Origin of the sequence: Mycolicibacterium vaccae NBRC 14118 = CIP 105934, assembly GCF_001552715.1 — a bacterium.
GTDB classification, from domain to species: domain Bacteria; phylum Actinomycetota; class Actinomycetes; order Mycobacteriales; family Mycobacteriaceae; genus Mycobacterium; species Mycobacterium vaccae.
In genome coordinates, this window is record NZ_BCRS01000008.1 from 1 (window position 1) to 57,671 (window position 57,671).

Annotated in this window: 50 protein-coding genes and 2 tRNA genes (1 of these 52 running past the window's edge); 19 read left to right on the forward strand and 33 right to left on the reverse strand. The window is 68.1% G+C overall.

Annotated elements, in window-relative coordinates; translation table 11 throughout:
• On the forward strand, positions 1 to 661 hold a 661-nt coding region (locus MVA01S_RS02820), incomplete at its 5' end, for a zinc-binding dehydrogenase (protein WP_060941538.1).
• Positions 662 to 671: 10 nt separating this feature from the next.
• Here the strand turns inward: MVA01S_RS02820 and MVA01S_RS02825 are convergent.
• From MVA01S_RS02825 to MVA01S_RS02840, 4 genes are all read right to left on the reverse strand, one after another.
• Complete coding sequence (locus MVA01S_RS02825) at positions 672 to 1,496, reverse strand: ATP-binding cassette domain-containing protein (protein ID WP_003928388.1); 825 nt, start codon at positions 1,494 to 1,496, stop codon at positions 672 to 674.
• A 4-nt stretch (positions 1,497 to 1,500) separates the two neighbouring features.
• Positions 1,501 to 2,559, reverse strand: a complete 1,059-nt coding sequence (locus MVA01S_RS02830) for an ABC transporter permease (protein ID WP_003928387.1) — start codon at positions 2,557 to 2,559, stop codon at positions 1,501 to 1,503.
• A 61-nt stretch (positions 2,560 to 2,620) separates the two neighbouring features.
• Positions 2,621 to 3,637, reverse strand: a complete 1,017-nt coding sequence (locus MVA01S_RS02835; RefSeq protein ID WP_003928386.1) for a substrate-binding domain-containing protein — start codon at positions 3,635 to 3,637, stop codon at positions 2,621 to 2,623.
• Between the two features lie 165 nt (positions 3,638 to 3,802).
• On the reverse strand, positions 3,803 to 4,768 hold the full coding sequence (locus tag MVA01S_RS02840; RefSeq protein WP_237024189.1) for a LacI family DNA-binding transcriptional regulator: 966 nt from the start codon (positions 4,766 to 4,768) through the stop codon (positions 3,803 to 3,805).
• A 273-nt stretch (positions 4,769 to 5,041) separates the two neighbouring features.
• Between MVA01S_RS02840 and MVA01S_RS02845 the strand changes: the two genes are divergently transcribed.
• On the forward strand, positions 5,042 to 5,824 hold the full coding sequence (locus MVA01S_RS02845; protein ID WP_003928384.1) for a TIM barrel protein: 783 nt from the start codon (positions 5,042 to 5,044) through the stop codon (positions 5,822 to 5,824).
• 95 nt (positions 5,825 to 5,919) lie between these two features.
• Here MVA01S_RS02845 and MVA01S_RS02850 read toward each other — a convergent pair whose 3' ends face one another.
• Positions 5,920 to 6,651 carry a GntR family transcriptional regulator gene (locus tag MVA01S_RS02850; protein ID WP_040539725.1) on the reverse strand — a complete coding sequence of 244 codons (732 nt, stop codon included), beginning with the start codon at positions 6,649 to 6,651 and terminating at the stop codon, positions 5,920 to 5,922.
• Positions 6,652 to 6,810: 159 nt separating this feature from the next.
• On the opposite strand from MVA01S_RS02850, the gene iolC reads away from it, so the two are divergent.
• Genes iolC through MVA01S_RS02875 form a run of 5 tightly spaced genes read left to right on the forward strand, consistent with a single transcriptional unit; the run spans position 6,811 to position 12,534 of the window.
• Positions 6,811 to 7,779 carry a 5-dehydro-2-deoxygluconokinase gene (iolC, locus tag MVA01S_RS02855; RefSeq protein ID WP_003928382.1) on the forward strand — a complete coding sequence of 323 codons (969 nt, stop codon included), beginning with the start codon at positions 6,811 to 6,813 and terminating at the stop codon, positions 7,777 to 7,779.
• Positions 7,772 to 8,656 (forward strand): Cgl0159 family (beta/alpha)8-fold protein, encoded by an 885-nt coding sequence (locus tag MVA01S_RS02860; RefSeq protein ID WP_003928381.1) that lies wholly within the window; start codon positions 7,772 to 7,774, stop codon positions 8,654 to 8,656. The genes iolC and MVA01S_RS02860 overlap by 8 nt, the downstream gene beginning before the upstream one ends.
• Complete coding sequence (gene iolB / locus MVA01S_RS02865) at positions 8,653 to 9,552, forward strand: 5-deoxy-glucuronate isomerase (RefSeq protein WP_003928380.1); 900 nt, start codon at positions 8,653 to 8,655, stop codon at positions 9,550 to 9,552. Before MVA01S_RS02860 ends, iolB begins: the two co-directional genes overlap by 4 nt.
• A 2-nt stretch (positions 9,553 to 9,554) precedes the next feature.
• Positions 9,555 to 11,504, forward strand: a complete 1,950-nt coding sequence (gene iolD / locus MVA01S_RS02870) for a 3D-(3,5/4)-trihydroxycyclohexane-1,2-dione acylhydrolase (decyclizing) (protein ID WP_003928379.1) — start codon at positions 9,555 to 9,557, stop codon at positions 11,502 to 11,504.
• A gap of 13 nt (positions 11,505 to 11,517) precedes the next feature.
• Entirely contained in the window at positions 11,518 to 12,534 is a 1,017-nt protein-coding gene (locus MVA01S_RS02875) for a Gfo/Idh/MocA family protein (protein ID WP_040539723.1), read from the forward strand.
• A gap of 127 nt (positions 12,535 to 12,661) precedes the next feature.
• Here MVA01S_RS02875 and MVA01S_RS02880 read toward each other — a convergent pair whose 3' ends face one another.
• Together MVA01S_RS02880 and MVA01S_RS02885 are read right to left on the reverse strand one after the other, a co-directional pair.
• Positions 12,662 to 14,839 carry a glutamine synthetase III family protein gene (locus tag MVA01S_RS02880; protein ID WP_003928377.1) on the reverse strand — a complete coding sequence of 726 codons (2,178 nt, stop codon included), beginning with the start codon at positions 14,837 to 14,839 and terminating at the stop codon, positions 12,662 to 12,664.
• Between the two features lie 161 nt (positions 14,840 to 15,000).
• Positions 15,001 to 15,966, reverse strand: coding sequence for a LysR family transcriptional regulator (locus MVA01S_RS02885; protein WP_003928376.1), 966 nt, complete (start codon positions 15,964 to 15,966; stop codon positions 15,001 to 15,003).
• 94 nt (positions 15,967 to 16,060) lie between these two features.
• Here MVA01S_RS02885 and MVA01S_RS02890 point away from each other — a divergent pair, with 94 nt between their 5' ends.
• From MVA01S_RS02890 to MVA01S_RS02900, 3 genes are all read left to right on the forward strand, one after another.
• On the forward strand, positions 16,061 to 18,373 hold the full coding sequence (locus MVA01S_RS02890) for an FdhF/YdeP family oxidoreductase (RefSeq protein ID WP_003928375.1): 2,313 nt from the start codon (positions 16,061 to 16,063) through the stop codon (positions 18,371 to 18,373).
• Positions 18,374 to 19,210: a formate dehydrogenase accessory sulfurtransferase FdhD gene (gene fdhD / locus MVA01S_RS02895; RefSeq protein WP_003928374.1), complete on the forward strand. Its 837-nt coding sequence runs from the start codon at positions 18,374 to 18,376 to the stop codon at positions 19,208 to 19,210. It begins immediately after the preceding gene.
• Between the two features lie 78 nt (positions 19,211 to 19,288).
• A complete protein-coding gene (locus MVA01S_RS02900; protein ID WP_003928373.1) occupies positions 19,289 to 20,605 on the forward strand; it encodes a glycosyltransferase in 1,317 nt (438 codons plus the stop codon).
• A 46-nt stretch (positions 20,606 to 20,651) separates the two neighbouring features.
• Here MVA01S_RS02900 and clpX read toward each other — a convergent pair whose 3' ends face one another.
• Together clpX and MVA01S_RS31215 are read right to left on the reverse strand one after the other, a co-directional pair.
• A complete protein-coding gene (gene clpX, locus MVA01S_RS02905) occupies positions 20,652 to 21,932 on the reverse strand; it encodes an ATP-dependent Clp protease ATP-binding subunit ClpX (RefSeq protein ID WP_003928372.1) in 1,281 nt (426 codons plus the stop codon).
• Positions 21,933 to 22,336: 404 nt separating this feature from the next.
• Positions 22,337 to 22,648, reverse strand: coding sequence for a hypothetical protein (locus tag MVA01S_RS31215; protein WP_003928371.1), 312 nt, complete (start codon positions 22,646 to 22,648; stop codon positions 22,337 to 22,339).
• A gap of 137 nt (positions 22,649 to 22,785) precedes the next feature.
• Between MVA01S_RS31215 and MVA01S_RS02915 the strand changes: the two genes are divergently transcribed.
• Positions 22,786 to 23,229 (forward strand): TIGR03618 family F420-dependent PPOX class oxidoreductase, encoded by a 444-nt coding sequence (locus tag MVA01S_RS02915; protein ID WP_003928370.1) that lies wholly within the window; start codon positions 22,786 to 22,788, stop codon positions 23,227 to 23,229.
• A 90-nt stretch (positions 23,230 to 23,319) separates the two neighbouring features.
• Here the strand turns inward: MVA01S_RS02915 and MVA01S_RS02920 are convergent, their stop codons facing one another.
• The 4 genes from MVA01S_RS02920 to MVA01S_RS02935 form a co-directional block, all read right to left on the reverse strand.
• Positions 23,320 to 23,991 (reverse strand): ATP-dependent Clp protease proteolytic subunit, encoded by a 672-nt coding sequence (locus MVA01S_RS02920; protein ID WP_003928369.1) that lies wholly within the window; start codon positions 23,989 to 23,991, stop codon positions 23,320 to 23,322.
• Positions 23,988 to 24,659: an ATP-dependent Clp protease proteolytic subunit gene (locus MVA01S_RS02925; protein WP_081528944.1), complete on the reverse strand. Its 672-nt coding sequence runs from the start codon at positions 24,657 to 24,659 to the stop codon at positions 23,988 to 23,990. The genes MVA01S_RS02920 and MVA01S_RS02925 overlap by 4 nt, the downstream gene beginning before the upstream one ends.
• Before the next feature lie 54 nt (positions 24,660 to 24,713).
• Entirely contained in the window at positions 24,714 to 26,144 is a 1,431-nt protein-coding gene (gene tig, locus MVA01S_RS02930) for a trigger factor (RefSeq protein ID WP_003928367.1), read from the reverse strand.
• Between the two features lie 48 nt (positions 26,145 to 26,192).
• Positions 26,193 to 26,266, reverse strand: a tRNA-Pro gene (locus tag MVA01S_RS02935).
• 135 nt (positions 26,267 to 26,401) lie between these two features.
• Between MVA01S_RS02935 and MVA01S_RS02940 the strand changes: the two genes are divergently transcribed.
• Positions 26,402 to 26,475 (forward strand) — tRNA-Gly (locus MVA01S_RS02940).
• Positions 26,476 to 26,529: 54 nt separating this feature from the next.
• On the opposite strand, the gene MVA01S_RS02945 is transcribed toward MVA01S_RS02940, so the two are convergent.
• The 3 genes from MVA01S_RS02945 to MVA01S_RS02955 are packed head-to-tail and all read right to left on the reverse strand — an operon-like array spanning position 26,530 to position 29,439.
• On the reverse strand, positions 26,530 to 27,453 hold the full coding sequence (locus MVA01S_RS02945; RefSeq protein ID WP_003928366.1) for an alpha/beta hydrolase: 924 nt from the start codon (positions 27,451 to 27,453) through the stop codon (positions 26,530 to 26,532).
• The gene (locus MVA01S_RS02950) at positions 27,450 to 28,091 is read right to left on the reverse strand and encodes a TetR/AcrR family transcriptional regulator (protein ID WP_003928365.1); all 642 of its coding nucleotides are present in this window, start codon (positions 28,089 to 28,091) and stop codon (positions 27,450 to 27,452) included. The genes MVA01S_RS02945 and MVA01S_RS02950 overlap by 4 nt, the downstream gene beginning before the upstream one ends.
• Positions 28,069 to 29,439: a flavin-containing monooxygenase gene (locus MVA01S_RS02955; protein ID WP_003928364.1), complete on the reverse strand. Its 1,371-nt coding sequence runs from the start codon at positions 29,437 to 29,439 to the stop codon at positions 28,069 to 28,071. Before MVA01S_RS02955 ends, MVA01S_RS02950 begins: the two co-directional genes overlap by 23 nt.
• A gap of 304 nt (positions 29,440 to 29,743) precedes the next feature.
• On the opposite strand from MVA01S_RS02955, the gene MVA01S_RS02960 reads away from it, so the two are divergent.
• Positions 29,744 to 30,172 carry a hypothetical protein gene (locus tag MVA01S_RS02960; protein ID WP_003928363.1) on the forward strand — a complete coding sequence of 143 codons (429 nt, stop codon included), beginning with the start codon at positions 29,744 to 29,746 and terminating at the stop codon, positions 30,170 to 30,172.
• Positions 30,173 to 30,315: 143 nt separating this feature from the next.
• Positions 30,316 to 31,119 (forward strand): MBL fold metallo-hydrolase, encoded by an 804-nt coding sequence (locus tag MVA01S_RS02965; RefSeq protein ID WP_003928362.1) that lies wholly within the window; start codon positions 30,316 to 30,318, stop codon positions 31,117 to 31,119.
• 126 nt (positions 31,120 to 31,245) lie between these two features.
• Here the strand turns inward: MVA01S_RS02965 and MVA01S_RS02970 are convergent, their stop codons facing one another.
• Positions 31,246 to 32,121 (reverse strand): hypothetical protein, encoded by an 876-nt coding sequence (locus MVA01S_RS02970; RefSeq protein WP_003928361.1) that lies wholly within the window; start codon positions 32,119 to 32,121, stop codon positions 31,246 to 31,248.
• Positions 32,122 to 32,436: 315 nt separating this feature from the next.
• Between MVA01S_RS02970 and MVA01S_RS02975 the strand changes: the two genes are divergently transcribed.
• Positions 32,437 to 34,095: a hypothetical protein gene (locus MVA01S_RS02975; protein ID WP_144033023.1), complete on the forward strand. Its 1,659-nt coding sequence runs from the start codon at positions 32,437 to 32,439 to the stop codon at positions 34,093 to 34,095.
• A 155-nt stretch (positions 34,096 to 34,250) separates the two neighbouring features.
• Complete coding sequence (locus MVA01S_RS02980; protein WP_003928359.1) at positions 34,251 to 35,066, forward strand: DUF1542 domain-containing protein; 816 nt, start codon at positions 34,251 to 34,253, stop codon at positions 35,064 to 35,066.
• Here the strand turns inward: MVA01S_RS02980 and MVA01S_RS02985 are convergent.
• The 6 genes from MVA01S_RS02985 to MVA01S_RS03010 form a co-directional block, all read right to left on the reverse strand.
• Positions 35,063 to 36,748, reverse strand: a complete 1,686-nt coding sequence (locus MVA01S_RS02985; protein WP_003928358.1) for a cation:proton antiporter — start codon at positions 36,746 to 36,748, stop codon at positions 35,063 to 35,065. The two genes, MVA01S_RS02980 and MVA01S_RS02985, sit on opposite strands and share 4 nt — an antisense overlap.
• A 59-nt stretch (positions 36,749 to 36,807) precedes the next feature.
• Positions 36,808 to 37,614 (reverse strand): Fpg/Nei family DNA glycosylase, encoded by an 807-nt coding sequence (locus tag MVA01S_RS02990; RefSeq protein ID WP_003928357.1) that lies wholly within the window; start codon positions 37,612 to 37,614, stop codon positions 36,808 to 36,810.
• Positions 37,615 to 37,617: 3 nt separating this feature from the next.
• Positions 37,618 to 38,091 carry a ribose-5-phosphate isomerase gene (locus tag MVA01S_RS02995; protein ID WP_003928356.1) on the reverse strand — a complete coding sequence of 158 codons (474 nt, stop codon included), beginning with the start codon at positions 38,089 to 38,091 and terminating at the stop codon, positions 37,618 to 37,620.
• Between the two features lie 77 nt (positions 38,092 to 38,168).
• Positions 38,169 to 39,128, reverse strand: a complete 960-nt coding sequence (locus MVA01S_RS03000) for an isopenicillin N synthase family dioxygenase (protein ID WP_003928355.1) — start codon at positions 39,126 to 39,128, stop codon at positions 38,169 to 38,171.
• 22 nt (positions 39,129 to 39,150) lie between these two features.
• Positions 39,151 to 39,594 carry a nucleoside deaminase gene (locus MVA01S_RS03005; RefSeq protein WP_040539873.1) on the reverse strand — a complete coding sequence of 148 codons (444 nt, stop codon included), beginning with the start codon at positions 39,592 to 39,594 and terminating at the stop codon, positions 39,151 to 39,153.
• A 144-nt stretch (positions 39,595 to 39,738) separates the two neighbouring features.
• Positions 39,739 to 40,359: a mycothiol-dependent nitroreductase Rv2466c family protein gene (locus MVA01S_RS03010; protein WP_003928353.1), complete on the reverse strand. Its 621-nt coding sequence runs from the start codon at positions 40,357 to 40,359 to the stop codon at positions 39,739 to 39,741.
• Positions 40,360 to 40,460: 101 nt separating this feature from the next.
• Here MVA01S_RS03010 and pepN point away from each other — a divergent pair, with 101 nt between their 5' ends.
• Together pepN and MVA01S_RS03020 are read left to right on the forward strand one after the other, a co-directional pair.
• Complete coding sequence (gene pepN, locus MVA01S_RS03015; protein WP_003928352.1) at positions 40,461 to 43,049, forward strand: aminopeptidase N; 2,589 nt, start codon at positions 40,461 to 40,463, stop codon at positions 43,047 to 43,049.
• A gap of 95 nt (positions 43,050 to 43,144) precedes the next feature.
• Positions 43,145 to 43,537 (forward strand): HNH endonuclease, encoded by a 393-nt coding sequence (locus MVA01S_RS03020; protein ID WP_040539721.1) that lies wholly within the window; start codon positions 43,145 to 43,147, stop codon positions 43,535 to 43,537.
• An 18-nt stretch (positions 43,538 to 43,555) separates the two neighbouring features.
• On the opposite strand, the gene MVA01S_RS03025 is transcribed toward MVA01S_RS03020, so the two are convergent.
• From MVA01S_RS03025 to MVA01S_RS03035, 3 genes are read right to left on the reverse strand one after another with little or no spacing between them, the layout of a single operon-like run.
• A complete protein-coding gene (locus MVA01S_RS03025; protein WP_003928350.1) occupies positions 43,556 to 44,017 on the reverse strand; it encodes a DUF5130 domain-containing protein in 462 nt (153 codons plus the stop codon).
• 1 nt (position 44,018) lies between these two features.
• Positions 44,019 to 44,252: an aa3-type cytochrome oxidase subunit CtaJ gene (gene ctaJ, locus MVA01S_RS03030; protein WP_040539871.1), complete on the reverse strand. Its 234-nt coding sequence runs from the start codon at positions 44,250 to 44,252 to the stop codon at positions 44,019 to 44,021.
• Positions 44,253 to 44,277: 25 nt separating this feature from the next.
• Complete coding sequence (locus tag MVA01S_RS03035) at positions 44,278 to 44,943, reverse strand: HNH endonuclease (RefSeq protein WP_003928348.1); 666 nt, start codon at positions 44,941 to 44,943, stop codon at positions 44,278 to 44,280.
• Between the two features lie 432 nt (positions 44,944 to 45,375).
• Between MVA01S_RS03035 and MVA01S_RS03040 the strand changes: the two genes are divergently transcribed.
• Positions 45,376 to 45,786 carry a globin gene (locus tag MVA01S_RS03040; protein ID WP_040539717.1) on the forward strand — a complete coding sequence of 137 codons (411 nt, stop codon included), beginning with the start codon at positions 45,376 to 45,378 and terminating at the stop codon, positions 45,784 to 45,786.
• 10 nt (positions 45,787 to 45,796) lie between these two features.
• Here MVA01S_RS03040 and MVA01S_RS03045 read toward each other — a convergent pair whose 3' ends face one another.
• From MVA01S_RS03045 to MVA01S_RS03075, 7 genes are all read right to left on the reverse strand, one after another.
• Complete coding sequence (locus MVA01S_RS03045) at positions 45,797 to 46,483, reverse strand: DUF8185 domain-containing protein (protein ID WP_003928345.1); 687 nt, start codon at positions 46,481 to 46,483, stop codon at positions 45,797 to 45,799.
• Positions 46,480 to 46,899: an acyl-CoA thioesterase gene (locus tag MVA01S_RS03050; RefSeq protein WP_003928344.1), complete on the reverse strand. Its 420-nt coding sequence runs from the start codon at positions 46,897 to 46,899 to the stop codon at positions 46,480 to 46,482. Before MVA01S_RS03050 ends, MVA01S_RS03045 begins: the two co-directional genes overlap by 4 nt.
• Positions 46,896 to 51,782, reverse strand: coding sequence for an NAD-glutamate dehydrogenase (locus tag MVA01S_RS03055; protein WP_003928343.1), 4,887 nt, complete (start codon positions 51,780 to 51,782; stop codon positions 46,896 to 46,898). Before MVA01S_RS03055 ends, MVA01S_RS03050 begins: the two co-directional genes overlap by 4 nt.
• 88 nt (positions 51,783 to 51,870) lie before the next feature.
• Complete coding sequence (gene ettA / locus MVA01S_RS03060) at positions 51,871 to 53,544, reverse strand: energy-dependent translational throttle protein EttA (protein ID WP_003928342.1); 1,674 nt, start codon at positions 53,542 to 53,544, stop codon at positions 51,871 to 51,873.
• 110 nt (positions 53,545 to 53,654) lie between these two features.
• Complete coding sequence (locus MVA01S_RS03065) at positions 53,655 to 54,131, reverse strand: single-stranded DNA-binding protein (protein WP_003928341.1); 477 nt, start codon at positions 54,129 to 54,131, stop codon at positions 53,655 to 53,657.
• A 283-nt stretch (positions 54,132 to 54,414) separates the two neighbouring features.
• Positions 54,415 to 56,433: a bifunctional copper resistance protein CopD/cytochrome c oxidase assembly protein gene (locus MVA01S_RS03070; protein ID WP_003928340.1), complete on the reverse strand. Its 2,019-nt coding sequence runs from the start codon at positions 56,431 to 56,433 to the stop codon at positions 54,415 to 54,417.
• Positions 56,434 to 56,464: 31 nt separating this feature from the next.
• Positions 56,465 to 57,671: the 3' portion of a glycerol-3-phosphate 1-O-acyltransferase gene (locus MVA01S_RS03075; protein WP_003928339.1), read on the reverse strand. Its footprint extends 1,145 nt past the window's final position; only the last 1,207 of its 2,352 coding nucleotides appear in the window; the start codon falls outside the window, past its right edge; the stop codon is at positions 56,465 to 56,467.

The following is a 57,671-nucleotide window of genomic DNA, read 5'->3' on the forward strand; positions in this document are numbered from 1 at the left end:
GGCCGGCGGCTGGGCGCGGCAGCGCGTCGCCGCGACGGGAAACCTCGCCGTACTGCCCGAGTCGGTCGACTTCGCCGCCGCTGCCGCGCTTCCGGTGGCCGGAGTGACGGCGCTGCAGGCGATCCGGGAACTCGGCCCGGTGGTCGGCCGACGTGTCCTGATCACCGGCGCGTCCGGTGGAGTGGGCAGATTCGCGGTGCAACTCGCGGCGCGGGCCGGTGCCCACGTCGTGGCCGCGGTCGGCAGCCCCGCACGGGGCGCCGGGCTGCGCGAACTCGGCGCCGACGAGGTGGTGGTCGGGCTCGACGACGTCACCGAACCGCTGTTCGGGGTGCTCGACAACGTCGGCGGTCCGCTGTTGGCTCAGGCGTTCAGCCTGCTCGGGGACGGCGGTTCACTGCTGTCGATCGGGATGGCCTCGGGTCAGCCGACCACCATCGACTTCGAGGCCGAGCGACGCCGGTACACCCGGAAGCAGCTGGCGCCGTTCAACGTTCGGTTTCCCCTCGACGCCGACATGCGCTATCTGGTGCAGCTGCTCGCCGACGGTGGACTGGACCCGCAGATCGGGCTGCGCGACTCCTGGGACAACGTGACCGCTGCCGCCGAGGCGCTACTGAACCGGAAGGTCGCCGGCAAGGCGGTGCTGGACGTGCGCTGACCGGTGTGCCTCAGTTCTTGGCTCCCCGCAGCTCATGGGACAGCGCCTCCAGCTCGTCACCACCGGCCATCTGCTGGGTGAGGTGCTCCAGCGTGAGGTCGTCGTAGCTGCAGTCCAGCTTCTGACTACCGCGGTTGAGCAGCACGAAGTGGTCGCCGACCAGGTGCGCGTGATGCGGGTTGTGCGTGATGAACACGACGCCGAAGCCGGCCTCCTTGGCGGCGGTGATGTACTTCAGCACCACACCGGACTGTTTGACACCCAGCGCCGCCGTCGGCTCGTCGAGGATCAGCACCCGGGCGCCGAAGAACACCGCGCGCGCGATCGCCACGCACTGCTTCTGGCCACCCGAGAGCGAACCGATCGGCACGTCCACGTCGGGCAGGTCGATACCCATCTTGGACAGCTCCGTCAGCGTGGTCGCCCGCATCGCGTTGGCGTCCAACGACCACGGGAACGACTTCTTGCGCAGCTCCTGGCCGAGAAAGAAGTTGCGCCACACCGGCATCAACGGCACGACGGCCAGGTTCTGGTACACGGTCGCGATGCCCTTGCTCAGGGCCTCCGCCGGCGAACTGAACTTGATCGGCTCCCCGTCGACCAGAAGCTCACCGTCGGTCTGCTGGTGCAGCCCGGCGATGATCTTGATCAGCGTGGATTTCCCCGCGCCGTTGTCACCGAGAATGCCGGTGACCTCGCCGGGGTGAACACGCAGGCTGATGCCTTGAAGCGCGGTGATGTTGCCGTAGGACTTGCCGATGTCCCGCAGCTCGACCAGCGGCACCTTGCCGCCGGCTTGCGCGTCGTTGCTCGGCTTTTCGACAGAGATGGTCATCGAATCACTTCTTCGCTGCGTAGTTGCGGAAGGCGTTGTTGGCGATCACCGCGAAGAGCAGCATCGCGCCCAGGAAGAACTTGAACCAGTCGGGGTCCCAACCCGCATACACGATGCCCTGGTTGGTCATGCCGAAGATGAACGCACCGATGGCCGCACCGATCGCCGTGCCGTAACCACCCGTCAGCAGGCAGCCACCGATCACCGCGGCGATGATGTAGAAGAACTCGTTGCCGATGCCCTGGCCGGACTGCACGGTGTTGAAATTGAACAGCAGGTGCATGCCGACGAACCACGCGCAGAACCCGACGAACATGAACAACCCGATCTTGACCTTGGTGACGGGAACACCAACGGCGCGAGCACTGTCGGCGTCGCCGCCGACTGCGAAGATCCAGTTGCCGATCCGGGTCTTGAACAACACCCAGGTCGCCACGGCGGTGAACACCAGCCACCACACGACGGTGATCCGGATGCTGACCCCGAACAGCGTGAACGACGAGGCGAACACCTTCTGCGCCGATTCCCAGCCCTGCATGTCGCTGACGCTCTGCGTGGCGACCTGACCGGCGACCAGCTTGGTGACCGCCAGGTTGATGCCGGCGAGCATGAAGAACGTGCTCAGCGTGATCAGGAAGCTCGGGATCTTGGTCTTCATCACGAGATAGCCGTTGAAGAACCCGACGGCCAGCGCCAGGATCAGCGCCAGCAGCGCGCCCACCCACAGGTTCAGGTGCAGGTTGTAGGCGAGCATCGAGGCTGCCAGCGAGCTGAACGTCACGGCCACACCGGCCGACAGGTCGAACTCGCCGCCGATCATCAGCACCGCGACACCGCAGGCCATGATGCCGATGGTGGAGCTGGCGTAGAGCACGGTGGCCAGCGACGAGGCCTCACGGAACGGGGCCGCCACCAGCAGGAAGAACACGAAGATGCCGATCGCGCCGATGCCTGCGCCCATCTCGGGCCGGATCAGGATGCGCTGCAGCCGGTTCCGTTCCTTGACCCGTTCGTCTCGGACCACCTTGTGGGCGGAGACGTCGAGAGCTTCCTGCGTCGTCATGACATTCCCTCCTTCGCGCAAGCGCTCATCAGGCGCGCTCTCTTCTTCGCGCAAGCGCTCATCAGCGCGTCCCGCCCTTGGCGTATTCAGCGACCGCATCGATGTTCGACTTGTCGATGAACGCCGGACCCGTCAGGGTCGGCTGTCCGCCGCCGATGACGTTGCCGTTGGTCAGGTAGAGCCACAGCGAGTCGACGGCGAGGTAGCCCTGCAGATAGGGCTGCTGGTCGACGGCCCACTGCACGCCACCCTTTTGAATCTCCTCCACCAGTGCGGCGTTGGTGTCGAACGTGCCGATCTTGGCGGTGCTGCCTGCGTTGCCGGCCGACTGCACCGCGGTCAGCGCGAACGGGGCGCCCAGGGTGACGATGTAGTCGATCGCCGGATCCTGTTGCAGCTTGGCGGTGATGGTGGACTCCACGGACGGCATGTCCTTGCCGTTGACGTTGAGGATCTCGGTGGCGGGGAACGTCTCCTTGACGCCGGCGCAGCGGGCCTCGAGGTCGACGTGGCCCTGCTCCTGGATCACGCAGATGGCCTTGGTGGCGTTCTCGCTGCGGAGCCGGTCACCGACGCCCTGGCCGGCGATGCGGCCGTCCTGACCGAAATACTCCTTGACGCCCATGGCCTTCCAGGAGTCCATCCCCGCGTTGAAGGCGACCACCGGGATACCCTTGGCCTCAGCGGCTTTCACCGCCGCCTGCACGGCATCCGGCTTGGCCAGCGTGATCGCGATACCGTCGACACCGCTGTCGATCGCCGACTGGACCAGGTTGGCCTGGTTGGGCGCCTCTGGGTCGTTGGAGTAGCGCAGCTCGATGTTGTCCTTCTTGGCCGCCGTCTCGGCGCCCTTGCGGACCAGATCCCAGAACGAGTCACCCGGCACCTCATGGGTGATCATCGCGATCGTCTTGCGGGGCGTGTCCACGGTGCCACCGCCGCCGCCCTCACCCGATTGCTGGGGGGCTCCGCCGGTGGAGGAGCACGACGCGATGCCGAACGCGAGAACACCTGCCCCCGCGATCGCTGCGAGCCGCTTGAACGCCTGGTGTCTTCTGCTCTTCGCGCGAGCGCCCATCACAGTTTCTCCTTGTCCTCGGACTGCCGCGACGCCGTCGTCATCCCTTTCGGGTTGTGCCGGGCAACACGCCTCATAGGTGATGTAATACGCCTCACAGCGGAAAGTCAAGACTTTGTCCTGACATTAGGACTGCAAGTCATTTGCTGGGGAGGTCGGGGCAGCTCAGGACCGCGGCGGGGCGGTCGACCCGCGCACCACCAGCGTCGGATCCCGCACCAGATCCGCCGTCGCAGCGCCCGGCACGAGGCCGTCCAGGCGGGCCACGAGGCGCTCCACGGCGACTGCGGCCAAGCCTGCACTGTCCTGGCGGATGGTGGTGAGCTGGATGTGCGCGAGCCCGGCCAACGGGCTGTCGTCGAATCCGATCACCGAAACATCCTGCGGCACAGAGATTCCCGATCGGATGAGCACGTCCATCACCCCGAGCGCGCACCGGTCGTTGAAAGCGAAGACCGCGTCGGGTAACTCCCCCGCCGCGATCATCACCGTGGCAGCTGCGGCCCCGTCACGTTCGGTGAGCCCGCCGGCGGCGACGAGTTCCAGCAGGCCCGCCGCTTTTGCTGCGCGACGGTAGCCGCGCCGCCGCTCCGCGGCGCCGGGCGCAGTGCCGCCGTCCAGGTACAGGATCCGGCGGTGTCCGAGCCCGACCAGGTGCTCCACCCCGGCCACCGCGCCCGCCACATCGTCGCTGCGCACCGCATCGACTCCGCGCACCCGTCGCGCCAGCACGACCAGCGGCAGGCGGGCAGCCAGCTCGCCGAGTGCGCGGGCAGACAGTTGCGGCCCGACCATGAGCAGGCCTTCACACCGGTCATCGAGCAACGTGCGCACCGCCCGCTCCTCGTCGCGGTGCGGCGTCACCGCGCTGAGCACGACGTCGTAGCCGAGCGCTTCGGCGGCGACGTAGATGCCGTCGACCAGATCGGCGTGGAACTCCTGGTGCGCCGAGAAGGTCAGGCCGACAAGCCTGGTGCGGCGCTGCCGTAGGCGGCGGGCCTGCGGGTCGGGCCGGTACCCGATCTCCTCGGCCGCACACCTGACCCGCTCCCGGGTGCTCTCACTGGCACCTGGCGCGTCGCGCATCACGATGGAGACCAGAGCACGCGACACTCCGGCCCGTTCAGCCACGTCCGCGAGCGTCGGCCTCCGTTGCACGGGTTCACCCTAGAACGTTCCAGCCCCACCGTTGACGAGATCCCGTCCGCCCCCTAGCGTTACTAGAACGTTCTAGTCACCGCTCAGATTCGGAGTTCGACACATGTCTTCCCTGTTGTCCTTCGGGCTTATCGGTGCCGGGCAGTCGGCCACCGGGGTCGACGCCCGCACCACCCTCGAAATCGCCCTGGTCGCAAGAGAATCGGTAGAACGGCAGCTGCCGGTCGTGCTGGAAGGAGCACTCCGGTGAGCTTCCAGCTGGCGGTGTGCTCGGAGATGGTCTTCCAGGACATGCCGATCCTGGACCGCGTCAGACGCATCGACGACCTCGGCTTCGCGGTCGAGATCTGGAGCTGGCACGACAAGGACCTGGCGGCACTGGCGGCCACCGGCGCGGTCTTCACGTCGATGACCGGATACCTGCACGGCGACCTGATCGACCCCGCGACCTGCGGCGAGGTGGTGCGCACGGCCGAGTTGAGCATCAAAGCGGCCGAGACACTCGGCGTCACGCGGCTGAACCTGCATACCGCCGAGCTCGTCGACGGTCAGGCCGCCCGGGCCCGGCAGCGCAGTACCGGGCGGATGTGGCTGACCGCCGCCCGCACACTGGAGCGACTCGGCGAGCTGGGCGCCGCGGCGGGGGTGACGTTCTGCGTCGAGAACCTGAACACGATCGTCGACCACCCCGGAGTGCCGCTGGCCCGGGCCAAGGACACGCTCGCGCTGGTCGAGGGCGTGGGCCACCCGAACGTGAAGATGATGCTCGACCTGTATCACGCCCAGATCGGCGAGGGGAACCTGATCGAGCTGGTGCACCGCTGCTCCGACGCGATCGGCGAGGTCCAGGTCGCCGACGTGCCCGGCCGCTGCGAGCCGGGCACCGGGGAGATCAACTACGCCGCGATCGCCGCGGCGCTGCGCGACATCGGTTACACCGGCACCGTCGGCATGGAGGCCTGGGCCGCCGGCGCCGGGACCGCCGGGAGCGAGGCCGCGCTGGCCGCGTTCCGCGCCGCGTTCACCTGACCGGACCAGCGCCAAGCCGGACCAGCGCCGAAATTGCATTCCATGCGCCCGCCACTCGAATTTTGGCGCGTGGAATGCGGTTTCGGCGGGGAGTCTCAGCGGTCGACGAGCGTGGTGTCGAAGTAGTAGCGCGACGCGCGGTAGCAGTGGTTGCCGAACTCGACGGCGGCACCGGAGTCGTCGAACGCGGTGCGGGTCATGGTCAGCAGCGGGGCGCTGGGTTTCTCGTCGAGCAGGTGCGCCTCGGTACGTGTGGCGCTGCGCGCGCCGATGCGCTGCCGGGCCAGCCGGATGTGCACGCCGCGGGCGCGCAGCGACTGGTAGAGGCCGTTGCTCTCCAGCTCGTCGGCGTCGGGGGCGATCTCGACGGGCAGATGGTTGGTCATCAACGCCAGCGGTTCGCCGTTGGCGCTTCGCAACCGCTGGATGGACGCCACCTCCCGCCCCTCCGCGAGGTTCAACTCGCGCGCGGTCTCCTCGTCGGGCGGACCCACCTCGTACCTGAGCAGCTTGGTGCTGGGTTCCTGGCCGGCCCGGGCGAGATCGTCGAACAGGCTGGTCAGCTCCACCCTCCGATGCACCGGAGTCTGCACCACCTGGGTGCCGACGCCACGCTTGCGCACCAGCAGCCCCTTGTCGACGAGCTCCTGGATGGCACGGCGGGTTGTCGGCCGCGACAGCGTCAACCGCTTCGCCAGAGCGAGCTCATTTTCGAAGCGGTCGCCGGGAGCGAGTTCGCCATCCCGGATGGCCGCCTCGATCGCCTGGGCGAGCTGGTAATACAGCGGAACCGGGCTTGACCTGTCGAGCTCCACAGTCAGCGGCACGTCCGCTCCGATCTCGGGTAGGGCGGGTCAGGGGTAGCTGAATACTAACATCGATTGAGATAAAGATAGAATGTCAGGACAAAGTCTTGACATGCCGCCGTGACGCGGGGCACAGTCTTAGTCAGCCACCCACACCTATTCCGTCGGAGTGACTCTGTGATGACCAATCAGCCATACGACGTGCTCGCCATCGGGCGCAGCGGCGTCGACGTCTACCCCCTCCAGACCGGCGTCGGCCTGGAGGATGTCGAGACGTTCGGGAAGTTCCTCGGCGGCAGCGCCGCCAACGTCGCCGTCGCCGCGGCCCGGCTGGGTAACCGCTCGGCACTGATCTCCGGCGTCGGCGACGACCCGTTCGGCCGGTACGTGCGCGGCGAACTCGCCCGCCTCGACGTCGACAACCGCTACGTCACCACCCACGGCGAGTTCCCGACGCCGGTGACGTTCTGCGAGATCTTCCCGCCCGACGACTTCCCGCTGTACTTCTACCGCAAGCCCAGCGCCCCCGACCTGCAGATCAGCCCCGACGAGATCGACACCGACGCGGTGCGGTCGGCCCGGCTGTACTGGTCCACGGTCACCGGACTGTCCGAAGAGCCCAGCCGCAGTGCGCATTTCGCCGCATGGACCGCTCGGGACCGGGCACCGCTGACCGTGCTGGACCTCGATTACCGGCCGATGTTCTGGGCCACGCCCGCCGCGGCCACCGAGCAGGTGCAGAAGGCGCTGGCCCACGTCACGGTGGTGGTCGGCAACCGCGAGGAGTGCCAGATCGCGGTCGGCGAATCCAACCCGCACAAGGCGGCCGACGCACTGCTCGATCTCGGTGTGGAGCTGGCGATCGTCAAGCAGGGTCCGCGCGGAGTGCTCGGCAAGACCCGGCATTCCTCGGTCACCGTGCCGCCCAACGAGGTCGACGTGGTCAACGGCCTGGGCGCCGGAGATGCGTTCGGCGGCAGCCTCTGTCACGGACTGCTCCGTGGCTGGTCGCTGGAGAAGACGCTGCGTTACGCCAACGCCGCCGGTGCCATCGTGGCCGGCCGGCTCGAATGCTCGACCGCCATGCCCACCGTCGCCGAAGTCGCCGCGCTGGCCGAACAGACCGCTGCGGAGGCCGTCAATGTCTGATACCGCCGTCTGCACCGACTACGCCTCGATCACCGACGTCAGGGCCGGCGATCCCGGTGCGGTCGCACGGGCGTGGGCCCAGCGCACCACCCGACCGACGTTGCGCGGCAACGGAAGACTGATGATCGTCGCCGCCGACCACCCGGCTCGCGGTGCGCTCTCGGTGGGTTCGCGACCGACCGCGATGAACAGTCGCATCGACCTGCTCGACCGGCTGCGCGCCGCTCTCGCCGATCCCGGGGTCGACGGCGTGCTGGCCACCGCGGACATCCTCGACGACCTGGTGCTGCTGGGCGCGCTCGAGGACAAGGTGGTGTTCTCGTCGTTCAACCGCGGCGGACTGGCCGGCGCGTCGTTCGAGCTCGACGACCGCATGACGGGGGCCACCGCGGCCTCGACCGCCGCGGCGCGGATGAACGGCGGAAAGATGCTGTGCCGCATCGATCTCGACGACCCGGGCACCGTCGCCACGATGGCCTCCTGCGCCCAGGCGGTCGACGAGCTGGCCGCCCATGGACTGATCGCGATGCTGGAGCCGTTCATGTCCACCCGGGTGAACGGCAAGGTCCGCAACGACCTGTCCCCCGACGCGGTGATCAAGTCGGTGCACATCGGCCAGGGGCTGGGCTCCACCTCGGCGTACACCTGGATGAAGCTGCCCGTGGTGCCCGAGATGGACCGGGTCATGGAATCCACCACGATGCCGACGCTGCTGCTCGGCGGTGACCCCACCGACCCCGAAGAGGCGTTCGCCAGCTGGGAGAAGGCCCTGTCGCTGCCGTCGGTGCGCGGCCTGATCGTCGGCCGCACCCTGCTCTATCCACCGGACGACGACGTCAGCTCGGCCGTCGCGACCGCGGTGGCGATGGTCCGATGAGGTCCAAGCTCTATATCCCCGCGGGCAGCGCCGACGCCCCGTTCGCCGTCGCGATCACCCCCGAGGACGCCGGCTGGGCCGAATCCTCCCTGCACGTCGTCGACCTCAGCTCGGACGCCGCCGCCGGCTCCGTGTCGCTGACCACCGGCGACAACGAGGTGATGATCCTGCCGCTGGCCGGCGGCGGCAGCGTCGAGTGCGACGGCCGGTCATTCGAGTTGTCACCGCGCGCCTCGGTGTTCGACGGGCCCGCCGACATGGTGTACCTGGGCATCGGCCAGGACTACACGCTGTCGGGCCACGGCAGGATCGCGATCTGCGGTGCCCGCGCGAAGACGTCGTTCCCGAACCGCCGGGTGGCCGCGGCCGACGTGGCCGTCGAACTGCGCGGCGCGGGCAACTGCAGCCGTCAGGTGCACAACTTCGGCACGGCCACGGCTTTCGAGGCGGACTCGCTGATCGCGTGCGAGGTGATCACCCCGGGCGGCAACTGGTCGAGCTATCCGGCGCACAAGCACGACGAGAACACCGACGTCGAGACCCAGCTCGAAGAGATCTACTACTTCGAGATCGACGACAGCCCCGCCGGCACCAGAGGATTCGGCTACCACCGCGTCTACGGCACCCCCGAGCGCCCGATCGAGGTGCTCGAGGAGGTCCGCTCCGGTGATGTGGTGCTGGTCCCCCACGGCTATCACGGCCCGTCGATCGCGGCGCCGGGCCACCACATGTACTACCTGAACGTGATGGCCGGCTCGGGGCCGACCCGAGCCTGGCTCATCTGTGACGATCCCGCCCACACCTGGCTGCGCGGCAGCTGGGAGCACCAGGAGATCGACCCCCGCCTTCCGTTCAGGGCCTTTTCCGTGCCGGACTCTGCCCCCGAAGGAGAATGACCGTGGTTTCCACCGCGCCGAAGTCCACCGAGAAGTTCGTCGACACCGAGCCGACGGTGCGGCTCACCGTCGCGCAGGCCACCGTGCGCTTCCTGGCCAACCAGTACGTCGAACACGACGGCGAGCGGCACAAGTTCTTCGCCGGCTGCCTCGGGATCTTCGGCCACGGCAACGTCGCCGGTATCGGCCAGGCGCTGCTGCAGGACGAGGTGGAAGCCTACGAGGCCGGCGTGGAGCCCGGTCTGAGATACGTGCTGGGCCGCAACGAGCAGGCGATGGTGCACACCGCGGTGGCCTACGCCCGGCAGCGGGACCGCACCCAGGCCTGGGCGGTGACCGCCAGCGTCGGCCCCGGTTCGACCAACATGCTGACCGGTGCGGCGCTGGCGACGATCAACCGTCTACCGGTGTTGCTACTTCCCGCAGATACTTTCGCGACGCGGGTAAGTTCGCCGGTGCTGCAGGAGCTGGAACTTCCGTCGTCCGGCGACGTCACCGTCAACGATGCGTTCAAGCCGCTGTCGCGCTACTTCGACCGGGTGTGGCGGCCCGAGCAGCTGCCCGCGGCGCTGCTGGGGGCGATGCGGGTGCTGACCGATCCCGCCGAGACCGGCGCGGCGACGGTGGCCCTGCCCCAGGATGTACAGGCCGAGGCGTTCGACTGGCCGGTGTCACTGTTCGCCGAGCGCACCTGGCACATCGCCCGGCCGCTGCCGGAGCGCGCGGTGATCGCCAAGGCCGCCGATGTGATCCGGTCGGCGTGCAAGCCGTTGATCGTCGCCGGTGGCGGAGTGATCTACTCCGGCGCCACCGAGGCCCTCGCCGCGCTGGCCGCTCGGACCGGCACCCCGGTGTGCGAGAGCCAGGCCGGTAAGGGTTCGCTGCTGCACGACGACCCCCGCTCTGTCGGCGCGGTCGGTTCCACCGGCACCACCGCCGCCAACGCGCTGGCCGCCGATGCCGACGTCATCATCGGAATCGGCACCCGCTACAGCGATTTCACCTCCGCCTCACGCACCGCGTTCAACAACCCCGACGTCCGGTTCGTCAACATCAACGTGGCGTCGCTGGACTCGGTCAAACAGGGCGGCATCAGTGTGGTCGCCGACGCCCGGGAGGCGCTGGAGGCGCTCACCGACCTGCTGCACGACTACTCCGTCAGCGACGAATACCGCAGCCGGGTACAGGAACTCAGGACCGAGTGGAACGACACCGTGTCCGAGGTGTACCGCACCGAGGACGGCACGGCGCTGAACCAGAACCAGGTGATCGGCTTGGTCAACACGTTGTCGGACCCCCGCGACGTCGTGGTGTGCGCGGCCGGTTCGATGCCCGGCGATCTGCACAAGCTGTGGCGGATGCGTGACCGCAAGGGCTACCACGTCGAGTACGGGTTCTCCTGCATGGGTTACGAGATCGCCGGCGGTATCGGCGTGCGGATGGCCGCCCCCGACCGCGACGTGTTCATCATGGTCGGCGACGGCTCCTACCTGATGATGGCCACCGAGCTGGTGACCGCTGTCCAGGAAGGCGTCAAAGTCATCCCGGTGTTGGTGCAGAACCACGGCTTCGCCTCGATCGGCGGCCTGTCGGATTCGGTCGGCTCCCAACGGTTCGGGACCAGTTACCGGTATCGCGGCAGGGACGGCCGGCTCGACGGCGACAAGCTGCCCGTCGATCTGGCGGCCAACGCGGCCAGCCTGGGCGCCGACGTCATCCGGGTCACCACCGCCGCCGAGTTCAGGGACGCCGTCAAGGTCGCCAAGGCCAGTGACCGCACCACGGTCATCCACGTCGAGACGGATCCGATGATCTTCGCGCCGGACAGCCAGTCCTGGTGGGACGTCCCGGTCAGTGAGGTGTCGACGCTGGAGTCGACGCAGCAGGCCTATCAGCGGTATGCGGACTGGAAGAAAGTCCAACGGCCGCTGGTCAATCCGTCGGATCGCTGAGAAATCGGGCGAAATGTCTGAACTACGTGTGGCCGTGCTCGGTGTCGGGGTGATGGGCGCCGACCACGTCGCCCGGATCACCTCCCGGATCTCCGGGGCGCGGGTGTCGGTGGTCAACGACTACGTCACCGAGAAGGCCGAGCAGATCGCGTCGGGCATCGACGGCTGCCGCGCGGTGGCCGACCCGCTCGACGCGATCGCCGACCCGGAGGTCGACGCGGTGCTGCTCGCCACGCCCGGCACGACACACGAGAAGCAGCTGCTGGCCTGCCTGGATCACGGCAAGCCGGTCATGTGCGAGAAGCCTCTCACCACCGATGTCGCCACGTCGCTGGAGATCGTGCGGCGGGAAGCCGAACTCGGCCGCGCGTTGATCCAGGTCGGCTTCATGCGCCGGTTCGACGAGGAGTACATCCAGCTCAAAGCCCTGCTCGACGGTGGCGAACTGGGACAGCCACTGGTGATGCACTGCGTGCACCGCAACCCCAGCGTGCCGTCGTACTTCGACAGCTCGCTGATCGTCAAGGACTCGCTGGTGCACGAGGTCGACGTCACCCGCTTCCTGTTCGACGAGGAGATCGCCAGCGTCCAGATCGTCAAGCCGTCGTCGAATCCCGCTGCGCCAGAGGGGGTCATCGATCCGCAGATCGCGATCCTGCGCACGGAGTCCGGCCGGCACGTCGACGTCGAACTGTTCGTCACCACCGGCGTCGCCTACGAGGTCCGCACCGAGGTGGTCGGTGAGCGCGGCAGCGCGATGATCGGCCTGGACGTCGGGCTGATCCGCAGATCCGCGCCGGGAACCTGGGGCGGCCAGATCACGCCAGGGTTCCGGGAGCGGTTCGGCCGCGCCTACGACACCGAGATCCAGCGCTGGGTCGACGCGGTCAGGACCGGTTCGACGACGGGCGACTACACGGCGGGACCGACCGCATGGGACGGCTACGCCGCGGCCGCGGTGTGCGCCGCAGGCGTCGAGTCACTCGAGACCGGTCTCCCCGTCGACGTGCAGCTCGCCGCACGGCCCTAGCGTCTCAACCCCCCCCACCCCACCCAGTCCGCCCAGTCCGCGAGCGTGCGTGTCTGAAGCCGACACGCCGCCCGCGGACCCAACATCACGCACCCTCGCGACAGAGGAGCATCCGGACCGGCACCGCTCAGAGGATGTACAACATCTCCTGGTAGGTCGGCAGCGGCCACAGGTCGTCGGCGACCACCGATTCCAACACGTCAGCGGCCTCGCGCACCGCCTCCATCGCCGGCAGTAGCGCCTTCTGCGCGTGCGTGGCTTCATCCAGCGCGGACTCTGCGGAATGGTCGGACAGCGCCGCCTTGAGCGTGCCGAGCGCGGCGGTGAGTTCCCCGATCGGCGACGAAACCATCTGCAGCAGCGTGGTATCGGCATCCACACCGGCCGCCTTGAGCGTCGCGACGTTGTGCGCGAGCTCGGTCTGGTACCGAACGGCCGCGGGCAGGATCACCGTGGTGCCCAGCTCCAACGCCAGCTTCGCCTCGACCGCGATCGTCAACGCGTACTGCTCGAGTCGCACCTCGACGCGGCTGTGCAGTTCACGCTCGCTGAACACGCCGTACTTCTCGAATACCTCGACGGCTTCAGGCTTGACCAGCTCGGGAATGGCGTCGAGCGTGGTCTTCAGGTTCGGCAGACCACGGGCGGCTGCTTCAATCTGCCAGTTGTCCGAGTAGCCGTCCCCGTTGAAGACGACCGCCCCGTGCTCGGTGATGATCTCGGTGAGCAACTTCTGCACGGCCTGGTCGAAGTCCTCACCCTCGCCGACGGCCTTCTCGAGGACCGTGGCCATGTAGTCGAGCGAGTCGGCCATGATCGTGTTCAGGATGATCATCGGCACGTTGATGGTCTGCCCGGATCCTGGCGCCCGGAACTCGAAACGGTTGCCGGTGAAGGCGAACGGGCTGGTGCGGTTGCGGTCGCCCGGATCGGTCGGCAGCACCGGAAGGGTGTCGCAGCCGATGATCATCGCGCCCTTGCCCTTCGACGACGTGGCCGCGCCCTTGGCGATCTGCTCGAAGACGTCGGCCAGTTGGTCGCCGAGGAAGATCGAGATGATCGCGGGCGGAGCCTCGTTGGCGCCGAGCCGGTGATCGTTGGTGGCCGAGGCCACCGACAGCCGCAGCAGTCCGGCGAACTTGTGTACCGCGCGGATCACCGCGGCGCAGAACACCAGGAACTGGGCGTTCTCGTGCGGGGTGTCACCGGGCACCAGCAGGCTGCCGAACTGCGCGTTGCCCATCGAGAAGTTGACGTGCTTGCCGGACCCGTTGACCCCGGCGAAGGGCTTCTCGTGGAACAGGCACTCCATCCCGTGCTTCTTGGCGATGGTCTTGAAGGTGGTCATGAGTAGCTGCTGATGATCAGCGGCGATGTTGGCCCGTTCGAACATCGGCGCGATCTCGAACTGTCCGGGAGCGACCTCGTTGTGCCGGGTCTTGGCCGGAATGCCCAGCTTGAACAGTTCGCGCTCGGTGTCCATCATGAACCCGAGCACCCGCTCGGGGATGGCGCCGAAGTAGTGGTCGTCGAACTCCTGCCCCTTGGGCGGTTTCGAGCCGAACAGGGTGCGGCCGGCGTTGATCAGATCCGGACGGGCCAGGAAGAAATGCCGATCCACCAGGAAGTACTCCTGCTCCGGACCGCAGAACGACACGATGTGGTCGAAGTCCTTGTGCCCGAACAGCTTCAGGATTCGCTCCGCTTGCGCGCCCATCGCCTGCTGACTGCGTAGCAGAGGTGTCTTGAAGTCGAGCGCCTCACCGGTCATCGACACGAACACGGTCGGGATGCACAGCGTGTTGCCGTTCGGGTTCTCCAGGATGTAGGCCGGGCTGGTGACGTCCCAGCCGGTGTACCCGCGCGCCTCGAACGTGCTGCGCAGTCCGCCCGACGGAAAGCTGGAGGCATCCGGTTCGCCCTGGATCAGCGTCTTGCCTGCGAACTCGGCCAGCGTCTGACCGTCGGAGACGGGCTCAAGGAAGCTGTCGTGTTTCTCGGCGGTCAGTCCGGTCATCGGGTAGAAGACGTGCGCGTAGTGGGTGGCCCCCCGCGACAGGGCCCAGTCCTTCATGACCGACGCGACGGAGTCGGCGACGGCCGGATCGAGCTTGGCGCCCTTCTCGATCGTCGCGACGACGGACTTGTAGACCGACTTCGGCAACCGCAACCGCATCTGCGCCAGGGTGAACACGTTGGCGCCGAAAATCTCGCCAGGCGCCTCGGTGGGGTCGAAGCTGATCGCCGGCGGCACGTACGCCTCGACATTGTTGATTGCCTGCAGACGTACCGCGTTACCGCTCAATGGATTCCCTTTGCACTGCGGATGCCCGCTTCGACTGAGCGGACGTGGACCGCCCCACACTAGGGACGGTGTATGCCGAACTTGTTACGCAAGCGTCAACAGCAGAAACGATTATCGGTCTCGCGGGCGCGCAGACATCTGCGCGTTCAGGGTGCGTCGGATCAGGAATCGCCGTTCGGCCCGTCCCAGGTCCGGTCGAGTCGGACGCCGAGATCGAGGTCGCCCGCCACGTCGACGAGTGCGGCGGCCACGATCGATGCCGGGACACGGTCGAGCACCACCAGCCCGATCGCCGGGCGAGGACCGTGCTGGACCATGGGCCGGGCGGCGAACCCGTCGGGCAGCCCCAGCCGGGACAGCCACGCAGTGGCCGCGATGGTGGCTCGGCGCGACTGCGTCAGGTGCGCGAACAGCGCGTCGACCGAGTCGGCTTCCACCGCCGGCCGGTAGCTTGCGCCCTCGGCAGCCATGTTGGCATCGAGGATGCGCCGGTTCCGCATCGTGGTGGTCAGCGCGCACAGCTGCCTGGTGGCGGCGTCCGACCAGCCCACCTCGGCGCAGTTCATCAACGGGTCGTCGGCCGGGGCGACCAACACGTACCGTTCGCGGTAGAGCTCCACGGAGCGGGTTCCCGGCGGCGCTTCTTCGTCGAGATACGTCAGCCCGGCGTCGATCTCGAAATCGGCCAGTCGCCTGGCGATCTCCCGCGATGACAGCGCCTCGACCCGAACCGAGGCGGCCGGATTTCGGCTCAGGAACTCCGCGGTGATGAACGGAGTGGCCGGCACCGCCGTCGGGATTGCGCCGAGGCGGGCGGTGACGGTCAACCGTCCCCTCATCCGCTCGAGGTCGGCGAGCATCTCGTCGCGTTCGGCGGTGATGCGCTGAGCCCAGGTCACCACCCGCCGTCCCTCATCGGTGAAGCCCTCGAAGCGATGCCCGCGCTGCACGATGACCACGCCGAGATCGCGCTCCAGCCGACGGATCGCCACCGACAGCGTCGGCTGACTCACGTGGCAGCGCGCCGCAGCCCGCCCGAAGTGGCGCTCGGCGGCAAGTGCCAGCAGGTAGTCCAGGTGCTGCAACAACACGTCGCTCCCCTTTCCGATCCGGGTCCTCGGCCACATTCGATAGTCAGCGTCTATCACTGCATGTGAAATGCCAAACGCCCCGGCTCCTCATCTGGGCCGGCCGGGATTTTCCGGCGGTTAGATTGGAACGATGGCCACCGCGAAGGACGTCGACGCCGACTACAGCGAGCTGGACATGGAGGTCGGGCCCGCCAAGAGCGAGGCCGCCGGCGTGAAAGCCGTGCTGGTCAGCATGCAGCGCGCACTGTCCCAGATGGGCCCGGTCCGCACGGCGGCAACGCTGGCCAAACTCAACCAGCGGCACGGCTTCGACTGCCCCGGCTGCGCCTGGCCCGAAGAGCACGGTGGCCGCAAACTCGCCGAGTTCTGCGAGAACGGCGCCAAGGCCGTCGCCGAGGAAGCCACCAAACGCGTGGTCACCCCGGAGTTCTTCGCACGCCACACCATCGCCGAACTCGACGCCAAACCCGAGTACTGGCTGTCGCAGCAGGGCCGCCTGACCCACCCGATGGTGCTGCGGCCTGGCGACGACCACTACCGGCCGATCGGGTGGGATGACGCCTACCGGCTGATCGCCGACGAACTCGCAGCGCTCGACGACCCCAACCAGGCCGTGTTCTACACCTCGGGCCGCACCAGCAACGAGGCCGCGTTCCTCTACCAACTGTTCGTGCGCAGCTTCGGCACCAACAACCTGCCGGACTGTTCGAACATGTGCCACGAATCCTCCGGGACCGCACTCATCGACGCGATCGGGATCGGCAAGGGATCGGTCACCGTCGAGGATCTCGTCCAGGCCGACCTGATTCTGATCGCCGGCCAGAACCCCGGCACCAACCACCCCCGGATGCTCTCGGTCCTGGAGAAGGCGAAAGCCAACGGCGCCAAGATCATCGCGGTCAATCCGCTGCCCGAGGCCGGCCTCATCCGGTTCAAGGATCCACAGAAGGTGCACGGCGTGGTCGGCGACGGTGTGCCCATCGCCGACGAGTTCGTCCAGATCCGCCTCGGCGGGGACATGGCGCTGTTCGCCGGTCTGGGCCGGTTGCTGCTGGAGGCCCAGGACAAGGCGGGCCCGGACGTCCAGATCGTCGACCGCGACTTCGTCGACAGGCACACCGCGGGTTTCGCCGAGTACGAAACACGCACCCGCGCAGTCGACCTCGACACCGTGCTGGAAGCCACCGGCATCGGACGCGAGCAGCTCGACCGTGTCGCTTCGATGATGGCGACGTCGCAGCGGATCGTGGTGTGCTGGGCGATGGGACTGACCCAGCACAAGCACGCGGTGCCGTCGATCAGCGAGATCTCCAACGTGCTGTTGATGCGCGGCATGATCGGCAAGCCGGGCGCAGGCCTGTGCCCCGTGCGTGGGCACTCGAACGTGCAGGGTGACCGCACGATGGGGATCTGGGAGAAGATGCCGGAGCGGTTCCTCGCCGCCCTCGACGCCCGGTTCGGCATCGCGTCCCCGCGTGACCACGGCTACGACACCGTCGACGCGATCCGCGCCATGCGGGACGGCAAGGCCACGGTGTTCATGGCGATGGGCGGCAACTTCGTCTCCGCCACCCCCGACACCGCGGTCACCGAGGCCGCGTTGCGCAATTGTTCGCTGACCGTGCAGGTGTCGACGAAACTCAACCGCAGCCACCTCGTGCACGGACGCACAGCGCTGATCCTGCCGTCGCTGGGCCGCACCGACCGCGACATCCAGGCGACCGGCAAACAGCTGGTCTCGGTCGAGGATTCGATGTCGATGGTGCACCTGTCCCGCGGGAGCCTGCGCCCGCCAGGAGACCACGTGCGCAGCGAGGTGGCGATCGTCTGCCAGCTGGCCCGCACGGTGTTCGGCCCCGACCATCCGGTGCCGTGGGAGACGTTCAACGCCGACTACGACACCATCCGGGACGCGATCGCGACCGTGGTCCCCGGCTGCGGCGACTACAACCGCCGGGTCCGCGAGCCGGACGGGTTCCAGCTGCCGCACCCGCCCCGCGATTCGCGTGAATTCCACACCGCGACAGGAAAAGCGAACTTCGCCGCCTATCCGATCGAATGGGTACCGGTGCCCGAGGGCAGGCTGGTGCTGCAGACGCTGCGCAGCCACGACCAGTACAACACCACCATCTACGGTCTCGACGACCGCTACCGCGGCGTGAAGGGCGGGCGACGGGTGGTGTTCGTCAACCCCGCCGACCTGGCGCGCTTCGGTCTGGCCGACGGTGACCGTGTCGACCTGGTCTCCGAGTTCACCGATGCCGCCGGCCAGTTGCAGGAACGGTGCGCGAAGGACTTCCGCGTCGTCGGGTACCCGACCCCGGAGGGCAACGCAGCGGCTTATTACCCCGAGACGAATCCGCTCGTCCCACTGGACCACACCGCGGCGAAATCGAACACGCCGGTGTCCAAGGCGGTCGTGATCAGGCTGGAGCGCAGCTAAGTGGGCCGGGTGACGGCGCGCCGCCGGGTGCACCACGTGACGACGGCCGACGTCGTCGCGCGGCCTGAGACTCTGGTGGTCGAGGAGCCGCTGGAGATCCGGGTCGACGGCAAGCCGATCACCGTCACGATGCGCACCCCGGGCTCGGATGTCGAACTCGCGCAGGGATTCCTGCTCACCGAGGGCATCGTCGGCGGCCGCGACGACATCCTGTCGGTGCGCTACTGCCGCGGCGCCACCGAGGACAGTTCCGGCTACTCGCAGAACACCTACAACGTCCTGGACGTCACTCTGGCGCCCGGGGTCCCCGCCCCGGATGTGGATCCCACTCGGAACTTCTACACGACCTCGTCGTGCGGGGTGTGCGGCAAGGCCTCACTCGACGCGGTGCGACTGATCAGCAAGCACGCTCCCGGTGACGACCCGGCGACCGTCAGCGCCGAAACCCTGGCGGGGATGCCGGGCAAGCTGCGCGGCGAACAGAAGGTGTTCGCCGCCACCGGAGGCCTGCACGGCGCGGCGCTGTTCGGCACCGACGGCACCGTGCTCGTGGTGCGTGAGGACATCGGCCGGCACAACGCCGTCGACAAGGTGGTGGGATGGGCGCTGGAGAACCGGCGGATCCCGCTGAGCGACACCGTGCTGCTGGTCAGCGGGCGGGCCTCGTTCGAGCTGACCCAGAAGGCCGTGATGGCGGGCATCCCGGTGCTGGCCGCGGTGTCGGCGCCGTCCTCGCTGGCGGTCGACCTGGCCGGCCAGTCCGGGCTCACGCTGGTCGCTTTCCTGCGCGGCGACTCGATGAACGTCTACACGCGCCCGGACCGCGTCACCAACTGACCGGCCTGTCGCAGATCTCCACGGTTTCTCCACCAAACCTTCAAGCGGGCCGACCGCGGCGGCGGCGACCATCGACGCATGCCGGAAATCCTCATCGCGTCCTGCCCGTTTGTCGGGCATCTGTCGCCGCTGCTGAACGTGGCGCGCGGTCTCGTCGCCCGCGGTGACCGCGTCACAGTCCTGACCAGCGCCCGGCACGCCGACCAGGTCAGAGCGGTCGGAGCCAGAGCCTGCCCGTTGCCCCGGGCCGCCGACCTCATCGACGACTCGGCGCTCGACGACGACCTGCCCGGCCGCGCGCAGACCTCCGGCCTCGGACGGCTCAACTTCGACATCGAACACATCTTCGTCCGGCCGCTGCCCCATCAGTTCAGCGCGCTGCAGGAACTGTTGGCGACCGACCGCTACGACGCCGTGATCGCCGACGCGCTGTTCCTCGGCACCCTGCCGATGCTGCTCGACGCCGGCGCCGCGCGTCCGCCGATCCTGTCCTACTCCCCGACGCCGCTGTTCCTCACCAGCCGCGACACCGCACCCGCCGGACCGGGCATCACGCCGATGCGCGGTGTGCTGGGCAGGGTCCGCAACCGGATCCTGACCCTCGTCACGCAGAATTTGTCGCTGCGCCCCGCCCACCAGTCGGTCGACCGGATGCTCGGCGCCATGGGCCTGCCCGAGCTGCCGGTGTTCGTCCTGGACAGCCTTACGCTGGCCGACCGGGTGATCGTGCCGACGATCCCCGAGTTCGAGTACCGGCGCAGCGACCTGCCCTCCCACGTCCGGTTCGTCGGCGCGGTCACCCCGTCGCCGGCTGACAACTTCACCCCGCCGCTGTGGTGGGATCAGCTGAACAGCGGGCGGCCCGTCGTGCATGTCACGCAGGGCACCGTCGACAACGCCGACCTGACCCGGCTGATCGAGCCGACGGTCGAGGCGCTGGCCGGTGAGGACGTCACCGTGGTGGTGTCGACGGGTGGACGGCCGGTCTCCGAACTGCGATCCCCGCTGCCGCCCAACACCTATGCGTGCGAGTACTTCCCGCACGACGTGCTGCTGCCGCGCGTGGACGTGATGGTCACCAACGGCGGCTACGGCGCCGTACAGCGCGCGTTGGCTGCCGGGGTGCCGATCGTGGCCGCCGGCAGGACCGAGGACAAACCCGAAGTCGCCGCCCGCGTCCAGCACTTCGGCGTGGGGATCGATCTGCGCACCGGGACACCGACGGCGACCGAGGTGGGTCGCGCTGTGCGGGACGTGCTGCGAAACCCTACTTATCGGATGCAGGCCCGCCGGCTGCAGAGCGCCTACGCCGCCCGCGACGGCGTCACCGAGATCGCCGCGCTCATCGACGAGGTGATCGGCACCCGGGCGCCGGCGCTGCCGGAAATGCACTGAGGGCTGCCCGCTCTCATCACGGACAGCCCTCAGTGCATTCTCGGTCTCAAGCGGACTTGTCGCGCCTCTCGGTGCGCGGCGGCTTACGCGGCACGATCGTCGGCAGCACGTTGTGCTCGACGGTCTCCTTGGTCACGACCACCTTGGCGACGTCGTCGCGGCTCGGGATGTCGTACATCACCGGCAGCAGGACTTCCTCCATGATCGCGCGCAGCCCGCGGGCTCCGGTGCCACGGTGGATGGCCTGATCGGCGATCGCCTCCAGCGCGTCCTCGTCGAACTCCAGCTCCACCCCGTCCATTTCGAAGAGCCGGGTGTACTGCTTGACCAACGCGTTCTTCGGCTCGGACAGGATCTTCACCAGCGATTCCTTGTCCAGGTTCGTCACCGAAGCGACGACCGGGAGCCGGCCGATGAACTCCGGGATCAGACCGAACTTGATCAGGTCCTCGGGCATGACCTCGGCGAAGTGGTCCTGGGTGTCGATCTCGGCCTTGGACTTCACCTCGGCGCCGAAGCCCAGGCCGCGCTTGCCGACGCGGTCGGAGACGATGCGCTCCAGCCCGGCAAACGCACCGGCGACGATGAACAGCACGTTCGTGGTGTCGATCTGGATGAACTCCTGATGCGGGTGCTTGCGGCCGCCCTGCGGGGGCACCGATGCCTGCGTGCCCTCCAGAATCTTCAGCAGCGCCTGCTGCACGCCCTCACCGGAGACGTCGCGGGTGATCGACGGGTTCTCGCTCTTGCGGGCGATCTTGTCGACCTCGTCGATGTAGATGATGCCGGTCTCGGCGCGCTTGACGTCGTAGTCGGCGGCCTGGATCAGCTTGAGCAGAATGTTCTCGACATCCTCGCCGACATAGCCGGCCTCGGTCAGCGCGGTGGCGTCCGCGATCGCGAACGGCACGTTGAGCATCTTGGCCAGGGTCTGCGCCAGGTAGGTCTTGCCGCAGCCGGTCGGGCCGAGCATCAGGATGTTGGACTTCGCCAGCTCGACGGGCTCGGAGCGGGAATCGCGCGACTTCTCGCCGGCCTGGATCCGCTTGTAGTGGTTGTAGACGGCCACGGCGAGCGTGCGTTTGGCGGTGTCCTGCCCGATGACGTAACCCTCGAGGAACTCCCGGATCTCAGCCGGCTTGGGCAGCTCGTCGAGCTTGACGTCGTCGGCGTCGGCCAGCTCCTCCTCGATGATCTCGTTGCACAGGTCGATGCACTCGTCGCAGATGTAGACACCCGGTCCCGCGATGAGCTTCTTCACCTGCTTCTGGCTCTTACCGCAGAACGAGCACTTCAGCAGGTCGCCGCCATCTCCAATGCGTGCCATTGTGCTGTGGGCCTACTTCCTGTCGCCGTCGATATCCGGTCGTTTCGGTGTGCTGCACCGGGACCGTCGGGTGTATCCCCGACGCTACCCGCAGTTTCCGTCGCTGTGCGACCGATAAAGCCGAATCGCGTCGGTGGTATTCACGTGTGGTTGCGTCAACATATCGCCTGAGCCGTCCACGACGGTCGCGCAACCCGCCACCGTGTCTCTGGCGTGTCGCCGCCGTTACCCGACCGAGAGTACCTGCCAGACCGGAAGGCCACCGGGCGACCTCTTGACCTGGGATGGGATACCGAACGGAACGGACGCAGCCACGCGATGTCCGGGCGAGCTGTCATCGGCACTTTTGCTGAACGGGATCGTCGGCGCTGGTGGATCCACCGCCGCGGTGAACGGGCGGGGCGTCAGCGGGGTCCGAGCCCCCCGGGACCCATCGGACCGGGACCTACCGGTCCGGGGCCTACCGGTCCCGGCCCGACCGGACCGACCACTCCGCCGACCCCGATCGGACCGGCGGGCCCGACGACCGGGTTCGGCGGGTTCACGTACACGTTGACCGCGACGCACGTCGCCGTGACGGTGTCCCAGTACGTTCCGGCCGGGCACACCGGCTCCTGGGCCTGTGCGACCGCGGCCGTCGTGGTCTGGATCAGCACCCCGGCGACCGCCGCCGCCAGCGCGGCCAGCGTCATGCGCGACCCGATTCGCTGCGACATTGACACCCCTTACGTCAGGACGCGCGAAGGCGTCGTATTTACGTATGCGTTGATTTATCAGGGTGACACAGGCGGACGTTACGGCGATGCCTTTCCAGTCGCCCCGAACACCCTGTCTCCGCACGTACCCTGCGGGCATGACCTCGCTTCAGGACGCGTTCGCGCTGGCCCGCGACGACAACGGTTTGGCGGTGGTGGCGACGCTGCGCGCGGACCAGACGATCCAGGCTTCCCTGATCAACGCGGGCCCGCTCCCGCACCCGGCCACGGACGAACAGGTGCTGGGCTTCGTCACCTACGGGCGGGTCAAGCTGGCCAACCTGCGGGCCCGGCCGCAGATCGCGGTGACGTTCCGGCGGGGCTGGCACTGGGCCACCGTCGAGGGCACCGCCGAACTGGCCGGCCCGGACGATCCGCAGCCATGGCTGGGGACCGGCGACACCCTCCCCCGACTGCTGCGGGACATCTTCACCGCTGCGGGCGGGACCCACGACGACTGGGACGCCTACGACCGCACGATGCGCGAGCAGCGTCGAACGGCTGTGCTCGTCACACCGACGCGGATCTACGGCAACAGCTGAGACGTAGGCCAGAAACACCGCAGCGCGTGCTGCGCCGCCTCTTTCGAGGCGCGCACCACGCGCTGCGATCAGGTACTACCTGGAGAACGCTCAGCCCTTCTGGGCCGACAGCTTGCGGTACTCCAGCACCGTGTCGATGATCCCGTATTCCTTGGCCGCCTCGGCGGTCAGGATCTTGTCGCGATCGGTGTCCTTGCGGATGACGCTCGGCTCCTTGCCGGTGTGCCGCGCGAGGGTCTCCTCCATCAGCGTGCGCATCCGCTCGATCTCGGCGGCCTGGATCTCCAGGTCGGAGAACTGACCCTGGATGACGCCGCCCAGCGAAGGCTGGTGGATCAGCACACGAGCATTGGGCAGGGCCATCCGCTTGCCGGGGGTGCCGGCGGCCAGCAGCACCGCGGCGGCCGACGCGGCCTGACCCAGGCACACGGTCTGGATGTCGGCACGCACGTACTGCATGGTGTCGTAGATCGCCATCAGGCTGGTGAACGAGCCGCCGGGCGAGTTGATGTACATGGTGATGTCGCGGTCGGGATCCAGCGACTCCAGGACCAGCAGCTGGGCCATGATGTCGTTGGCCGACGCGTCATCCACCTGCACGCCGAGGAAGATGATGCGCTCCTCGAACAGCTTGTTGTACGGGTTGGACTCCTTGACGCCGAAGCTCGAATGCTCGATGAACGACGGCAGGATGTAGCGGGCCTGCGGCTGCACGCGGGGATCCAGGGACGGGTGGATAGACGAATGGATGTTGTCGGTCATTTGTCGATTCCTGCTCCCGGTCCGTCGCCGTTGATTGTCACGCTGGTGATGATGTGATCGACGAATCCGTACTCGAGGGCTTCCTGAGCGGTGAACCAGCGGTCGCGGTCGGAGTCGGCCTCGATGCGCTCGATGCTCTGTCCGGTGAACTCGGCGTTCAGCCGGAACATCTCCTTCTTGATGCTGGCGAACTGCTCGGCCTGGATCGCGATGTCCGCCGCGCCGCCGGTGATCCCGCCGAGCGGCTGGTGCATGAGGATGCGGGCGTGCGGCAGCGCGTAGCGCTTGCCCTTGGTGCCCGCGGCGAGCAGGAACTCACCCATCGAGGCGGCCATCCCCATCGCGTAGGTGGCGACGTCGCACGGAGCCAGCACCATCGTGTCGTAGATCGCCATGCCGGCGCTGATGGAGCCGCCGGGCGAGTTGATGTAGAGGTGGATGTCCTTGGTCGGATCCTCGGCCGACAGCAGAAGGATCTGCGCGCAGAGCCGATTGGCGATGTCATCGTCGACCTGAGAACCAAGGAAGATGATGCGCTCGGCCAGCAACCGCTCATACACCGAGTCGACAAGGTTGAGGCCCGATGAGGCGCCACGCATGTCAGTCACGACTGGATACCTGCTTTCTTTGTGTACTTCCGACGCGGTGACCGGTCTTACGAATGACACTAACGAACCCGCGCCGCCGGGGAGTCCCCAGACGGCGCGCGTTCGCTTACAGCATCACTTCGTGTCGTCGGCCTGCTCATCGGAATCGGGCTGCTCGTCGGAAACGTCGGCCGCGTCGGACTCGGCGTCCGCGCTGTCGGCATCGCCGGCCCCGGCCTGCTCACCGGAGGGTCCGAAGAACTCGGCGGTGTCGATCTCGTTGCCGTCGGTGTCGGTGACGGTCGCGCCGTGGACGACCGCCGCGACGGTCAGGCCGCGGCGAACGTCGGCGAACATCGCGGGCAGCTGGTTGTTCTGCTGCAGCATCTGCAGCAGCTGCTGGGGCTCCAGGCCGTACTGGCGCGACATCAGCACCAGCCGCTCGGTCAGGTCGTTCTGACCGACCTGGACGTCCAGCTTGTCGGCGATGGCGTCCATCAACAGCTGGGTCTTGATCGCCTTCTCGGCGTTGGCGCGGTTGTCGGCGTCGAACTCCTCGCGGCTGCTGCCCTGCTCCTTGAGGGTCTCCGCGAACTTGTCCTCGTCGTGGTCGAGGCCGTGGATCGCGTTGTGCAGCGTGTCGTCGATCTGGGCCTGCACGACGGCCTCGGGCAGCGGGATCTCGGTCTGCTCGAGCAGTACCTCGATCGCCTTGTCGCGGATCGCCTCGGCCTGCTGGACCCGCTTGATCCGGCTGACCTTCTCCTTCAGATCGGCGCGCAGCTCGTCGACGGTGTCGAATTCGCTTGCCAGCTGGGCGAAGTCGTCATCAACCTCGGGCAGCTCGCGCACCTTCACCGACTTGACGGTGACGGTGACCTCGGCCTCCTGGCCGGCGTGCTCACCGGCGACCAGCGTGGTGGTGAAGGTCTTGGACTCGTCGACCTTGAGGCCGATGATCGCCTCGTCGAGGCCCTCGATCAGCTGCCCGGAGCCGACCTCGTGGGACAGCCCCTCGGTCTGGGCCTCGGGCACGTCGTTGCCGTCGACAGTGGCCGACAGGTCGATGGAGACGAAGTCACCGTTCTCGGCGGGCCGGTCGACACCGGTGAGGGTGCCGAAGCGCTGCCGCAGCGACTCGATCTCGGCGTCGACGTCCTCGTCGGAGACGCTGATCGGGTCGACGGTGATCTTGAGGGCTTCCAGGTCGGGCAGCTCGATCTCGGGCCGGATGTCGACCTCGGCGGTGAAGACCAGCTCCTCGTTGTCCTCGAGCTTGGTCACCTCGATCTCGGGCTGGCCGATCGGCTGCAGCGACTCAGCGGTGATGGCCTCGCTGTAGCGGGCCGGCAGCGCGTCGTTGACGACCTGCTCGAGCACGGCACCGCGACCGACGCGGGCCTCCAGCAGCTTGCGCGGGGCCTTGCCGGGACGGAACCCGGGCAGCCGGACCTGCTTGGCCAGCTGCTTGAACGCGCGGTCGATGTCCGGTTCGAGCTCAGTGAAGGGCACCTCCACGTTGATGCGAACCCGGGTGGGGCTCAACTTCTCGACGGTGCTCTTCACGATTGGTGCTCCTCTATTACGTCTGACTCGGTGGATGGGTGTTGCCGGTCGGGGTGACAGGATTTGAACCTGCGGCCTTCCGCTCCCAAAGCGGATGCGCTACCAAGCTGCGCTACACCCCGGTCGCTGCTGCGCACGCTCGCGCGCAGCATCAGACCACCGGCGATCCTACGTCCTGGCCACGCCGAAGCCTCAATTGGATTTGAGTTAGGCGGACCCGTTACCATCTGCCGGTACTGTCACGAAGTGCAGCACACGCGGGCGTAGCTCAATGGTAGAGCCCTAGTCTTCCAAACTAGCTACGCGGGTTCGATTCCCGTCGCCCGCTCCAAAACCGCCCCGTCTCGGGGCGGTTTTTGCTGTTCACGGGGTGTTGCGGGCCTGGCTACGCGGGCTCAAGGGACCGCGGCGCCAGCACCCTGTGCAGGAAGGCGACCTGGTCCCGGACGACGCGCGGGTACCAGGGCTCCCCGGGATAGACGTCGAAGTGGTCGCAGGGGTAGTGATGCACCGTCGCCCGCATACGCGTCGCCGCCGCGGTGGCCGCGGCGGGTGGAGCGGTCCGGTCCAGGTCTGCGATCTGCACGAGCGCCGGACAGCCGACGCGCACAGCACTCGCGATCGGCCGGTACGCCCCCATCGCCAGCACCACCCGGGAGGCGAACTCGTTGCGCCAGGTGGGGCCGGCGATACCGCGCATCCCCTCGGCGGCCCCTTCGGCGGTCAAGCCGGCCAGCTCGCCAGGAGCGGCCACGATCGGAATGAGCACCGGCGGACGGCGCAACATCGCCGCCACGACGTCGCGCGCCCCCTGGGCCATTACCTTCATGACGTACCGGGGTCCGAGTGTGCGCAGCATGTGCGCCACCACGGGCAGTCCGTCCGCCGCCGGCGTCAGCGAGATGACGCCGGCCAGTTGTGCGTCCTCTGCCGCCACCCGGATCACATGTCCACCGGACAGCGACACGCCCCACGCGACGATCCGTGCCGCGTCCACGCCGGGGAGCTCACGGGCATAGGCGATCACCGCGTGGTAGTCGGTGACCTGACGGGACAACGAGACCAGTTGCCTTGGCTGTCCGGAGGATTGGGCGAAGTGCCGGTAGTCGAAGGTCACCACCTCGGCGCCGGCTCCGGCCAGCGCCTCGGCGAAGTCGAACAGCCCGCTGTCCTGGGTGGCACCGAAACCGTGCGCCATGACGACGCAGGGACGCCCCGCCGGCCCGGTCAACGCGTCCGTTGTCGCTGCGAAGCGCCGCGCCGAAATGGCTTCTCCCGCAACCGGGATCGGCATCAGGTCGATCGTCACTGGGCAACCTCTCCGAAAAGCGCTGTGTGCCAGACGTGAATGACCGCCGCACGGAGCGGGCCGACGGCCTCGAGTCCCTCCTCGGACCGGACGTAGCGGTCCAGGACCCGTTCGTTCATCGAAATCAGAGCGTGCGCGAGCGCCCTGGCGTCGGGAATGCCGATGGTGGGCTGGGCGGTGATGTAGGCACACGAGAAGTCCTCATAGCGCTGTAACCAGCTGTCCCAGACCGCTTTTGCTTCTGGATCGGTGTCGCGCGCGTCGAGCATCGCGCGGAACAGGGTGCGATGGGTGAGCCACGATTCGAAGGTGCGCGCCATCGCGTCGGCGACGATCGCGCGCGGATCACCGCCGCCGGCCAGTGACCCTTCGATGGTGAAGACGTCGTCGTGGAAGATGCGGGTCAGCAGCTCGGTCACGACCTCGTGCTTGCCGGCGAAGTAGAAATAGAACGCCGGCCGCTTCAGCCCCGCCGCCTGCGCCACGTCCGCGACGCTGATCTCGGCCAGCGAACGGGTCTGCAGCTGCTCCTCGAACGCCTCCAGAATCCGCGCCCTGCTCTCGTCGCCGCGCGGTTGCGGCCGGCGCGCGTTACGCCGGGGGGTGTGCGCCGACTCAGGCGGCACCAGCAGCCTCACGCGCCCGGCCCGCCAGTTGCACCGGCCCGTACCTCTCGACGCGGCGCCGTCCCGCGGGCAGTTCACGCTTGCGCATGTTGCGTTCGTAGTGCCAGTAGTCCACCTGCTGGGTGTGCCGGGGCTTGTCGACGAAGTGTCCGATGTACGTGCGTTCGTCGGCGGCGATGACGCGCTTCATCTCGGCCTCCGATGGCGGGCGGTAGGTGCCGGCGAGGTAGGCGGCCGCCAGTCGGGCCTGGCATTCCACGAACGGGAACAAGGTGGGCAACGCCTGGGCGAATCCGATGAAGAGCAGGTCGTCGATGCCCGGTTTGAGGATCCGTTTGTACAGCGGGAGCCGGTTGTCCGGCGCCTCGAGGAAACTGCGGTCGAAGAACGGGAACGTGATGTTGTAGCCGGTCGCGTAGATGATCACGTCGGCTTCGACGGTCGAACCGTCGACGAACACCACCGAACGTCCGTCGAGACGTTCGATGTTCGGCTTGGCGACCGCGTCCCCGGACCCGAGCCGCATGAGGAGCTCGGCGGACTGGGTCGGGTGCGCCTCGAGGAACCGGTGATTGGGTTTGGGCAGACCGTAGTTCTGCGGATCCCCGAACATCAACCGCGCGAAAGGCTGCATGGCCCGGCGCTGCCACGACAGCGGGATCACGGGCAGCGAATGCGCGATCTTGTCCGCAGTCATCCCGAAGACGTACTTCGGCACCACCCAGGCCCCGGACCGCGTTGACAGGTAAACGGTGTTGCGCCAGGACTTCTGGGACAACTCGGACACGATGTCGGCCGCCGAGTTGCCGATCCCGACGACGACGATGCGCTTACCGCGCAGATCGAGCGGTTCGGTGGGGTCGATGTACGCATGGGCGTGAATGCTCTCGCCGGTGAATTCGCCCGGGAACTCGGCGGTGCGCGGATCCCAGTGGTGTCCGTTGGCCACTACCAGGGCGTCGTAGTGCCGGGTCTGCCCGTCCTCGGTATCGAGCTCCCAGCCGCCCCGGGGCAGCCGCCGGGCGTGCTTCACGCCGTTCTGGAACTGGATACGCTCCCGCAGCCCGAAGGTGTCGGCGTACTCGTCGAGGTAGTCCTTGATCTGGGTGTGGTGCGGGTAGTCGGGAAGGTCCGCGCGCATCGGGAAGTCGCGGAAGGACAGGCAGTCGCGCGAGGTGTCGATGTGCAGCGACCGGTAAGCGCTGGAATGGCCGTTCGGATTGCGGAACGCCCAGTTGCCGCCGATCCGGTCGGACGACTCGAAGCAGTCGTATTCGATGCCGGCGTCGGCCAGGTTCTTGCCTGTGGTGAGTCCGCTGATGCCCGCGCCGATGATCGCCGCGGTGGGTGATGAAGCCATGCTGCCTGCCGTTCATGTGAGGTGGGTCACGCGAAGGTATCAGTTTTCTGACAAGTGTCAAAGAATTGGCTTCCAGGGTGTACCAGCACCCGCCGCAAGTCGACGCGGCCGGCTCCCCGTTCGCGCCGCAAGTGGCAAGCGGGGCCTGCATCGGGCACGAGGCGAGCTCTTCCCGACAGCCCCGGAGGGTGTGACGGCCTGCTGACCGCACCCCTTCAGGGGCTATCGGTGCGGGGCCCAGAGTGACACTCTGGAGATATCCGGACCCCGCTGGCCGGGGCCAGTTCTCACTGAGGAGTTACGAATGGCCGACCACCGTCTGAGCGACAAGTTCGACGAACTCTCCGACAAGGCGAAGGAGTCGGCGAGCAAGCTGAAAGCCTCCGCCGAACACGAGAAGGACGAGCTGAAGGCCGATGCCGTCGCGGCGCACCAACGTGCCGAGTCGACCACCGAGCAGTTCAAGAAGAACGTCGACGAAGCATCGGACAAGGTGGCCGCCCAATGGGACGAGGTCCGCGACAAGTGGAAGTCCCACCTGGCCAAGATGCGCTCGGAGATCGAGGAGAAAAAGGAAGAGCACGACATCAAGGCCGCCGAACGCAATGCCGACCGGGCCGAGGCCTATGCCGAGGACGCGATCTGGTTCGCCGAGAGCGCGATCGAAGAAGCCGCGGCCGCATGCCTGGACGCCGTCTACGCGCGCGCCAGCGCCGCCGCGCTCAAGTCCTGACCTACCCCGCCCCACCTACCCCGCCTCGGAAACCTTCGTCCCCGAGGCGAACCGATCGGCCCCGGACCGCGTAAACCTCCGCCCGGCGGGTAGCCCCACGTCCGATCGGCGCCGCAGGCGCTTCCGCGACAGGTGGGTGGGGAATGGACATCGACGTCACGTTCATCGGGACCGCGACCACGCTGATCCGCTGCGGCGCGATCACGGTTCTGACGGACCCGAACTTCCTGCACCAGGGTCAGCGCGCCTACCTCGGGTACGGCCTGTGGTCCAAGCGTCGGCGGCCACCGGCGCTGCACGTCGACGAGTTGCCGGACCTGGATGCGGTGCTGCTGTCGCACCTGCACGGCGACCACTGGGACCGCGTCGCCGAACGGGGGCTGGATCACCGGCTGCCGGTCATCACCACCCACGCCGCGGCGAAGACCTTGCGGCGCCGCGGGTTCGGCGATGCGATCGGCTTGTCCACCTGGGACAGCACCGCCATCGCCAAGGGCTCGGAACAGATCACGTTCACCGCACTGCCGGGCCGGCACGCACCGACGCCGGTCAACCGTCTACTGCCGCCGGTGATAGGCACCATGCTCACGTTCCGCGACGCCAGCGGCGCGACCCGGCACCTGTACCTGTCCGGGGACACCCTGCTGATCGACGAACTCGACGACATCCCGGTGCGCTTCCAGTCGATCGACGCCGGGGTGCTGCATCTGGGTGGCACCCGACTGCCCGCGGGAAACCGGTTGCCGTTCGGACTGACCGTGACGATGGACGGCCGGCAGGGCACCGAGATGGTGCGCCGCCTCGACCTGCCGCGGGTGATACCGGTGCACTTCGACGACTACGGCGTATTCGCTTCTCCCCTTGCCGATTTCATCTCGGCGATGGCCGACCAGGGCATGGCCGACCGGATTGTCGAGATCGGGCGCGGTCAGACGGTGTCGCTCTGACCGCGCCCGATCGTCAGGTTCAGCGAGGGTGGCTGGTCGAGAGAGTGTCGGCGCGGGCCACCTTGCGGCCCAGAATCACGCCGAGCCCGAATCAGCGCAACGATCGGCTCACTCTCGGGGTCGAGCTCACGCCAGCACCTGCAGTCGATCCCATGGCACCGCGGACATGGGGTCGTAGTCGCCGGTGAATCCGGCCTGCCGGTAGGTGGCCCCGATTCCATTGCCGCTGGGGTCGACTTCAAAGGCGACGTTCAGCGGTGCGCCACTGACGTCGACGACGTAGGCGCCGTAGACCTGCATGGCACGTGCGACCGCGCGAACACCCGATGGGAGCCCCAGGGCATCGATGTCGAGGCCGGGATCGAGACGTATCCGCGCGCCCTCGGGGATGCAATTGGCCCGCGCGGATGTGCCGTCGGTCGAGGTCGCCGGCGCGCGGAAGGTACGAGCGCACACGTTGTTCGTCGCTACCGCCAGCGCGTGCGGGATGACGCCTTCCTGGATCTCGGCCACCTGGATGACACCACCCAACCTTGACGCGCCGGAGCCGGTCGCTCCGCCGCCCCAACCGGATCCGTTGAGGTTGGTGATCGAACCCCACCCCGCAGTCCACCCGCCGCCTGCCGGATGCGCCCGCCACAGCTCGAAGATCTGTCCGCTCGACGCGTCGACCACCACCATCGCCGCATCCGACCCCGAACTCGACTGCGCGCCGGCGGGAATCGGGACTCGAACCCCGTCGAACGGGCACCGACCCCAGTCCTCGGTACAGCTGACGGTGCGCCCGGGAGTGCCGGCGTCCGCTTGGTAGATCGGGACACCGTAGGCGACCAGGTTCGCGTACATGGCGCCGTCGCTGGAAAGGTGGGCGACCATTGCGTCACTGTTCGGGTCGATCGCGGCGCCGCCCGGAATTGGAGTGCGGAACGGACTGCCCGGCGAGAACGGTTGCATCGCCGCCCGAGCAATCGGAGCGGAGTAGGCGACCGCTGCGATCGTCACGAAAACCGAAATGAGTGCGCCTATTCGCGCGGCGGCGACACTCCTTCTGAATCGTGGAAAAAAGCTTGCATCCAGAAGGAAATTGACCGGCTTCGCCATGTGAACTCATTTCATTCGCAAATAACAGATTCGGCGCAGGCAAATTACGTCGGTCACCCCTCGACTCCGTAACCGCTGGCTACCCCACAGCGTACGGATGTTGCCGCCCTGGCACAGGGAATCCTCAGAAACGGAAAGCCCCAGCGATCGTTCGACTCCCCCTGAGTTTGGCTTTTGCGGCAATTCGCGGGCGGCGAATGGGAGACACTCGACCCCGTGATCGACAGTCTTTCCGCAACCACCGGCGACACGAGAACGCGCTGGATATACCCGGCACTAATTGTTCTCGCTGCCATACATCTGGCCACTCTTTCGGAAAATCACGGCGAGGCCGAAGACTCCGTGCAATACATCATGGACGTCACCAAAGGCGAGAATCTATTTCAGCCCAATCACCTATTGTTCAACGCGATCAACCGGCTGCACTATCGGGTCTGGACGGCTTTCGGCTACTCCGCCGACGCCACGGTGCCGATGGAAGTGTTGTCGGCCGCCGCCAGCCTGGCCACGGTGTACCTGGTCCATCGGATCGCGCTTCGAGTGGGCGCCCCGCCGCTGATGGCGCTGGCCGCCGCCGGATGGACCGCGTTCTCCTACGGCTTCTGGGTTTACAGCGTCGAGGCCGACACCTACCTGCTGCCGTTACCGGCGGTGCTTCTCGCCGTCCTGGTGCTGTTCGACATTCGGCCGACGGAGTGGAGCGGGATCCGTGGGCCGACAGTGCCGCGTCTGATCGCCCTCGGAGTGCTCAGCGCCGTCGCCGCATTGCTCCACCAGCAGTACCTCTTCCTGATCCCGATTGTCGGGGTCAGTTTGATCCTCATCTGGCGGGCGACGCCTGGGCGCAGCAGCGGATCCCTGATCACCACGGCTTCGGTCTACGGTCTGGTCGCCGTAGGCGTGGTCTTCCTGGTGTACTGCGCGGTCGGTCTGATTGCGCTCGGCCAGAGCGACATTGCCGAGACCCTGGCGTGGGCGCGTGGCCACGCCAGCCAGGGCACCTGGGTGGGTTTCTCGCTGATGTCGTTTCCGATGTTGCTGGTCGGCCTCGTCCGGGTGATTCTCGGTATCAACTTCCTGGCCTCCCCGCACGCGGCCGGTGCGATGGCGAAGATTTTTCCCGGCAAGGTGCTGCTCGAGGAGCACTATGTCGCCGCGCAGTACATCGGGACCACATTGTTCTGGGTGATCACCGCCGCCACGCTGGTGGCCGTCGGCGCGATCGTCTGGTTGACGTTCCAGGCAACGCGCGGCGTGCGCGCCACAGAACCGTTGTCGCCGCGGTGGACCTTCACCCGCTTCGGGATCGTCTACCTGGCGGTCTACGCCGTACTGATTCTGATCTGGGAGCCCTACAACTTGGAATTCTGGATCGGACTCGTTCCGATACTCGCGATCTTGCTGGTCAGTCGCCTCGTCGGGAATGACGGTGTGGCGCCGGCAAGCATCGCACTGGCGCTCGCCCTCGCGGTTGCGAACTTCTTCGGCGGCGTCTGGCCCTACTCCCACGCGGACTCCGACTATTGGACTGATCAGAACGCGGGTCTCACGGCCATCGCCGGCAAGACAGACGTGATCGTCACCGAATGTGTATACGTGTGCCAGGGAAACCTCGCGTTGAGCACCGGTGCCCACTTGATCCCGGCGTCGTCGGATGACACCGGAGAGCTTTCGGCCGCGCTCGCTTCCCCGTCCACGGGACGGCTGTTCGTGTCGTCCTGGGCGTTCGATGCACCCGAAGGCGTCGCCGATCCGGAAACCGCGGGCTCCAGCGAAGTCAGATCGATGTTGGAGGGGCTTCGTGACCGCTTCGTCGAGGTCACCCGTTCCGGGTCGCAGACCATCTGGCAAGTGATGCCCGCCGACCGACCGTGATGTCCGCGATCCGGCGCACTGGCGAACCAACCCGGGAGTGGACCAACGCGCGCTGCTCGCGCACCACAACGAGGCTGCGCGACAAGCGTGCTGACAATCCGGTCTGCATCGCCGACGACCTGGGGTGTTCGCATTCTGTCGGTACGCTGTGAGCCATGAATGCCGCACTTCTCGTCCTCATCGTCCTGGTGGTCGCGGCGATCGGTCTCGCTGTCTACGCGACGTCGAAGTCCACGCAGAAGCGCAACGCCGCGACGCTGGCCGACGCCAAGGCCGACGCCCGCCGGGTGATCGAGCGGCTGGGTGGTCAGGTGTTCGCGCTGACGGCCACCGACGAGGCCGCCAAGCAGGCACTGGCCGACGCGTCCGAGCGCTACACCGCCGCGTCGTCGCAGATCGACCAGGCCACCACCGCGAAGCAGGCCGAGCTGGCCAAGGAGAGCGCGATGGAGGGCCTCTACTACGTGCGTGCGGCGCGCACGGCGATGGGCATGGATCCCGGTCCGGAGCTGGAGTCGCTGGCCGGGCAGCGGACCGCGGGCACCGTCACCGAGGACCGTCGTGTCGAATTCGAGGGCCGCGAGATCGAGGCCTCGCCGACGCCGTCGCAGCGCACCCCGAACTACTACCCCGGCGGCCGCGTCGCGGGCCGGCCCGTGCCCGCCGGCTGGTACTCCGAACCGTGGTGGAAGCCGGCGCTGGTCGCCGGCGCCTGGGGTCTGGGCTCGGCGCTGCTGTTCAGCAGCCTGTTCTCCGGCATGGCCGGCGTCGGTTACGACGCGCAGGCGTTCGAGAACGGCTACGGAGACGGTTTCCAGGACGGGATGGACCAGGGCCAGCTCGACGGCGCTGACGCCGGCGGCGACGGCGGGGACTGGGGCGGAGATGCCGGCGGCGGCGACTGGGGTGGCGGCGACTGGGGTGGTGGCGGCGACTTCGGTGGCGGCGATTTCGGCGGGTTCGACTTCTAGAACCGGCTCTCCAGCCGCGCCGACACCCCGGCCTCCTGCAGGTCGAGCCGCTCGAGCATGGCCCGCACCGCCTCCTCGTCGATGCGGCCTGCGTCGCGCTCGCCGATGAGCGCGGCACGCTGGGCGGCCAGGACGTCTCGGTAGAGCTGGGCGAACACCGCGGCCCGCCGGGTGTTGGCGGCGGGATCGGGCATCTCGTCGGCATCCTGGGACTGGCGCGCCACGATGGCCCGGATCTCGGCGAGCACCCGCGGGTCCAGTCCGGCCGGCGGATGCGCGCGGAACTCGGCGAGCACCTCGGCGGACGCGTCGTGCACCACCTTCTCGGCCTTCTCCGTCTCGGCGACGGTCTCGGCGCGGTCTGCGTCGGAGGACAGGTCGAGCCGGCGGATCAGCAGCGGCAGCGTCCACCCCTGCAGCAGTAGCGTGCCCACACTCACCACGAACGCGATGGCCTGGATCGTCGCACGCTCGGGGAACGGGTCACCCGCGGCGGTCGTCACCGGGATCGCCGCGGCCGCGGCCAGTGTCACCACGCCGCGCATGCCCGTCCAGGACACCACGACACTTTCCTGCCAGCTCAGCCTGCGGTTGTCGATGCGGGACGGCCGCCGGCCCCCCGGCCGTTGCCTGCGGCGGGTGCCGAGGGCGCCGCGGGCGCCGTCGGGGATCGGCACGCTCAGCCGCTGTTCGACCTGCCGCGCCAGCACTCCCCTGCCGAACATCACGAACACCGACAGCGGCCGGATCACCAGCACGATCAGCAGCACCACCGCCGACGCGACCGCCACCTGCCCCAGCGACTCGTGCGCGTCGCGCAGGTCTTCGAGCACGAAACGCAGATGCAGCCCGATGTAGGCGAACACGAACGCCTCGAGCAGCACGTCGACCGAGTTCCACACGTACCGCTCCTGCAGCCGGGTCTGGTAGCCGGCGTCCACCGTCCCGCTGCCCACCACGAACCCGGCCACCACGACGGCCAGCACGCCGGAGGCGTGCATCTCCTCGGCGACGATGAACGCCGCGAACGGCACCATCAGGCCCTGCACGGTCTCCAGCGCCGGGTTGGCCAGCCGCCTGCGGATCCACAGGGTCACGTACCCCAGCGCGGCACCGACAGCGGGGCCGAGCACCGCGCTGTAGCCGAACAGCAGCAGCGGGTTCTCGATGAAGGTGTGCCGGCCGGCGACCTGGGCCACCGCGACGGAGAACAGCGCCAGCGCCGCCGCGTCGTTGATCAGGCTCTCGCCGGTCAGGATCGTCATCACCCGTTTGGGCAGTCCGAGCTTGCGCCCGACGGCGACGGCGGTGACGGCATCGGGCGGGGCGACGATGGCGCCGAGCACCAGCGCGGTCGCGAACGTCAGCGGCACCACCACCAGCCAGGCGGACACGGCTGCGACGGCGAACGCGGTGACCACCACGAGCCCCACCCCGAGACCCAGGATCGGCTTGATGTTGCGCAGGAACGTCGGGAACGAGAAGTTCAACGCCGCCGAGTACAGCAGCGGCGGCAGCACCACCGACAGCAGAATGTGCGAATCCAGTTCGGGCGCTTCGAATCCCGGCACGAACGACACCGCGATGCCGACCACGACGATGATCAGCGCGGGTTCGAGTCCCCGTCGGTGCGCCATCGCCGTCACGACGATCGCGCCCACTACCACCAGGATCAGTTCCACCCGCAGATTGTCCCGGCTATCTCAGCGCATGTCCCGCCGACCCGCGCGGTGCCGAGCCCTCAGGTCTGGCAGGTGGGACACCAGAACAGGTTGCGCCCCTCCAGTTCAACCGTCCGGACCGGTGTCGCGCACACCCGGCACGGCTCACCGGCGCGGCGGTAGACGTAGGTGCGCGGCCGGCCTTCCCGGTAGGACGGTGCGCCGTGGTCGTGCTCGGGTGCCACCACGACGATCTTGCCGCGGCGCACCCCGACCTTCATCAGCGCCACGAGATCGGTCCACAGCTCGGAGAACTCGTCGGCGGTGATCGTCGTCCCGGGCCGGAAGGGGTCCACGCGGTGCCGGAACAGCAGCTCGCTGCGGTACACATTGCCCACCCCGGCGATCACGGTCTGGTCCATCAGCAATGCCGCGATCGGCCTGCGGGACTTGCTGATTCGTCGCCATGCCAGCGATGGGTCGGCGTCGGGGCGCAGCGGGTCGGGCCCGAGCCTGGCCACGACGTCGGCGACCTCTGGCTCCTCGATTACCTCGCACACGGTCGGCCCGCGCAGATCGGTGCCGTACTCGGCGCCGACCATCCGCATGCGCACCTGACCCACCGGCAACGGCGGGGTCCGGTCCTCGGTCAGCGGCCACTCGGTGAATGCGCCGTACAGGCCGAGGTGCACGTGCACCACCCGGCCGCCCTCGTAATGGTGGAACAGATGCTTGCCCCAGGCACTGGCCTTCTTGAACACCCGCCCGTTGACCGCCGCGGCGCCGTCGGCGAACCGGCCCTGCGGGCTGGACACGATCACCGGCGCGCGGCCGAACCGACGCTGGTGCAGCCGCGCCAGTCGGTGCAGCGTGTGTCCTTCGGGCATCGGCTATGCGCCGGGCACGGGCGGCGCGACGTGCGTCTTCTCGTACTCGGCGAGGATGTCGATGCGACGCTGATGCCGCGGCGCCTCCGACCACGCCGTGGACAGGAACGTGTCGACGATGGCCAGCGCCTCCTCGGTGGAGTGCATGCGGCCGCCGATGGCCATCAGTTGGGCATTGTTGTGCTCACGGGCCAACGCCGCGGTCTTGGTGCTCCACGCCAGGGCGCACCGGGCCCCGGGCACCTTGTTCGCCGCGATCTGCTCACCGTTGCCCGAACCGCCGAGCACGATGCCGAGGCTGCCCGGGTCGGCCACCGTCTTCTGCGCGGCCGAGATGCAGAACGCCGGGTAATCGTCGTCGGCGTCGTAGCTGAACGCCCCGCAGTCGACGGGTTCGTGCCCGGTGGCCCTGAGATGCTCGGCGATGGCCTGCTTGAGTTCGAATCCGGCGTGGTCGGCCCCGAGGTAGACGCGCATGGCGGACACCCTACCTCCCGGTTCACCTGCCCCTTCCGGCACCGCGAACAGCGCCGGGGCAGGGTCCGGGGCCGGGCTCAGCCGACGCTGATCGCGTCGAGCCGTTCCTTGATGAACGTCGCCGAGGTCACCGGCCCGAGCCCGGCCACCTTGCCCACCGGCGGCGCCAGCGGCGTGACGAGCGCGTCGTGATCGGCCTCATAGAAGTAGATCAACGACACCAGGTCCTCCTCGGGAGCATCCGGCTGCGGGGGCAGCACCCGGTGCCGACCGGACGGCCACCGCCGGCCGCTCCAATACTCCAGCAGGTCACCGATGTTCACCGTCAACGCCTCCGGGTCGTACGGAGCGTCCTCCCACCCCCCGTCCTCGGAATACACCTGCAGGCCGCCCGCGCCGGGCTCCCGGTCCAGGATCGTGACAGTGCCGAAGTCGGTGTGCGGGCCGATGCGGAACTGGCCGGGTTCGGGTTCGCCGACGACGCTGACCGGCGGGTAGTGGTTGATGTTCATCGTCCAGGTCGGCCTGGCGGCCAACTCGGCGAACGGATTGACCTCCAGGTTGAGCGCGTGCGCGCACAGCGCCAGCAGATCGTCGGCGACGCTCCGCATCTGCGCGGTGTACTCGGTCACCAGCGACTGCAGCGCGGGCACCTCGCGGGGCCAGACGTTCGGCGCAAACCAGATCCGGTCGACCTCCGCGTCACCGGTCGCGGTGTCCGCGCCGAGACTGAAGCTCTCCTTCAGGTCCGGCGGGGTCTCGGTGCCCTCGGCGAAACCGTTGGCCTCCGCGCCGGGTCCGATCCAGCCGCGCCCGCCCACCGGCACCGAGTAGTGCTGCTTGACCTCCGCGGGCAGCGCGAAGAACTGCCGTGCCGCGGCACGCACGTCCCGCGCCAGCGCCGGGTCCACCCCGTGCCCGCGTACCAGCACGAAACCCGCCCGCTGCAGACCGGCGTCGATCTGCGCAGCGACCTCGTCGGCGGCCGAACCGCCGGCCCGCCACGCCGAAAGATCCACCGTCGCAATGACGCTCATCTAGATTTCACTCCTCACGTGCTCACTCGCCGATGTCCTCGGCCCACAGCTCCGGGTTGGCGGCGATGAACTCACGCATCATCGTCACGCACCGTTCGTCGTCGACCACCGTGACGTCGACGCCGTGCTCGGCGAGCCAGTCGTGCCCGCCGGTGAAGGTTCGGCTCTCCCCGATCACGACGGCGCCGATGTTGAACTGCCGCACCAGACCGCTGCAGTACCAGCAGGGCGAGAGCGTGGTCACCATGATCGTCGAGCGGTACCCGCGCTGGCGCCCCGCGTTGCGGAACGCGTCGGTCTCGGCGTGGATGGACGGGTCGTCGAGCTGCACCCGCCGGTTGTGACCGCTGCCCAGCAGCGTTCCGTCGGCCGCGAACAGCGCCGCGCCGATCGGAATACCGCCTTCGGCCAATCCTTTTCGCGCCTCCTCGACGGCGACGTCGAGCATCTGCTGTGGGGTGGGCATGGCCTCGCTGCGGCGAATCTGGGACGACACGGCACCTAGTATGCGGCCCCCGGTGGTCGTTTCGGCCGCAATCACCGGTACACCCTCACCCTGTTGCCACCGGTCCGCAACCGGAGGCAACAGGATCGAAACAATCCGGTGAGGTCAGTCGAACTCGGGGCGCTCAGTGCGGGTCCGCTTGAGTTCCCAGAAGTGCGGATAGGACGCGAAAATCACCGACGCGTCCCAGAGCCGGCCCGCCTCCTCCCCGCGCGGGATGCGCGAGAGCACGGGCCCGAAGAACGCGACACCGTTGACGTGGATGGTCGGCGTGCCGACGTCCGGGCCGACGGCGTCCATGCCGGCGTGATGGCTGGCGCGCAACGCCTCGTCGTAGTCGGTCGACGTGGCGGCCTCGGCGAGTTCGGCGGGCAGGCCGACCTCCTCGAGAGCCTCCGCGATCGCCTTGGCGAAGGTGGGGTCGGTCTCCCGGTAGCCGAGATTGTGGATACGGGTGCCGAGCGCGGTGTAGAGCGGACCCAACACGTCGGCGCCCTTGGCCTGCTCGGCGGCGATGGCGACCCGCACCGGCCCCCACGCCTTCTTCATCGCCTCCTGGTACTCCTCGGGCAGGTCCCGCCCCTCGTTGAGCACCGCCAGGCTCATCACGTGGAAGTTGACGTCGATGTCGCGCACTTTCTCGGCCTCGAGCACCCAGCGCGAGGTGATCCAGGCCCACGGGCACAGCGGGTCGAACCAGAAATCGGCGCGAGACTTCTCAGACATTTGCGTGGTCCTCTCGTATGCATACAGCTGTGACAGACGTCGTTGGGCACAACCCACGACACCCGTCCCGTCTTCCCCGGATGAGGCTAGTGTTATCGAGCGTGGCACTTCCTAATCTGACCCGCGACCAAGCCGCCGAGCGCGCCGCACTGGTGACCGTCGACAGCTACCGGATCGACCTTGATCTGACCGACGGTGCGGGCAAACCCGGTGAGAGCACCTTCCGGTCCGTCACGACAGTCGAATTCGACGCTCTCGCCGGCGCCGACACCTACATCGACCTGGCCGCGGCGACCGTCCGCAAAGCCACCCTCAACGGCGTCGATATCGACGTTTCCGGTTACGACGAGGCCACCGGCATCCCGCTGGCCGGCGTCGCGGGGCACAACGTGCTGACCGTCGACGCGGACTGCCGCTACTCCAACACCGGGGAGGGCTTGCACCGCTTCGTCGACCCCGTCGACAACGAGGTGTACCTGTACTCGCAGTTCGAAACCGCCGACGCCAAACGGATGTTCGCGTGTTTCGATCAGCCTGATCTGAAAGCGGCCTTCGACGTCACCGTGGTGGCCCCCGCGCACTGGGAGGTGGTCTCCAACGGTGCCACCGTCACCGTCGAGGACCTCGACTCGGGCGCCAAGCGACACACCTTCAAGGCCACGCCCCGGATGAGCACCTACCTGGTGGCGCTCATCGCCGGGCCCTACGCTCGCTGGGACGACCAGTACTCCGACGACCACGGAGACATCCCGCTGGGACTGTTCTGCCGCAAATCCCTGGCCGACTACATGGACGACGAGCGGCTGTTCACCGAGACCAAGCAGGGCTTCGGTTTCTATCACCGCAACTTCGGCGTCCCCTACGCCTTCGGCAAGTACGACCAGCTGTTCGTCCCCGAGTTCAACGCAGGCGCGATGGAGAACGCCGGCGCGGTCACGTTCCTTGAGGATTACGTGTTCCGCAGCAAGGTCACCCGCGCGTCCTACGAGCGCCGCGCCGAGACCGTGCTGCACGAGATGGCCCACATGTGGTTCGGCGACCTGGTCACCATGCAGTGGTGGGATGACCTGTGGCTCAACGAGTCCTTCGCGACGTTCGCGTCGGTGCTGTGCCAGGCCGAGGCCACCGAGTACACCCAGGCCTGGACCACGTTCGCCAACGTCGAGAAGTCCTGGGCCTACCGGCAGGACCAGCTGCCCTCGACCCACCCGGTGGCCGCCGACATCCCGGACCTGCACGCCGTTGAGGTCAACTTCGACGGCATCACCTACGCCAAGGGCGCCAGCGTGCTCAAGCAGCTGGTCGCCTACGTGGGGCTCGACGCATTCCTGGCGGGACTTCGGGACTACTTCCGCGACCACGCGTTCGGCAACGCGACGTTCGGTGATCTGTTGGGCGCGCTGGAGAAGTCGTCCGGACGCGACCTGTCGGGCTGGGGCAGGCAGTGGCTCAAGACCACCGGCCTGAACACGCTGCGCCCCGAGTTCGACGTCGCCGCCGACGGCACGTTCACCCGGTTCGCCATCGGGCAGGGCGGCGCCAAACCTGGCGAGGGCGAGACCCGTGTGCACCGGCTGGCGGTCGGCATCTACGACGAGGACAGCTCCGGCAAGCTGGTCCGGGTGCACCGCGAGGAGCTCGACGTCGACGGCGCGACCACCGAAGTGCCTGCACTGCAGGGTGTTTCGCGGGGCAAGCTGATCCTTGTCAACGACGACGACCTGACCTACTGCTCGCTGCGGCTCGACCCGGACTCGCTGCAGACGGTGCTGACGCGCATCGCCGACATCGCCGAGCCGCTCCCCCGCACCCTGGCCTGGTCGGCAGCGTGGGAGATGACCCGCGACGCCGAGCTGCGCGCCCGGGATTTCGTCGCGCTGGTGATCAGCGGGCTGCACGCCGAGACCGAAGTGGGTGTCGCGCAACGTCTGCTGCTGCAGGCGCAGACCGCGCTGGGTTCCTACGCGGACCCGGCGTGGGCGGCCGAGAACGGCTGGCCCGCGTTCGGCGACGCACTGCTGGACCTGGCCGGCGAGGCCGAGCCGGGATCCGACCATCAGCTCGCGTTCGTCAACGCGCTGTGCACCTCGGTGCTCTCGGCCAATCACGTCGCGGTGCTGTCGACGCTGCTCGACAACGAGCCCGCCGAGGTCAACCTGCCCGGGCTGGTGCTCGACACCGATCTGCGCTGGCGCGTGGTCACCGCGCTGGCCCGCGCCGGGGTGATCGACGCCGACGGCCCACAGACGCCGTTCATCGACGCTGAGGCCGCCAACGACCCCACCGCCGCCGGACGGCGCCAGGCCGCCGCGGCGTCGGCGGCACGGCCGCAGGCAGCGGTCAAGGACACGGCGTGGGAACAGGTCGTCGAGGACGACACGCTGGCCAACATCACCGCCCGGGCGATCATCGGCGGCTTTGTGCAGCCCGGCCAGGGTCAGCTGCTGGCACCGTTCCGGGACCGCTATTTCGGTGCGATCTCCGGGGTCTGGGAGAGGCGCTCCAGCGAGGTCGCCCAGACCGTGGTCGTCGGGCTGTACCCGTCCTGGGAGATCACTCAGGAGGCGCTGGACGCCGCCGATCGGTTCCTGTCCGACCCCGAGGTGCCGCCGGCGCTGCGCCGTCTGGTGCTGGAGGGCCGGGCCGGCGTCGAGCGCTCGCTGCGGGCCCGCGAGTTCGACGTCAGCTAACCCGGCATCCCCGTCTGGGGCGAGCGTGCGCGGCTGTGGCCGACACGCCGACGTCGTAGCCGACGTCGCGCACGTTCACACCCCATGCTCTTGGGGTGGCGGTGAACAACAGTCGGAGGGCGCGCGCGGCGCGCCGACGCAAGCGTCGGGTGGCGGCCGTCGTCAATGACCTGACCGACGCACAGTGGGTCTCGATCAAGGCCGCCTGGAACGGCTGCGCCTATTGCGGGCAGACCGCGGGGACGATGCAACGCGACTGCGTGATGGCGATCTCGCGCGGCGGCCGCTACACCATCGACAACGTGGTGCCGGCCTGCGCGGCGTGCAATGCCAGCAAGTGCAACGACGAGGTCACCGGCTGGCTGCGGCGGAAACGGCTCGACGAACGGCTGTTCCTGGAGCGCTACGTGCAGATCCGGGCCGAACTTCTGGCGCAGGAACGCCAAACCGCCGTCTCGGTAGCTCCGGAGGCCGGGCCGCTACCGTGACGGCGGTTGCGCGAAAGATCAGCGGGGCGAGACCCCGGCCGAAAGCACGCGGATGCCGCTGATGAGTCCGTCGATCAGGTTGCCCTCGCGGAACGACGCCGCTGCGGCGGAGACGCCGAGCGGGGCGGCCTCTTCGATGCCGCGGCCCTTGACGTCCGAGCCGTAGACGACCTCGATCGCCCGCTGGTCCGGCGACACCGCGAGCAGCACGGCGTTGTTCGGGGTGGGCACCTTCGCGAGGATCTCGCGGGCGGTGGCCGCGGGGTCGGCGCCGAGGCTGCCGATGTACACCGCGAAACGCGCCTTGGCCGCGCGCGACCCGTACTTGAGCGCGTTGTCGAGAACCACCAGGTCCTTGGTCGGGAACGGATACTGCACCGACAGGACACCGGGCTCGGTGACCGACGAGATCCGTCCGCTGGCCGTGATGGCCGACCCGTAGGGCAGTTCGGCGACGTCGAGTCCGCCGGCCTTGGTCATTTCACCACTTGCCACTTGCGCCACCTCCGATGGTCAGGTGCGAATCATGACCGCCATGGCCGTGGTCCGCCGGTTCTTCGGCCGCCCACAAGATGGGCTCGTGCGTCCACTTCCCGGACATGTCGAACGTCTCGGGGTGCGGGCCCTTCTTGGTGAAGATGAACAGCGACAGAAGCCCGGCCAACGCCAGCGGGACTACTACGAAGCTTGCATGCGCAAGAGCTGTTGAGTTCACGCGCAAACCGTATCCCACGGCCGGGTCAGGCCGCTCCCTCACCCAGGTATCTCACCCAGGCGGGGTCGAGTTCCTTGACGCTCGACAGCAGCCGCCAGTGCTGTCCCTTCGGTGGCAGCGGCGTGGTGTGCATCGCCCAGCCCAGCTCGCTGAGCAGACGGTCGGCCTTGCGGTGATTGCACGACGAGCACGCCGCCACACAGTTCTCCCAGGAATGCGCGCCGCCGCGGCTGCGCGGGACGACGTGGTCAACGGTGTCGGCCTTCGCGCCGCAGTACGCGCAGCGGAAGCGGTCCCGGTGCATGAGGGCCGCCCGGGTCATCGGGATGCGTGCCCGGTAGGGCACCCGCACGAAGGTGCGCAGCCGGATGACGGTCGGGACGACGATCGCCCGGGTCGCCGAGTGGATCACCGGGCCCACCGGGTCGTCGTGCACCACGTCGGCCTTGCCGCACATCAGCATGATCACCGCCCGGCGCAATGGCAGCGCCGTGAGCGGTTCGAAGGTCGAGTTCAGCAGCAGCACCCGCCGGCGGCCCCAGATCGACGCGTCGTGGGCGGCGGGAGGCGCTCCGTCGGCGGCAGGGGCCACGCTGTGCAGGGCGCGCGAGGCAGTGACCGATGTCGACCCGGATGAGCCCGCCGCGGTCCGGTGATGCCGGTGGCCGCGTCCGTTCTTACGCTGCGCCATACGTCCTCCGCCCGACAGTTCACCACGGATTTCTGCCACTCGCACGGCAATTCCATACGTGTTCGCTGGTCAGTCGGATGAACATCGTGTGACGGACGCGGCCGCCGCGCACACTTGGGCGATGACCGCCGGGGGGACACCGACTCGGGCCACCGAGTATCTGCGCTACGACGAGGAGATGGCCGCCTGGCCGCCGCCGAGGACGCGCTGATCGCCAGGATGATCGCCGACCTGCGCAGAAACCACGAAAATCAGTTTGCCAAGAGCAAGAGGCGGCGCGCGCTGTGGCGCGAGAGCTGGTGCTGTCGGTGCGGACCGTCGAGGGTCACGTCGACCGTGCCTGCTTCAAACTCGACGTCGCCGACCGCGATGAGCTGGCCAACGTCGTCAGAAAGAAGAGCTGACGCGGCCCGGTCCGGGCGATGGCCCACAATGGAGGGGATGGAAGCGCAGAACAAGCAGCAGTCGTTCTACGACGCGGTGGGCGGGCAGGACACGTTCCGCACCCTGGTGTCCCGGTTCTACGAGCTCGTGCGCGAGGACGAGATCCTGCGCCCGCTCTACCCGGAGGACGACCTCGACGGCGCCGAGGAGCGGCTGCGCATGTTCCTCGAGCAGTACTGGGGCGGGCCGCGGACGTACTCCGATCAGCGCGGGCACCCGCGGCTGCGGATGCGCCACGCGCCGTTCCGGATCGGCTATCTGGAGCGGGACGCGTGGCTGCGCTGCATGCACACCGCGGTGGCTGAGATCGACACCGAAACCCTCGACGACCGGCACCGGCGCGCGCTGCTCGACTACCTGGAGATGGCCGCCGAGTCGATGGTCAACTCACCGTTCTGAGGCCGCTGTGTCAGCGCAGCACCACCGCGGGGTCGCCACGGCGGCGGTAGACGCTGCCGAACCGGGCGTCCACGCGCAGCCAGGTCGCGGTGGTGCGCACCCGCACCACCTCGTCGGGGCGGACCGATTCCGGGGCGAACCGGTCGCCGGCCGGGGACTGCGGCAGGAAACCCATCGCCGTCAGCGCGAACACACACCGCATGGGCACTCCGACGCTGCCCTGCGCCGAAGAGACCGCGACCACCTCTTGGTCGAGCAGCGACGGCGGCGGGCCGTGGGCCCCGGAGTGCTCTTTGGCCAGGCTGCTTCCCCGCTGTGCGAGGTCCAGCACGACGCGGGCGGGCACGTCGTCGAGATGGACGAACCCGGCGGCGGGGGGCAGCACGCCGCGCCACGCCGAATCCATCGAGAAGCCGGGGTCGACGTACCCGTCGGCGGTGACGTCGCGCAGCGCGTTCACCAGTGCGTCGGCGCCGGCGCAAAGATCAGCCGGGGCGATCCGCCCGGTCACCACCCGGCTGGCGAGCACGTCGAATCCCGTTGCCGCCCAAGCGACAACCGACTCGTCGTCACGGCGGCGCAGTCGCACGATGCCGGCCTCGTCGAGCCGTAACACCCGCTCGGCGAACGTCGCCAGATCCTGTCGGGCAGCCCGTGACCCCGCTTCCAGCCACAATCCGCGCTCGGCGACGGTCATCGCTGCCAGCGCTGCAGATACTCGCGTTGCGCCTGCGAAAGCCGTTCCAGCCGTTGTTCTTCGATGTGCACCGCGGCGAGCTGGGTGTCGGCGATCACGGCGGGGCGCGAGTCGGGCGGCGCACCGACCGAGCGCACCTCGTAACCCACCGTGAAGTCCACCGCACGCACCCGCTTGGCGAACATCGTCACCTGCAGCGGTGAGTCGATCAGTCGCAGCTGCGCCTTGTAGGAGATGTTCACCTCGGCGATCAGCAGACCGATCGTCGTGATGTTCTCGCCGAAAGGCTCACGCAGGAAAGGGATCCTGGCCTCTTCGAGGATGGTGACCATCGTGGCGTGGTTGATGTGCTGGTACATGTCGATGTCCGACCAGCGCACATGCACCGGCGCCGTGAAGCCGTGTTGACCCGTCACCCGTTCGATCCCGTTCCACTCGTCCTCGTCATGCTTCGAATCTGGCGGGCCGCGACCGACAGCGTGGCCAGGTCGTGCTCACCGCTCTCGTACAGTTCGGTCAGCGTGCGCCGCGCCCGGCTGATCCGGGAGCTGTTGGTCATCTCCCATTCGGCGATCTTCTCCACGCCGTTCTCGTCGGGCTCCCCCACAGCCAGCACGTCGAAGCACAGCGCGCGCAGCGACCCGTAGATGTCGTCCCGAATCGCCAACCGCGCCAACGAATGCCACCGGTCGTTGCGCGACAGCCGGGACACCGCGGTGAGCAGCCCGTCGGTGCCGAGGTGATCCATCAGCGCGAAGTAGGTGTCGGCCACCTCGGCCGGATCACGGTCGATGATGTCGGCGACGTCGATCACGTCCAACAGGCTGAACTGGTAGAGCCCGGAGGCCACCATGTACGCGAGGTCCTCGGGCACGCCCTGGGCGCTGAACTCGCCGGCCTCCTTGGCGACGATCGCGCGGTCGTCGCCGCGCAGCCAGTCCGGCATGCACGGCGTCAACGCCGCCACCTTCTCGGCGAACCGGTTGATCTCGGCGCCGACGGCCAGCGGTTGCGGCCGGTAGTTCAACAGCCACCGGGTGGTCCGGTCGATGAGACGGCGCAGGTCCAACGTCATCCGATCGGTGACCGCCACCGGCACCCCGTTGGCGCCGGCTTCCCGAATCTGGCGCCACACCCGGCCCACCCCGAAGATCGCGTCGACGGCGACGAAGCTGCGGATCGCGTCCACCGGGGCGACCCCGACGTCTTCGGTGACCCGGTAGGCGTACGAGATGCCCGCGGTGTCGACGACGTCGTTGACCAGCATCGTGGTGACGATCTCCCGGCGCAGCTGATGGGCCCGGATGTCCGGGACGAACTGCTCCCGCAGAGTGGCCGGGAAGTAGGACGGCAGCCGGGAGGCGAACACCTCCTGGTCCGGCAGGTCCCCGTCGAGCAGGTCAGCCTTGAGCGCCAACTTCACGTGAGCCATCAGCGTCGCCAGTTCCGGTGAGGTCAAACCCATTCCGGCGTCGATACGCCGCCCGATCTCCTTGTCCGACGGCAACGCCTCCAGCTCACGGTTCAGCCCACGCTCGGCGACGAGGTCCTTGATCATCCGGGCGTGGACGTTGAGCAGGCTGGCCGCGTTGGCCCGGCTGGTCCCCATCAGGTCGTTCTGACTCACGTTGTCGACCAACACGAGCCGGCCTACCTCGTCGGTCATCGACAGCAGCAGATCGGTGCGGTCCTCGGCCGCGACCTTGCCCGCGGTCACCAGCGAGTCGATCAGGATCTTGATGTTGACCTCGTGGTCGGAGCAGTCCACCCCGGCGGAGTTGTCCAGCGCGTCGGTGTTGATGCGCCCGCCGCAGAGGTCGAACTCGGTGCGGCCCAACGGCGTCACCCCCAGGTTGCCGCCCTCACCGACCACCTTGGCGCGCACCTGATTACCGTTGACGCGGATCGCGTCGTTGGCCCGGTCGCCGACCTCGATGTCGGCCTCGCTCTCGGCCTTGATGTAGGTACCGATCCCGCCGTTCCACAGCAGGTCGGCGGGCGCCTTGAGGATCGCCTTCATCAGCGCCGGCGGCGTCAGCTCTGCGGTGTCGTCGTCGAGGCCGAGCGCGGCCCGCGCCTCGGGGCTGATCGTGATCGACTTCTGTTGCCTGCTGAAGACTCCCCCGCCCGCACTGATCAGCGACTTGTCGTAGTCGTCCCAGCTCGAGCGCGGCAGCTCGAACAGCCGCTTGCGTTCCTGCCAGGACGCGGCGGCCTCGGGGTCGGGGTCGATGAAGATGTGCCGGTGGTCGAACGCGGCGATCAGCCGAATGTGCTTGGACAGCAACATGCCGTTGCCGAACACGTCGCCGCTCATGTCGCCGACGCCGACCACGGTGAAGTCCTCGGACTGGGTGTCCACACCCATCTCGCGGAAATGCCGCTTGACCGACTCCCACGCGCCTCTGGCGGTGATCCCCATCGCCTTGTGGTCGTAGCCGACCGAGCCGCCCGAGGCGAATGCATCCCCCAGCCAGAACCCGTAGGACTTCGCGACGTCGTTGGCGATGTCGGAGAACGTCGCCGTGCCCTTGTCCGCGGCGACGACCAGGTAGGCGTCGTTGCCGTCACGCCGGACCACGCCGGTGGGTGCGACGACGTCGCCGCTGATCTTGTCGACGTTGTCGGTGATGTCGAGCAGTCCGGCGATGAACAGGCGGTAGCAGGCGACGCCCTCGTCGCGGGTGGCGTCGCGGTCGACGGCGGCGTCACCGGTGGGCGACGGCGGGTGTTTGACGACAAAGCCGCCCTTGGCCCCGACCGGCACGATCACCGCGTTCTTGACCGCCTGAGCCTTGACCAGCCCGAGGATCTCGGTGCGGAAGTCCTCCCGGCGGTCAGACCAGCGCAGCCCGCCCCTGGCGACATAGCCGAAACGCAGGTGCACGCCCTCCACGCGGGGTGAGTACACGAAGATCTCGAACTTCGGCCGGGGCAGCGGCAACTCGTCGATCAGTTCGGGATTGAGCTTGAACGACAACACATTGCGCGCACGCGCCGATTCGGTGTCGGTGACGAAGTAGTTGGTCCGCAACGTCGCCTGGATCATCGATGCGAACGCGCGCAGCACACGGTCGGTGTCGAGGCTGACCAGTGCGTCGATGTCGGCGGCGACCGCGGCGGCCGCGGCCTGCGCGTCGTGATTGGCGCTGCCTGCCTTCTGCTCGTCGGGCCGGAACAGCGCCTCGAAGAGCTCGACGAGCGAGCGCGCGGTGCCCGCGTTGTCGTTGAGCACCGATTCGACGTGGGACTGACTGTAGGAGAACCCGGCCTGCTTGAGGTACCGGGCATAGGCGCGCAGCACCGACACCTGCAGCCAGGTCAGCCCGGCCCGCAGCACCAGCTCGTTGAACCGGTCGATCTCGGCCTGACCGTGCCAGATGGCGGTGACGGCTTCGGCGAACCGGCGCGCGGAGTCCTCCCACTCCGGTCCGGGCGGCGCCTGCGGGACGCCGCGGTGCGGTGAGACCTTGAACTGGTAGATCCACACGGGCAGGCCGTCGGGGCGGGTCACCGTGAACGGCCGCTCTTCGAGCACCACCACGCCCATCGACTGCAGCATCGGCAGCAGCTGACTCAGCGACGCCGACCGCCCGCCGAGATACCAGTTCAGGTGCGACACCCCCGGCTCGGTGCTGTCGTCACCGTCGGTCAGCACCAACTTCACCGAATCATCTTGTAGCGCTTCGATGATCGCGATGTCGGCCAACGCGCGCGTCGGCTCGATCGCCTGCTTGTACACCTCGGGGAACGCCGACGCGTAATGCTCGGCGGTGGCCTGGTCGACCCCGCCGCCTGCGGCGACAGCGCCCAACAGGCGGTCGCCCCAGGTGCGTGCCGCCTCGGTCAGCAGGTCCTGGATGCGCGCCTGGTTGGACTCGGAGACGTCCACGTTCTGCCGATGCGAGCCCGCGGGCAGCCGCACGGTGAAATGCACCACGGCCCAAGGTGATTCACTGACCCGTGCCGCGTAGTCGATGCTGACCCCGCCGAGTTCGCGGACCAGGATGTCCTGCATCTGGAGGCGGACCGCGGTGGTGTAGCGGTCACGTGGCAGGTACACCAGGCACGACACGAAGTGCGCGAGCGGATCCACCCGCATGAACAGCAGGGTGCGCCGACGCGAACCCAGGTCGACCACCGCCATCGCCATGTCGAGCAGGCCCCTGGCGCTGAGCGCGAACAGTTCGGCGCGCGGGATGGTCTGGATGATGTCGAGCAGCAGTTGACCGGGGTGGCTGGGATCGCGGTGGGCCATCGCCAGCGCGTCGTTGACCCGCCGGGAGACCAGCGGGATCTCCAGCACGTTGGCGTTCATCGCCGCGACGGTGAACAGTCCGACGAAGCGGTGCTCGATCGCCGCGGTGTCGTCCGTGCCGGTCTCGCCGGGTTGTTCGCGGACGACCACGATCTGCGGATATGCGCCGTAGCGCAGGAAACTCGGGATCGTGGCCTGCGCCAGCGTGAGCAGTTCGTCCTTGTCGGTCAGCTGGGGCAGCACGTCCTGACGCAGCCGCAGCACGCCCAGCCGACTGGCGGGGTCGACGGTGGCCTCGCCGTCGCGGACCGTGCAGCGTTGATAGCCCAGCAGGATGAAGTGTCCGTCGGCCAGCCACCGCAGCAGCGCCGCCACGTCTTTGCGGTCCGGGCTCGGGAACCGCCGCCCGGAATCGCCGTCGAGTTCGGCGGCCAGAATCCGCAGTGCGGCGGCCATATCGGTGCTGTCCAGGGACACCTGCCGGGCGTCGGCCATTACCCGGGGCAGCAGTCTCTCGGCTTCGGCGAGTGCGCGGCGATCCACCGAGCCGGCCAGCTGCACGTGGACCCAGGTCTCGTCGACACCGTCGACGAACGTCGCCTCCGACGCCGGCACGATGTCGAGGAGCTCACCCCCGGCGCCGCGGCGCACCCGGAACACCGGGTTCATGATCGCGGTGTAGGCGACGCCGATGCGGTGCAGCAGCACCGTGATCGAGTCCATCAGCATGGTCGCGTTGTCGGTGACCACTTGCAACGCGGGCCCGAAACCGCCCTCGACGTCGGCGCCGTGCACCGCGACGAGGGTGGCACCGGGCGACCGCTGCGCGCCCAGCCGGTACTGCGCCGCGACCAGGGCGGGACCGTCGACCGTGTCCGCGCCCGGCCGGCGCAGTGGACCCGTGACGGCGCCCTCGGCGCCGGGCGCCCCGGCGTGCGGACCGCGGTAGGTCGCCAGGTAGGCGGGTAGCAGTCGGTCGATGACCTGCGTAGGCACCTGCTGATCGGCCGGGCCGTTTGCGGGCCCCGTGTTCAACGACATTCGCCGCTCCTGACTCGCACGCGGACCGGCCGCCGTTGGCCGCAACCCGAGCGCGGTCCGCGCCGGTTACCTGGTCCGCACGACGAGACTAGTCCCGCGTCAGCTTCCGGTGGGTGACCCGGTGCGGACGCGCTGCATCCGCGCCCAGGCGCTCGACCTTGTTCTCCTCGTAGCCACCGAAGTTGCCTTCGAACCAGAACCATTTGGCTTCGTTGTCGCTGTCGCCCTCCCACGCCAGGATGTGCGTGCAGGTGCGGTCGAGGAACCAGCGGTCGTGGCTGATCACCACGGCGCAGCCGGGGAAGTTCTGCAGCGCGTTCTCCAACGAGCTCAGGGTCTCCACGTCGAGGTCGTTGGTCGGCTCGTCGAGCAGGATCAGGTTGCCGCCCTGCTTGAGGGTCAGCGCGAGGTTGAGCCGGTTGCGCTCACCGCCGGAGAGCACGCCGGCCGGCTTCTGCTGATCCGGGCCCTTGAAGCCGAACGCCGACACGTACGCGCGCGACGGCACCTCGTTCTGACCGACCTCGATGTAGTCCAGCCCGTCGGAGACGACCTCCCAGACCGTCTTCTTCGGGTCGATGCCGGCACGGGTCTGGTCGACGTAGCTCAGCTTGACCGTCTCGCCGACCTTCACGGTGCCGCTGTCGGGCTCCTCGAGACCGACGATGGTCTTGAACAGCGTGGTCTTGCCGACGCCGTTGGGTCCGATGACGCCGACGATGCCGTTGCGCGGCAACGTGAACGACAGATCCTTGATCAGCAACCTGTCGTCGAATCCCTTGTCGAGGTGTTCGACCTCGACCACCACATTGCCCAGCCGGGGGCCGACCGGGATCTGGATCTCCTCGAAGTCGAGCTTGCGCGTCTTCTCGGCCTCGGCAGCCATCTCCTCGTAGCGCTGCAGGCGGGCCTTGTTCTTGGCCTGGCGCGCCTTGGCGCCCGACCGGACCCATTCGAGCTCGTCCTTGAGTCGCTTCTGCAGCTTCGCGTCCTTGCGGCCCGTGACGGCGATGCGTTCGGCCTTCTTCTCCAGATATGTGGAGTAGTTGCCCTCGTACGGGTAGGCGCGACCGCGGTCGAGCTCGAGGATCCACTCGGCGACGTTGTCGAGGAAGTACCGGTCGTGGGTGACGGCCAGGATCGCACCCTTGTAGTCGGCGAGATGCTGTTCGAGCCACAGCACACTCTCGGCGTCGAGGTGGTTGGTGGGCTCGTCGAGCAGCAGCAGATCGGGCTTGGACAGCAGGAGCTTGCACAGCGCCACGCGGCGCTTCTCACCGCCGGACAGGTGGGTCACCGGCTCGTCGGGCGGCGGGCAGCGCAGCGCGTCCATCGCCTGCTCGAGCTGGCTGTCGATGTCCCAGGCGTCGGCGGCGTCGAGCTCCTCCTGAAGCTTGCCCATCTCGTCCATCAGCTCGTCGGTGTAGTCGGTGGCCATCAGTTCGGCCACCTCGTTGTACCGGTTGAGCTTGGCCTTGATGGCCACGCCGTCCTCGACGTTCTCGCGGACCGTCTTGGTCTCGTCGAGCTGGGGCTCCTGCATCAGGATGCCGACGCTCGCGCCAGGCTGCAGGAACGCGTCGCCGTTGTTGGGCTGGTCCAAGCCGGCCATGATCCGCAAGACGCTCGACTTACCGGCCCCGTTGGGTCCGACGACGCCGATCTTCGCGCCCGGAAGGAAGTTCAGCGTGACGTCGTCAAGGATGACCTTGTCGCCGTGCGCCTTGCGGACCTTCCGCATCGTGTAGATGAATTCGGCCATTTGCCTTCGATGTGCCTTTCTCGATCCCGCCACTGGATGTGCGCGATCATCTGGGACTGCGCGATAGTCGGCCCCCATCCTAGGCGCGGCCGCATCGGAGGCGTTGGCCGCTAGGCGGTGAGCTTCAACGCCTCGGCGTCCGCCCCGGGCTCGTCCCCGCCGGGGACGTCCTCGCGGTCGCCCGCGCCGGGCTCCGGCACGGGGTCGGCGGCGGGCGCGGGCTGCTCGGGGTGTCTGCGGTTCTCGATGCGGACGATGCACCGCGCCAGATCGGGCCCGACCGAGGTCGCCCGGATCTCCAGGGAGGACCGACGGTTACCGTCGCGGTCTTCGTATTCGTTGGTGTACACGTATCCAACGACGATGACCGGGTCTCCCTTCCCGAGGCCGGCCCCGACGCCGGTGACCAGGCGACCCCAGCAGTTCACCGTCGCGTACAGCGAGTTGCCGGGCTCCCAGGAGCCGTCGGCGGTGCGACGTCGCGAGTTGCTGGCCACCCGGAACTTGAACAACTCCTGGTCGCCGACCCACCGGCGATCCGGGGCGGTGACGATGGTGCCGACGACGGTGATGGGTGTCTCGAACATGTTGGTGCCTCTCTGGCGATATCTGCTGCAGATCGGGCACCTGCCCGATCCGTGGATGACACCGCCATTGAGCGCTCGACCGCCGACACCGCGCCGCGGTCCGGCGGCGCACCGGTCGTCGGCTGTGGATGAATCACGAACTGGGGATGACGACACCCAGAGACGCCGATGCGGGCCGGCCACAACGTCGATGTGCTGCATCGGTGCGCCCAGGCCGGCCCGCTACCGTGACGCTAACACAACACCTGAATATCTGAACAGCTGAAAATATGACGGTCGTGGATCAGCCGCGCTCGCGTTCGCGCCGGGTGAACTCGGCCAGCATCGCGTTGTAGGCCGCGAGGTCGGCGTCGTCGTCCCGGTCGGCGGCGCGGTCGAGCCGCTTGGCGGTGCGCTCGTCGGAACGGCGCCACTGCACGAACAGCGCGATGAGCACGACGACCAGCGGCACCTCGCCCGCGGCCCAGGCGATCCCGCCGCCGAGTTTCTGATCACCCAGCAGGTCGGTGTGCCAGCTCAGGTTCAGCGAGCGGTAGAAGCTCTCGGCGATCACCGACTGCGTACTCATCAGGACCACGCCGAAGAACGCGTGCAAGGGCAGCGACGCGAACACCATCGCGAGCTTGGCCAGCGGCGGCAGCGGCCGCGGTGTCGGGTCGATGCCGATGACCACCCAGTAGAAGAGGTAGCCGCTGAGCAGGAAGTGCAGGTTCATCGCCAGGTGGGCGAAGTGACTGCCCGCCACCGCGTCGAAGATGCCGCCGAAGTACAGGCCGTAGAACCCGACGATGAACAACGCCGTCGCGACGAACGGGTTGGTCAGCACCTGGGAGAAGCGCGAGTGCAGGGCGGCCAGCAGCCACTCCCGCGGTCCGGGTGGGTCGTTGCGGCCGGAGGCGGGCAGCGCCCGCAGTGCCAGTGTGACGGGCGCCCCCAGCACCAGCAGGATCGGCGCGAGCATCGACAGCATCATGTGCGCGACCATGTGGATGCTGAACATCGCCGGCATGTAGCGCCCGATGCCCGAGGACGTGGCCAGCAGCAGCACCAGGCAGCCCAGCAGCCAGGCCGCGGTCCGGCCGGCCGGCCACGCATCGCCGCGCCGTCGCAATCGGATCACCCCGGCGATGTACACGAGGGCGAAGATGATGGCCGCGGTGCCGAACACCAGGTCGAACCGCCAGTCGAAGAGGATTCGGCTCAACGTCGGCGGGCCGGCGAGGTCGTAGCCGAGCTCGACCTCGGGGATCGACAGATTCAGGTTCAGCGGGGGCGGCGGCGGGGTGCGGCCCAGGGCGACCGCGACGCCGAACGTAAGCCCGAAGATGACCGCTTCGACGAGCGCGAACCGGACGAGCGGCCCGCGCGCATCGGGATCCTGCCGCAGCGCGGCCACTCCCCGGCGGCGCTGCTGCCATCCCAGGACGCCCAGGGCCGCCAGCGCCACCACCTTGGCCAGGATCAACCGCCCGTAGTCGGTGCTCACCAGGTCGGCGGGCCGGATGCGGACCAGGGCGTTGATCAGACCGCTGAGGGCCATCGCGACGAAGCACCACAACGCGACCGCGGAGAAGCGGCGCGCGGCCAGCGGGCCATGCTCGCCTCGCCGCAGCGCGTGTACGAGCAGGGCGAGCAGCCCGCCGGCCCAGATCGATCCGGCGACGAGGTGGATGAGCAGGCTGTTCGTCGCGACGTCGTGCGCCCCGCCGGACGACGAGTGCCCGGTCAGGCCCAGCGGCAGCAGCGTGAGCAGCGACCCGGCGAACAGCACCGGGGTCCAGGACCAGCGCAGCACCGGCACGCTGACGACGGTGACCAGCACGGCCAGCAGGGCCGTCCACCGCCATGCCCCGGCGATGTCGATGAGGTCGGCCACCGCCCAGACGTCGGCCGGACTCAACCGGGTGGTCAGGGGTTGGCCGCTGATGTCGGAGACCGTCAGCGGCACCATCAGCACCGCACACACGGCCCAGATTCCCGAGGCCACCGTGCCGGTGCGCAATGCGCGGTAGCCGTCCGCGTCCAGCACCCCGTTGCGTTGCGGCGGCACCATGAACGCCGCGAACAGGAACGAACCCGTCGCGGTCACCGCTGCGATCTCACCCGCGGCCTTGACGAACGGCAGGCCGAAGTTGGTCACCGGTCCGGGATCGGGCAACCCGGTGGCGGTCAGGGCGGCAGCCAGCGACAGCGCCGACAGCGCCGCGGCGGTGACACCGGCCAGCACCGCGACGCCGTAGAGCACCGTCCATACCGGCGCGCGGCGCACACCGACGGGTCCGGCGTGGGCGACAGACGTCATGCGTCCAGCGTATGACCTCTACGAACGCGATCTACGACACAGGGTCGTTGCGCAGCTCCCGACGGTTGCGCTCGCGGGCGAAGAACTGTCTGCGCGCGCACCGGTCGACGGTGTTCATGTCCTTGAGGATGCCGCGCAGTTCGGCACGGAACGCTTTGCGGCGGTCGGTCAGGTCTGCTGCCGCCTCGAGCAGATTCTGATCCGCGGCGACCTGGCAGGCCGTCGCGAACAGCAGCGCCGACACCGACTCGGTGCTCTGCAGCCGTCCCTGCGCGACGTACTGCTGACCGAGTCCGAGCGCTTTGGCGGTCAGATCCTTCTCCGAGATCTCCGCCGGGGCGTCGATCAGTGCGTCGGCAACGATCTGATACGCCTCGAAGAACGGGCGCAGCAGCGGCCCCGCGATCGCCGGGCGCTTCTCGCGCAGCAGCTCGTCGATCCGGTTCCCGCCCGCGTCGATGTCGCCCTCCCAATTCGCATGCCACGACATCTCGTCGGTGACGTGTTCGCGGTAGGCAGCCGAGTCGGCGAAGTAGAACTCGAACTTGAGCAGGTCGCGCAGCCGCATCACCTGGCGCCAGAAGGCGTCCAGCCGATCGGTTTCGGTGCGCGCGGCACAGGCCAGCGCCAACTCCACCAGCGAGGTCTCCAGGAACGCGTCGATCAGCGAGTTGCGGTAGAAAGCGGCCTCCAGCTCGTCGCCCGGGGCGATGTTCCAGACGGTGACCCGGCCGCTGTCGGTCCGGGTGATCGGGTGCCCGCCGGAGAGCGCGTCGAGCGCGGAACGCACCCCTTCGGGAGTGCGCAACCGCAACGCACTGTTGCTCATCGGCGTCTGCCTGCGCTCCAGATAGTCCAGAGAGTCCTGCAGCGTGTGGTGCAACTGGTCGAGCGTCAGCGCGATGCCGCGGGTACTGAGCAGCAGCGCCGAGACCAGCGCCGTCGCGTTCACCGGGGTGACCTGCAGGATGCGCCAGGCCACCTCGAATGCCATCTTCTGCATGGCCAGGCGTTTGGCCGGCTCGTCGGTCGCCATCGGCCCGTGCGGCTCGCCGAGGTACTCGCGCATGGACACGGCGTCGGGGAAGCGGACGTAGATCTTGCCGTAGTTGCGCTCACCCTGCGCCCGGATGTAGTTGACCAGCCACGACAATCCCTCGGCGGTCTTCTCGCCGCCGCGGGCGTAGGACGCGTACTCGGCGGTCTCATGTAGTTGGTCGAAGCTGATCGACACCGGC

Coding starts and splice junctions, on each gene's coding strand:
- MVA01S_RS31215 (WP_003928371.1), bottom strand. CDS start 22,648: ATGTCGCAGCGAATCGGGTCGCGCATGACGCTGGCCGCGCTGGCGGCG.
- MVA01S_RS02920 (WP_003928369.1), bottom strand. CDS start 23,991: ATGACCGACAACATCCATTCGTCTATCCACCCGTCCCTGGATCCCCGC.
- MVA01S_RS02890 (WP_003928375.1), top strand. CDS start 16,061: ATGGCCACCGCGAAGGACGTCGACGCCGACTACAGCGAGCTGGACATG.
- ettA (WP_003928342.1), bottom strand. CDS start 53,544: ATGGCCGAATTCATCTACACGATGCGGAAGGTCCGCAAGGCGCACGGC.
- MVA01S_RS03035 (WP_003928348.1), bottom strand. CDS start 44,943: ATGGCGCAGCGTAAGAACGGACGCGGCCACCGGCATCACCGGACCGCG.
- MVA01S_RS02955 (WP_003928364.1), bottom strand. CDS start 29,439: ATGGCTTCATCACCCACCGCGGCGATCATCGGCGCGGGCATCAGCGGA.
- iolB (WP_003928380.1), top strand. CDS start 8,653: ATGAGGTCCAAGCTCTATATCCCCGCGGGCAGCGCCGACGCCCCGTTC.
- MVA01S_RS02995 (WP_003928356.1), bottom strand. CDS start 38,091: ATGCGCGTCTACCTCGGGGCCGACCACGCCGGATTCGAACTCAAGCAG.
- MVA01S_RS03040 (WP_040539717.1), top strand. CDS start 45,376: ATGGAGGGGATGGAAGCGCAGAACAAGCAGCAGTCGTTCTACGACGCG.
- MVA01S_RS02980 (WP_003928359.1), top strand. CDS start 34,251: ATGAATGCCGCACTTCTCGTCCTCATCGTCCTGGTGGTCGCGGCGATC.
- MVA01S_RS02885 (WP_003928376.1), bottom strand. CDS start 15,966: ATGTGGCCGAGGACCCGGATCGGAAAGGGGAGCGACGTGTTGTTGCAG.
- MVA01S_RS02830 (WP_003928387.1), bottom strand. CDS start 2,559: ATGACGACGCAGGAAGCTCTCGACGTCTCCGCCCACAAGGTGGTCCGA.
- MVA01S_RS03025 (WP_003928350.1), bottom strand. CDS start 44,017: ATGACCAAGGCCGGCGGACTCGACGTCGCCGAACTGCCCTACGGGTCG.
- MVA01S_RS03070 (WP_003928340.1), bottom strand. CDS start 56,433: ATGACGTCTGTCGCCCACGCCGGACCCGTCGGTGTGCGCCGCGCGCCG.
- MVA01S_RS03045 (WP_003928345.1), bottom strand. CDS start 46,483: ATGACCGTCGCCGAGCGCGGATTGTGGCTGGAAGCGGGGTCACGGGCT.
- clpX (WP_003928372.1), bottom strand. CDS start 21,932: ATGGCACGCATTGGAGATGGCGGCGACCTGCTGAAGTGCTCGTTCTGC.
- MVA01S_RS02965 (WP_003928362.1), top strand. CDS start 30,316: ATGGACATCGACGTCACGTTCATCGGGACCGCGACCACGCTGATCCGC.
- MVA01S_RS02835 (WP_003928386.1), bottom strand. CDS start 3,637: ATGGGCGCTCGCGCGAAGAGCAGAAGACACCAGGCGTTCAAGCGGCTC.
- MVA01S_RS03065 (WP_003928341.1), bottom strand. CDS start 54,131: ATGTTCGAGACACCCATCACCGTCGTCGGCACCATCGTCACCGCCCCG.
- MVA01S_RS02900 (WP_003928373.1), top strand. CDS start 19,289: ATGCCGGAAATCCTCATCGCGTCCTGCCCGTTTGTCGGGCATCTGTCG.
- MVA01S_RS02875 (WP_040539723.1), top strand. CDS start 11,518: ATGTCTGAACTACGTGTGGCCGTGCTCGGTGTCGGGGTGATGGGCGCC.
- MVA01S_RS03055 (WP_003928343.1), bottom strand. CDS start 51,782: ATGTCGTTGAACACGGGGCCCGCAAACGGCCCGGCCGATCAGCAGGTG.
- MVA01S_RS03005 (WP_040539873.1), bottom strand. CDS start 39,594: ATGCCCACCCCACAGCAGATGCTCGACGTCGCCGTCGAGGAGGCGCGA.
- MVA01S_RS02990 (WP_003928357.1), bottom strand. CDS start 37,614: ATGCCCGAAGGACACACGCTGCACCGACTGGCGCGGCTGCACCAGCGT.
- MVA01S_RS02825 (WP_003928388.1), bottom strand. CDS start 1,496: ATGACCATCTCTGTCGAAAAGCCGAGCAACGACGCGCAAGCCGGCGGC.
- MVA01S_RS02860 (WP_003928381.1), top strand. CDS start 7,772: ATGTCTGATACCGCCGTCTGCACCGACTACGCCTCGATCACCGACGTC.
- MVA01S_RS02915 (WP_003928370.1), top strand. CDS start 22,786: ATGACCTCGCTTCAGGACGCGTTCGCGCTGGCCCGCGACGACAACGGT.
- MVA01S_RS02960 (WP_003928363.1), top strand. CDS start 29,744: ATGGCCGACCACCGTCTGAGCGACAAGTTCGACGAACTCTCCGACAAG.
- iolC (WP_003928382.1), top strand. CDS start 6,811: ATGACCAATCAGCCATACGACGTGCTCGCCATCGGGCGCAGCGGCGTC.
- MVA01S_RS03000 (WP_003928355.1), bottom strand. CDS start 39,128: ATGAGCGTCATTGCGACGGTGGATCTTTCGGCGTGGCGGGCCGGCGGT.
- MVA01S_RS03010 (WP_003928353.1), bottom strand. CDS start 40,359: ATGTCTGAGAAGTCTCGCGCCGATTTCTGGTTCGACCCGCTGTGCCCG.